42 protein-coding genes and 1 tRNA gene (2 of these 43 only partly in view) are annotated in these 57671 nt (G+C 62.6%); 12 read left to right on the top strand and 31 right to left on the bottom strand.

Annotated features, from left to right (window positions below; all coding sequences use genetic code 11):
- From tssM to JY451_12935, 15 genes are all read right to left on the bottom strand, one after another.
- Nucleotides 1-1465, bottom strand: the 5' end (the start) of a protein-coding gene (tssM, locus tag JY451_13005; protein QZH74567.1) for a type VI secretion system membrane subunit TssM. 2069 nt of this gene lie to the left of the window's left edge; the window shows 1465 of its 3534 coding nt (coding positions 1-1465); its start codon is at nt 1463-1465; its stop codon lies off the left edge, out of view.
- 14 nt (nt 1466-1479) lie between these two features.
- Nucleotides 1480-2913 carry a type IVB secretion system protein IcmH/DotU gene (gene icmH, locus JY451_13000; GenBank protein QZH74566.1) on the bottom strand — a complete coding sequence of 478 codons (1434 nt, stop codon included), beginning with the start codon at nt 2911-2913 and terminating at the stop codon, nt 1480-1482.
- A complete protein-coding gene (gene tssK / locus JY451_12995) occupies nt 2910-4250 on the bottom strand; it encodes a type VI secretion system baseplate subunit TssK (GenBank protein ID QZH74565.1) in 1341 nt (446 codons plus the stop codon). The genes icmH and tssK overlap by 4 nt, the downstream gene beginning before the upstream one ends.
- Before the next feature lie 24 nt (nt 4251-4274).
- Nucleotides 4275-5888 (bottom strand): type VI secretion system-associated FHA domain protein TagH, encoded by a 1614-nt coding sequence (gene tagH / locus JY451_12990; GenBank protein ID QZH74564.1) that lies wholly within the window; start codon nt 5886-5888, stop codon nt 4275-4277.
- Nucleotides 5889-5895: 7 nt separating this feature from the next.
- Nucleotides 5896-6498: a hypothetical protein gene (locus JY451_12985; protein QZH74563.1), complete on the bottom strand. Its 603-nt coding sequence runs from the start codon at nt 6496-6498 to the stop codon at nt 5896-5898.
- Between the two features lies 1 nt (nt 6499).
- Nucleotides 6500-8374 carry a type VI secretion system tip protein VgrG gene (gene tssI / locus JY451_12980; protein QZH74562.1) on the bottom strand — a complete coding sequence of 625 codons (1875 nt, stop codon included), beginning with the start codon at nt 8372-8374 and terminating at the stop codon, nt 6500-6502.
- Between the two features lie 85 nt (nt 8375-8459).
- Nucleotides 8460-8936 carry a type VI secretion system tube protein Hcp gene (locus JY451_12975; protein QZH74561.1) on the bottom strand — a complete coding sequence of 159 codons (477 nt, stop codon included), beginning with the start codon at nt 8934-8936 and terminating at the stop codon, nt 8460-8462.
- Nucleotides 8937-9033: 97 nt separating this feature from the next.
- The gene (gene tssH, locus JY451_12970; GenBank protein QZH74560.1) at nt 9034-11679 is read right to left on the bottom strand and encodes a type VI secretion system ATPase TssH; all 2646 of its coding nucleotides are present in this window, start codon (nt 11677-11679) and stop codon (nt 9034-9036) included.
- Nucleotides 11680-11794: 115 nt separating this feature from the next.
- Complete coding sequence (tssG, locus tag JY451_12965) at nt 11795-12886, bottom strand: type VI secretion system baseplate subunit TssG (GenBank protein ID QZH74559.1); 1092 nt, start codon at nt 12884-12886, stop codon at nt 11795-11797.
- A 5-nt stretch (nt 12887-12891) separates the two neighbouring features.
- A complete protein-coding gene (gene tssF, locus JY451_12960; protein QZH74558.1) occupies nt 12892-14706 on the bottom strand; it encodes a type VI secretion system baseplate subunit TssF in 1815 nt (604 codons plus the stop codon).
- 4 nt (nt 14707-14710) lie between these two features.
- On the bottom strand, nt 14711-15172 hold the full coding sequence (gene tssE, locus JY451_12955) for a type VI secretion system baseplate subunit TssE (GenBank protein QZH74557.1): 462 nt from the start codon (nt 15170-15172) through the stop codon (nt 14711-14713).
- Entirely contained in the window at nt 15172-16665 is a 1494-nt protein-coding gene (gene tssC, locus JY451_12950; GenBank protein QZH74556.1) for a type VI secretion system contractile sheath large subunit, read from the bottom strand. Before tssC (JY451_12950) ends, tssE begins: the two co-directional genes overlap by 1 nt.
- A gap of 15 nt (nt 16666-16680) precedes the next feature.
- On the bottom strand, nt 16681-18180 hold the full coding sequence (gene tssC, locus JY451_12945; protein ID QZH74555.1) for a type VI secretion system contractile sheath large subunit: 1500 nt from the start codon (nt 18178-18180) through the stop codon (nt 16681-16683).
- A 14-nt stretch (nt 18181-18194) separates the two neighbouring features.
- Complete coding sequence (gene tssB, locus JY451_12940) at nt 18195-18698, bottom strand: type VI secretion system contractile sheath small subunit (protein ID QZH74554.1); 504 nt, start codon at nt 18696-18698, stop codon at nt 18195-18197.
- A gap of 72 nt (nt 18699-18770) precedes the next feature.
- A complete protein-coding gene (locus JY451_12935) occupies nt 18771-19970 on the bottom strand; it encodes a type VI secretion system ImpA family N-terminal domain-containing protein (protein ID QZH74553.1) in 1200 nt (399 codons plus the stop codon).
- 88 nt (nt 19971-20058) lie between these two features.
- Between JY451_12935 and JY451_12930 the strand changes: the two genes are divergently transcribed.
- On the top strand, nt 20059-20376 hold the full coding sequence (locus tag JY451_12930) for a PAAR domain-containing protein (protein ID QZH74552.1): 318 nt from the start codon (nt 20059-20061) through the stop codon (nt 20374-20376).
- 49 nt (nt 20377-20425) lie between these two features.
- On the opposite strand, the gene JY451_12925 is transcribed toward JY451_12930, so the two are convergent.
- The 8 genes from JY451_12925 to JY451_12890 all read right to left on the bottom strand — a co-directional run bounded on the left by JY451_12925 (nt 20426) and on the right by JY451_12890 (nt 39250).
- Complete coding sequence (locus JY451_12925) at nt 20426-23608, bottom strand: CHAT domain-containing protein (protein ID QZH74551.1); 3183 nt, start codon at nt 23606-23608, stop codon at nt 20426-20428.
- Nucleotides 23605-33897 carry a filamentous hemagglutinin N-terminal domain-containing protein gene (locus JY451_12920; protein QZH74550.1) on the bottom strand — a complete coding sequence of 3431 codons (10293 nt, stop codon included), beginning with the start codon at nt 33895-33897 and terminating at the stop codon, nt 23605-23607. The genes JY451_12925 and JY451_12920 overlap by 4 nt, the downstream gene beginning before the upstream one ends.
- Nucleotides 33897-35612, bottom strand: a complete 1716-nt coding sequence (locus JY451_12915; protein ID QZH74549.1) for a ShlB/FhaC/HecB family hemolysin secretion/activation protein — start codon at nt 35610-35612, stop codon at nt 33897-33899. Before JY451_12915 ends, JY451_12920 begins: the two co-directional genes overlap by 1 nt.
- Nucleotides 35613-35943: 331 nt before the next feature.
- Nucleotides 35944-36020 (bottom strand) — tRNA-Met (locus JY451_12910).
- Between the two features lie 69 nt (nt 36021-36089).
- On the bottom strand, nt 36090-36593 hold the full coding sequence (locus JY451_12905; protein QZH76726.1) for a 2'-5' RNA ligase family protein: 504 nt from the start codon (nt 36591-36593) through the stop codon (nt 36090-36092).
- A gap of 32 nt (nt 36594-36625) precedes the next feature.
- On the bottom strand, nt 36626-37594 hold the full coding sequence (gene mltG / locus JY451_12900; GenBank protein ID QZH74548.1) for an endolytic transglycosylase MltG: 969 nt from the start codon (nt 37592-37594) through the stop codon (nt 36626-36628).
- 1 nt (nt 37595) lies between these two features.
- Entirely contained in the window at nt 37596-38855 is a 1260-nt protein-coding gene (gene fabF / locus JY451_12895) for a beta-ketoacyl-ACP synthase II (GenBank protein QZH74547.1), read from the bottom strand.
- Between the two features lie 158 nt (nt 38856-39013).
- Nucleotides 39014-39250 carry an acyl carrier protein gene (locus JY451_12890; GenBank protein ID QZH74546.1) on the bottom strand — a complete coding sequence of 79 codons (237 nt, stop codon included), beginning with the start codon at nt 39248-39250 and terminating at the stop codon, nt 39014-39016.
- Between the two features lie 225 nt (nt 39251-39475).
- Here JY451_12890 and JY451_12885 point away from each other — a divergent pair, with 225 nt between their 5' ends.
- Nucleotides 39476-39910 carry a PA2169 family four-helix-bundle protein gene (locus tag JY451_12885; protein ID QZH74545.1) on the top strand — a complete coding sequence of 145 codons (435 nt, stop codon included), beginning with the start codon at nt 39476-39478 and terminating at the stop codon, nt 39908-39910.
- A gap of 62 nt (nt 39911-39972) precedes the next feature.
- On the opposite strand, the gene aspS is transcribed toward JY451_12885, so the two are convergent.
- Nucleotides 39973-41751, bottom strand: coding sequence for an aspartate--tRNA ligase (aspS, locus tag JY451_12880; GenBank protein QZH76725.1), 1779 nt, complete (start codon nt 41749-41751; stop codon nt 39973-39975).
- Nucleotides 41752-41926: 175 nt separating this feature from the next.
- Here aspS and rnd point away from each other — a divergent pair, with 175 nt between their 5' ends.
- The 3 genes from rnd to JY451_12865 are packed head-to-tail and all read left to right on the top strand — an operon-like array spanning nt 41927 to nt 45125.
- Entirely contained in the window at nt 41927-43138 is a 1212-nt protein-coding gene (rnd, locus tag JY451_12875; protein ID QZH74544.1) for a ribonuclease D, read from the top strand.
- Between the two features lie 9 nt (nt 43139-43147).
- Nucleotides 43148-44044 (top strand): hydrogen peroxide-inducible genes activator, encoded by an 897-nt coding sequence (locus tag JY451_12870; GenBank protein ID QZH74543.1) that lies wholly within the window; start codon nt 43148-43150, stop codon nt 44042-44044.
- 1 nt (nt 44045) lies between these two features.
- Nucleotides 44046-45125, top strand: a complete 1080-nt coding sequence (locus JY451_12865; protein ID QZH74542.1) for a serine hydrolase — start codon at nt 44046-44048, stop codon at nt 45123-45125.
- Here the strand turns inward: JY451_12865 and JY451_12860 are convergent, their stop codons facing one another.
- Both JY451_12860 and pgsA read right to left on the bottom strand, forming a co-directional pair.
- Nucleotides 45126-45638 (bottom strand): hypothetical protein, encoded by a 513-nt coding sequence (locus tag JY451_12860; protein ID QZH74541.1) that lies wholly within the window; start codon nt 45636-45638, stop codon nt 45126-45128.
- A 694-nt stretch (nt 45639-46332) separates the two neighbouring features.
- Nucleotides 46333-46926, bottom strand: a complete 594-nt coding sequence (pgsA, locus tag JY451_12855; protein QZH74540.1) for a CDP-diacylglycerol--glycerol-3-phosphate 3-phosphatidyltransferase — start codon at nt 46924-46926, stop codon at nt 46333-46335.
- A 128-nt stretch (nt 46927-47054) separates the two neighbouring features.
- On the opposite strand from pgsA, the gene JY451_12850 reads away from it, so the two are divergent.
- Nucleotides 47055-48386 (top strand): MFS transporter, encoded by a 1332-nt coding sequence (locus JY451_12850; protein QZH74539.1) that lies wholly within the window; start codon nt 47055-47057, stop codon nt 48384-48386.
- Nucleotides 48387-48389: 3 nt separating this feature from the next.
- Here JY451_12850 and JY451_12845 read toward each other — a convergent pair whose 3' ends face one another.
- Nucleotides 48390-48593: a hypothetical protein gene (locus JY451_12845; protein QZH76768.1), complete on the bottom strand. Its 204-nt coding sequence runs from the start codon at nt 48591-48593 to the stop codon at nt 48390-48392.
- A gap of 127 nt (nt 48594-48720) precedes the next feature.
- On the opposite strand from JY451_12845, the gene JY451_12840 reads away from it, so the two are divergent.
- Nucleotides 48721-50376, top strand: a complete 1656-nt coding sequence (locus JY451_12840; GenBank protein QZH74538.1) for a thiamine pyrophosphate-binding protein — start codon at nt 48721-48723, stop codon at nt 50374-50376.
- 61 nt (nt 50377-50437) lie between these two features.
- On the opposite strand, the gene JY451_12835 is transcribed toward JY451_12840, so the two are convergent.
- The gene (locus JY451_12835) at nt 50438-50608 is read right to left on the bottom strand and encodes a CsbD family protein (GenBank protein QZH74537.1); all 171 of its coding nucleotides are present in this window, start codon (nt 50606-50608) and stop codon (nt 50438-50440) included.
- Nucleotides 50609-50690: 82 nt separating this feature from the next.
- The gene (locus JY451_12830; GenBank protein QZH76724.1) at nt 50691-51101 is read right to left on the bottom strand and encodes an EVE domain-containing protein; all 411 of its coding nucleotides are present in this window, start codon (nt 51099-51101) and stop codon (nt 50691-50693) included.
- Nucleotides 51102-51348: 247 nt separating this feature from the next.
- Here JY451_12830 and JY451_12825 point away from each other — a divergent pair, with 247 nt between their 5' ends.
- The 5 genes from JY451_12825 (at nt 51349) to JY451_12805 (ending at nt 56508) form a co-directional block, all read left to right on the top strand.
- Nucleotides 51349-52884 (top strand): EAL domain-containing protein, encoded by a 1536-nt coding sequence (locus tag JY451_12825; protein QZH76723.1) that lies wholly within the window; start codon nt 51349-51351, stop codon nt 52882-52884.
- A 63-nt stretch (nt 52885-52947) separates the two neighbouring features.
- Nucleotides 52948-53757 (top strand): diaminopimelate epimerase, encoded by an 810-nt coding sequence (locus JY451_12820; protein QZH74536.1) that lies wholly within the window; start codon nt 52948-52950, stop codon nt 53755-53757.
- Nucleotides 53754-54929, top strand: coding sequence for a MiaB/RimO family radical SAM methylthiotransferase (locus JY451_12815; protein QZH74535.1), 1176 nt, complete (start codon nt 53754-53756; stop codon nt 54927-54929). The genes JY451_12820 and JY451_12815 overlap by 4 nt, the downstream gene beginning before the upstream one ends.
- Nucleotides 54926-55849: a signal recognition particle-docking protein FtsY gene (gene ftsY, locus JY451_12810; protein ID QZH74534.1), complete on the top strand. Its 924-nt coding sequence runs from the start codon at nt 54926-54928 to the stop codon at nt 55847-55849. Before JY451_12815 ends, ftsY begins: the two co-directional genes overlap by 4 nt.
- Nucleotides 55849-56508, top strand: a complete 660-nt coding sequence (locus JY451_12805; protein QZH74533.1) for a septation protein IspZ — start codon at nt 55849-55851, stop codon at nt 56506-56508. The genes ftsY and JY451_12805 overlap by 1 nt, the downstream gene beginning before the upstream one ends.
- A gap of 6 nt (nt 56509-56514) precedes the next feature.
- Here JY451_12805 and JY451_12800 read toward each other — a convergent pair whose 3' ends face one another.
- Together JY451_12800 and JY451_12795 are read right to left on the bottom strand one after the other, a co-directional pair.
- Complete coding sequence (locus JY451_12800) at nt 56515-56829, bottom strand: hypothetical protein (GenBank protein QZH74532.1); 315 nt, start codon at nt 56827-56829, stop codon at nt 56515-56517.
- Between the two features lie 103 nt (nt 56830-56932).
- Nucleotides 56933-57671, bottom strand: partial view of an amino acid permease gene (locus JY451_12795; protein ID QZH74531.1) — the 3' portion only. The gene runs 551 nt beyond the window's last position; 739 of the gene's 1290 nt are visible here — the last part of the coding sequence; its start codon lies beyond the right edge, outside the window; the stop codon is at nt 56933-56935.

Below are 57671 nucleotides of genomic sequence, written 5' to 3'. Positions count from 1 at the left end.
CGAGCGCGGCAAGGTCCTGCTGCACCGTGGCGCTGCCGCCGCGCGATTCCCCCGCGACGTTCGAGTAATCGGCAGTGATCGCATAGACCCGCTCGATCAACGCGGCGTTGCGGAAATAGCCCCAGGTCCACACCCCCAACGCGACAACGAACAATGCCGCCATCGCCCCAATGCCGATGGCGTAATTGCGCCGCCCCCTCGCCTCGGCAGCAGGGTTGCGGGTGGCGATTCCGTGTTCGGGCACCAGCAGATCGGCGAAGAATCGACGCAGGAAATAGCTGCGCCCGCTGCCAACGGCGTTCTGCGAAGCGGCGGGCGGTGCGCCGACATTCATCAGGATGCGATCAACCGGGCTGCCGCTCTGCGTGCCGGACGAGAAATAGATCCCGCGCACCCGCGCAGGCTGATCGAAGCGTGTCTTCTTGGTCAGTTCCTCAAGCAGCTTGGCGACCGGCCCACGCAGGCTGGCGAGTTGACCGGGGAATCCGGCAATCGAGGCGCGGCGTTGCAGGTCGCTTTCGTTCTGCATCCGGTCAACTACGCGACTGGAAATGCTCGTCACTAGCCCGTCGAACCCAACCAGCACCGCTTCCGGATCGGCCTTGTCGCCCGGTGCGGTGGAGCCGAAGACCTGGTCCGATTCGTCATCGGTGGCACGGGCGAAGAACTCACGGAATCCCGGCAGCAGGTCGGTCTTTGTGACCATCAGGTAGATCGGCAGGTTCTGGCCGAGAAGGTTGGTCGTTTCGGCCAAACGCTCGCGCACGTTCTGCGTGTGCGCTTCCATCTTCCGCGCATCCATGAAATCGGGCGCGGGGATGGCAACGATCAGACCATTCAGCGGCTGCAGGGGGCGATACTTGCGCAGCAGGTCGAGGAAATTTTTCCACCCCGCCGCGTCCTGCTCCTTGTCCTCATCCTGGCTGACATAGCGACCGGCAGTGTCGATCAGCACCGCCTCACTCGTGAACCACCAATCGCAATTCGGCGTGTTGGGCTGGCCACGCAGCGCGCGATATTCGCCCGCCACTGCCGTGGGAAATTCCAGCCCGCAATTAAGTAGCGCAGTGGTTTTGCCTGCACCCGATGGGCCGATGATCGCATACCACGGCAACTGGTAGGCATAGGCCTGCCGCGAACCGAGCCGCGCTGTGCGCAACTGGTCCAATGCCTGCGAGAGCTTGGCGGCAATCTCGTCCCGCTCGATGGCGGCGGGATCGGGCTTAAGCTCCTCCATCATCGCGGCGTTTTTCTTCTTCTCGCGCCGAATGGCGAGCAGGCAGAAAATCAGCACCAGAAGGAAGGGCAGCAGCGCGACAAACAGCGTCACCGGCCACCAGCCGAACGGCCGGAAATCGGCGATCGCAATCATCGGGCCGACGAACCAGATTATCAACCCGAACAGGATTGCCCCGACAAAACTCCAGAACCAGCGGTTGGTGAAGAGCTTCTTGATCTTTTGCATCGCTCAGCTCCCCCTCAGCGCCAGGCTATATCGTTGGCGACACGCAGTTCGACCCGGCGGTTGGCGCTGCGCCCCTCCACCGTATCGTTGCTGGCAATCGGCTTGGTTGCAGCGAATCCGCGCGTGCTGATCCGATCCCCCTGCGTCAGCCCGGCTGAGCGGATTGCGCTCGCCACGGCGTCTGCGCGCGCTTCGGAGAGCGCCTGGTTGGAGGGGAAGGCAATCGAAGCACCCGGCTGCGAATTGTCGGTATGCCCTTCAATCGCTATCGGCCCGCTGGTGAGGTTCGCCGCTTCGGCAATCCGCCCGAAGGTGTCGGTCCAGCCGCCCGCCGGGTTCGCCTGTCCTGCGCCGAACAGCCCCTGGTTGTTGAGCCGGACAACGATTTCGCCGCCTTCGCGGGTCAGCGTCAGCCGCTGTGCTTCGATATCGGGCTGAAGGATGGCCTGCATTTCGTCAAATGTCGGGGTCTGGCTTTGCGGTGCAGGCGGCGGCGGCACGATCACCGAATTGCCGACGGCACGGTCCAGTCCTTCCAGCGCAGTATCGGCAGAGCTCGACAACCGCAGCAACAGCGCCGCGAAGATCAGCAGCGCCAGCGCGCCAAGGCCCGCAGCGATAGCCCAGAGCGGCACGCGCGGCGCGAACTTGCCCGCCGCGACTTTCTGCCCGCGCCATTGCGGCGAGAGATCACCCGGTTGCGCTTCCCGCTGCCGCTGGATTGCAGTCGACATCGAGGCGCGGTGCCGCGAAACCAGCGATTCGCCGCGCGCATCCACGCCCGCGCGGCCTTCGAACCCCAGCGACAGGCACAGATAGAGCAGTTCCATCAGCCGCGGTTCGCGCGCCGGATCCTGCACCATCTTTTCGGCGAAGTTGAACATCCGGTCCCCGCCGTAGGTATCGTTATGATAGGCGGCGAGCAGGCTCTGCTGCGCCCACGGGCTTTCCGAACCCCACGGCGTGGCGAGCACGGCATCGTCCATGAAGGCGCAAAGCATGTAATGCGCAAGCTGCACCGAACGCGCTTCCAGCCCGAGATCGCGGGCGCGCTTCTTGAAGGCTTCCAGCTCATCGACAACAAGGCGGCGCAGGCTCTTGATGTCGGGGCCGACCGGCATGGTGCGGATTTGTGTAGCGAGATGGATCAATCGCCCGGCGGCGGCCACTACCGGTTCCGGCCCGTAGAGTTCGGGCGTTGCGGTTGCAAAGCTGATAACGCCGGGTGCAGGGGCGCTGGAAGCGCCAGAGGCGGGCCGCTGCGCCTGCGGATTGAGTTGCTGTGGTTCCGGCGGGCGATAGCCCTGCCCTTGTGGTGGAGGAGGCGCTGGCGGCGGCGGAGGAGCTATGGGGGGCGGAGGCGGCACGGCTCCCGGCATCCCGCCAGGCCGACCTGCTCCGCCGGGTTGGAAGACGGTGCGTTCTTCTTCGGGCTCGTCTGCCATCATTCAGCCCCCCTGATTGCCCACAGGTCCAGTTCGATACCCGGCAGCTTGTCCTGAATATGGATCGCGACTTTGCCCGACACTTCCACCAGCTTCCATTGTTCGTGCGTGGTATTGATGCGGAAATAGGTGGTGTTGGCGGTGAACGGGATCTGCCGCGGCTCGGCCCCCATCGGGCTGAGGCTGGCACCGGGCAACTGCCGGTTGACCAGCTGCGAGATAACTTCGACCGACCCGACCTTGGCCAGCTTGGGCAGGTTCGCGCGTACCCTTTCGGTATCGACATCGGCGCGCACCGCGAGGATGAATTCCGCGCCGTTGAACAGCGTACGGTCGTTCACCTGCCCCCAACGCACCCCGTGTTTGGCCAGTTGCAGTGGGATGTTGACCGTGTTGTCCATCTTCGATTGCGACAGCAGGTTGTTCAGTTCGAGGATTACCGCGTTGAAGCAATGCCGCTGCTCACGGTGGTTGTAGGTCGGCATGAAGTTCGGCCGCCGCGCCTTGGCCATATAGGTCGCCAGTTCGCCCGCTAGCGTCACCAGATATTCGTAAAAGTCCGCCGGATGGATCGCAGGTAGTGAAGCGATATGCCGCGCCCTCGCCTCAGCCTTGTTGAGGATCATCAGCGTCAGGTAGTCGGATATGTCCGCCACTGACTTGGCCCCCGGAGTGCCGAGTCGGCCTGCCAGTGCCTCGCCTCGCTGGTGGAGCATCCCCTCCAGTTCGGCGAGGAACCGTGGCAGCTTCTCGCCCGCGCGGATTGAAAGGCCACAAGGAATGAAATGCTGGTCCAGCGTCAGCGAATCGTCGGCCTTACGCTCGGTCACGCGGGTGACGGGGATGGTCTGGTAACCGTCCAGCCCCTCATCCTCGAACCGCAGCGAAAGCTGCAAACGCCCGACATTCATCGCCACTCGGCTGGCACTGCCATAGACCGAATCCGATGCCTCGAACTCGCCCGCGAGATAGCGGGTATCGGCCTGCGCGCTTTCGTCCATCGCCACTTCGGCGGCTCCGGCACGGGCTTCGGGAATGCACAGGTGGACGATGGCATCGCGCTTGTCGCTTTTGACCTCGAGAGCCATCGGCGCGGCGACTTCATCGGGCACGCGGAATGGGGTTCCGTCGCTGAAAATGCCCGAGCATTTCTCGATCACCAGCTTGCCTGTTTTCAGCAAGCCTTCGGAGAAACGCAGCTCGGTCAGGCCATAGGGGTAGGACGAGAGCGGCGAAACCCGACCTTCCAACTGCGCGCTGACGTGCCGGTCAAACTGCTGGAAGTGCTGCGGGCGCAGAAACATGCCTTCCGACCAGACCGGCTTGTTTTCCCACGTCACCAGCAATTCCCCCCTTCGTCTCCGCTATTTGGCGGAGCTCAGATAATCCTCGTATCCCTCACGAAATGCAACGCTCATCACGCCGTTCGCGTTCGATGTCGCATCCTTTTTCAGCGCCTGAAAAACCGTTCGGTAGATGTCCCACGGATCGACCTTGAGCGAAAGCAACTTCTTGCTGGCATTGGCAGTTATCGTCAGTTTCTCGATCTCTTCGGGAGAAAGCCGGTCGAACACTGCCTGGAGCGCGCGCTGGACCCCTGCCAGCATGGCCAGTTGGTGGCGTTTCAGGTCCTCGAACGCCCCGCGGATCGCTTCCTCGGAATCCTGGAATCCCGGCAACGGGTCGCCAAGCAGTACCTTGGCGGCATCCTGCGGCGGCAGGTGCTTGAGGGGATTGTTCCGACCGATGGCAAGTTGGGTCCGCTCGACCCGGAACTCGTCCTTGAACTCCGCCCGGTCGCGCATCAGGTCCGACATGCCGAGCACGACCTGCCGATACATGACGCCAAGCCGCCGCATGGCGTCGGGGGAGAGCCGCAGTTCGCCCGGACCCATGCCTGCGCCTTCGTAGAATGCCGACCAGTCGGCCGCTCCGGCCGTTGCCACTGGTACAGGAGCAGGAGCAGGAGCCGTAGCTGGGGCAGTTGCCGTTGCGCGAACTGGGGCGGGTGCAGCAACGGGTGATGGTGTGGGCAATGCTGGTGGTGGGGGCGGCGCGGGAGGAGCGGCCATCGGCTCGCTCAACAGGTTGTCCACTGGATCGAACTCGTCATCCATGAACGATGCGGCACTGCCCCCTGCCGGGGCCATATCGCCGAACGGATCGTCTTCGAAGGAGTCTCCGACAGGCTCCCCCATGTCGGCGAAGAAATCAACCTCAGGCGCAGCACCACCTCCGGCAGCGGGCGGCGCGATATCGTCGAAGAAATCTTCTCCGCCAACGCCGGGAGAAGCCGAACTGCCCCCTCCGCCCGGATTGCCGCCAAACCAGTCCTCCGGGATCGCCATGTCGCCAGCCGAAATTGGTTCGCTCGAAAGGATCGGTCGGCTCATCGCCATCCCGATTGGATCGCCGAAATTGTCACGCCCGCGATCCCGCTGCGACGGGGCACTGGAGCCGATGTGCGCTCCGATCTCGTCGCTCAGCAGATCGTGCAGGTTGCCCTCGCCGCCGCTCGAATCACCTGCCCAGAACGGATCGTCTTCCCAGCTCGCCGCGCCGGCATCGGCAAACGGATCATCGTCCCAGCCGCCACTGGCCGCCTTGGGTAGCTCCTGCGGCGGAGGCGCGCCCATCCGCATCCCGGCCGCCATTGCATCGCTGGCGATGGTGACCACGAAGCTACAGATAAACAGCTTATCGCCGTCACGGATAGGCACCGGATTGTGAGGCATTATCCGCTGCTCGGGACTGTTCAGCGCCACGCCGTTGGTGCTGCCATTGTCCACCGCCAGCAGATCGAGACCGGAGGAAATAATCCGGCAATGCTGACCAGAAACTCCGTCCGCCTTGGTGCCGAGCACCACATCGCAGGCCCGCCTGCTCGCGCCGAGCATAAGTTCGCCAGCGTCGATCTGGCGCTGGTCGAAGAATTGACCCGGAGGGTCATCGACGCGGGAAATCAGCAGGTTCCACATGTATCTGTTACGCGAGGCCTTGCTTGACGAGCCCCTGCGCCTCTTTTCCGTTTTCGCCTGCCATCAAGGCTAGACCTATCGGGAGCCATTCGGCAAGCGGAACGGCGCGGCCGAAAGCGGGATCGTAGCCGAGCAGCAACAGCGCACTACGCGTCGCGACGCCAGGCAGGAACGGCGACGGCGGCACGTCGGGCTGACCTCGTGGGGCAAGTGAGGGGCCGCACCAGTGCGCCCCTTGCGCTACCCATGCCGGAGCCTTGGCGCGATCGGCCTTGTTTGCTGCCTTACCTGCTGCCTCGGCATCGGCGGGAGCCTGCGACTGCACCCACTTCTCCGCCGCCTCCACTGCGGCAAGATCGGTCGCGCGCTTGTCGAGCCCCGGCAGCAAGCGCGCGCACATGCAGGCCCACCACACGGATTGCCGGTGCGGCAGCAGCATGGCGAGCGCGTGGACGGCGTCGTCGGTCAACTGCTTTGCCACCAGTGCATTGACGAATTCGGCGGGCTGCGCACTGTCGTCCAGAACCGCAATTGCCGCTTCGGACAGGCGCGCGTGTTCGTGCAGTTCGGATCGGCGGAATCGCAGGGCTACGGGAGACGCGGACGCCATATCAGTTGATCATCACTATGCCGCCCTTGAGGGTGAGCATCCCGTCGCCCTTCACCGTGGTCATCGGCGAGCCGAGGTCGGCTTTTGCGCCGCCTTTCATTGTCAGCGTAGCCGACGCATCGATGGTGATCTGCGGCGATTTGATTTCGATCGAACCGGGCTTCATCACGATCGTGGACGCACCCACTTTCAGTTCCAGTTCCTGAATCGATTCGTGGGTGCTCTTGCCGGTTACGGTCGTCGTACGCTTGCCAGTAATGTCGTTCGTTTCGTCCTGATCGATCGTGGTCTTGCGGTTCTGGTGGACCGTCAGCGTTTGGTCCTTGTCGATCTCGATCGTCTGGTTCTCGAAGATGTGGCCCAATTCATCCTTCATCACCTCGCGCTCATAATTGCGGTCGGTGTAAAGCCAGATGCGCTCCTCGCCTTCCTTATCCTCGAAGAAAAACTCCTGGGTGATGCCGCCATCCTTGTCGGTGACTGAACGCCAACCTGTACGCAGACCCGCGTCGGCGTGAGCGTCTGGGTAGGGATTGCCCGGCGAATAGAGCATACCGTCAATATAGGGCAGGTCGGGATTGCCATTCAGGAAGTTGACAATCACCCGTGTGCCCGCGCGAGGCATGAACTGTGAACCGTGCTTGCCCCCCGCACCCCAGTGTTGCCGGACGGGCAACCACACTTCGTAGTTGAGGCCCTGCCCCGAATAGTCGCGCGCGCCATCGATCACCACCGGGACGCGGTACTTATCGTCCACCTTGGCTTCGCCGGTAACGGTATCCTTGTTACCCACCACACCCAGGAACGGGCCGGGAGCGACCCGCATGGGCGAATCGACTGGCGGGCGGAACGTCAGGTCGGCGGCAATCGCGCGGAAACTGTTGGCATAGCTGCCGGGCCGGTCGGCATCGAACATCCACGGGTCTTCGGCCATGTGTTCGACGACGGTGAGCACGACGCGCGCGGGTGAAAGCGTCCCCGCCTCGGTAATCTCGATCCGCCCTCCGGCAAACATGTGTGGCTCGTCAGAACGACCGGTAACGAAATCGCTATCCTGCGCATGGCGATCCTTGAACGCAGCATGCTCCGCGCCGCTATCCGATTCCTGTTCGACGAAGGCCTTGGTTTCGTGTGCGTAAACCTTGGCGAAATCGGGCATCGGCTGGGTTTCGGTATCGACGGTTTCCGAATTCATCGAACTGAATTTGGCGACATCCTGCGATGCGGCAGTTGCCGAATAGCTGCGTTCGAGATGGTTGACTGCCGCCTTGTCCGATGCTGGCCGGAATTCTACCGCGCCGCCGGGAACGTCGATATAGGACGAGGTCTTGTCGGTGACGATCATCTTGTGCCGGAAAGCCCCGGCACCCTTTTCGTACACGAAAAAATACATCAGCCCGTCATGGCTGAGCAGGCGATCGAGAAAGCGGTCCTCCGCCTCGTCAAGCCGCACCGAATAGACGCGCGGATTGGGCGGAGACGCATCAATTGCCTTGACGAAGCCCGTCAGGTCTTTCGTCATAGCCTCGAAAATGTCGATGGAATGCTTGTCCTGCACGAAATGCGTGTCCTTGGCGTAGGACAGCGCGTGATAGGCGGGGCGGACCTGCACGGAAACGTGCACCGTGCCCTGCACCTTGAATTTGCGCGCAGCATAGATGCGACCTGCAAAAATGCGCGCATCGGTGCTACTTTGCGTCACATCGAATTCGCACAGCTTCCCGATCAGCTTGCTGCAATCGGGATCGCCGTCGGTAATCAGTTCGAGTTCGTAGAGAAAACTCTCCGAAATCGCTTCACGCCCGCTGAAACGGTAGAGCGCATACTCCTCGATATTCTCGTCGCCGAGGGCACGGATGTTGAGAAGATGCTTCATGAAAAGACCGCCATCGGAAAGGGATCAGCAGCAAGCGGGCAGGACGCCGGAGAATTCCGACGCCCCACCCGATATGCCATTGGCCTTACTCGACCTTGTTCTCTTCCAGGCTGTAGATGAGGTGCGTCGGGCTTCCGCCGTGCTCCTTGTCGCGACCGGTAAAGCTCCAGTCGAACTTGGTGAAGTTCAGCGAGCCCGATTCACTGGGCATTTCGCTGCCGCCACCATGCGAGATGGAGTAGCCCGAGACGATCACGTCTTCCAGCTTGATCGTCAGGTAAGCAACCGATTCACCCTTCACCGCAGCCGTAAAGGAAATCTCCGCCTGACCGACCGGATCGCCCTTGAGCAGCGCCTTGAAGAAGCGCTCGCTCGACTTGTCGGTGTTCTTCGAAAAGGTGATTTCCGACACGCTCGGCTCGCTCGTTGTGCGATCGCCACCACGGGCGCTGCTGACGCCAAGTCCCGCGCCCCACTGGAAAGAATTCAGTTCAACCTGCTCCTTGAAATTGGAATCAGTTGCACTGCCCTTCAATTTGTCGTTTTTCAGATAGATAGCCACCTTACTCTCCTTCCTCAATTCATATTGATGCCGGTACGAACCCTTTGCGTCTTTTTGCGCCGTTAACTTGGCGCACCCACGCTTATTACACTCTAACTCAATTTATCTCGTAGGCGTAGTCTTTTTGCTTGTCCGCCTTGACTCTGATCGAATTGGTCTGCTCACCCTCGGCACTGCGTTCAAGCAGGATCTGCGACAGCTCGGCCAACAGGCCGCGCTTGAGGATGTTTTCGATGTTGCGGGCCCCGCTTTCGTGTTCGGTGCAGCGCGCCACGATGGTATCCAGCAGATCGTCTTCCCACTCGAACGTGGCCTTGTAATGCCCTTCCACGCGGCTGCGAATCCGCTTGAGGCTGATGGCCACGATGGCCCGCAGGATTTCCGGCGGGAGCGGGAAGAACGGCACGGTCACCACGCGGCCCAGGAAAGCGGGCTTGAAATATTCGAGCAGTGAGGGGCGCAGTTCGGCCGCCAGCTCCTCCGGCTCGGGCATGATGGTGGTGTTACGACACAGCTTTTCGATCGTGTCGGTGCCAGCGTTGCTGGTCATGATGATCAGCGTGTTCTTGAAATCGATGTCGCGGCCCTGCCCGTCCTTCAGCATGCCTTTGTCGAAAACCTGATAGAACACGTCCTGCACGCCCGGATGGGCCTTCTCCATCTCGTCCAGCAGAATCACCGAATAGGGCTTGCGCCGCACCGCCTCGGTCAGCACCCCGCCCTCGCCGTAACCGACATAGCCAGGGGCCGCGCCGACCAGGGTGGAGACCTTATGCTCCTCCTTGAACTCGCTCATGTTGATGGTGGTAACATTATGCTCGCCACCATAGAGCAATTCGGCCAGCGCCAGCGCGGTCTCGGTCTTGCCGACACCGCTGGTGCCGCAAAACAGGAACACACCCAATGGCTTGCGCGGATCGGCCAGTCCGGCGCGCGCTGTCTTCACCGTTTCGCCGATCACTTCGAGCGCGTAATCCTGACCCTTGATCCGTTCGCCGAGCGCATCCTTCACGCGGAGCACCGCGTTGATCTCGTCGGTTACCATGCGGCCGACGGGAATGCCGGTCCAACCGGCCAGCACTTCGGCCACCACATCGTGATCGACGACTTCGTAGATCATCGGATGCTCGCCCTGGAGCGTCTTGACCTCCTCCTGCGCCGCCCGCAGCGCGGTACGGGTCTCTTCCGCTTCGGGGGTTCCCGCTTCGGCGGCAATAAGCTTGGCCCGCAATTCCGCGACCTTCTCGACTGCGGCTTTTTCTGTCTGCCAGCGCTCTTCCAGCGTCGCCTTTTCAGCCTCGCATTCGGCCCGCTTCGATTCCGCATCGGCGATCCGCGACGCCATGTCTGCGCCCGATGCCGCCTCGCGCTGCATCATCCGCAGGTCGGCATCAAGCAGGCCAATCTGCCGATCGAGATCCTCGACCTGCGCTGGTGTCGCGACCTGACTGATTCCCACCCGCGCGCAGGCGGTATCGAGCAGCGAGATCGCCTTGTCCGGCAATTGCCGCCCGGCAATGTAGCGGTGTGAAAGCGAGCTTGCGGCTTCCAGCGCTTCGCCCAGGATCATCACCCCGTGATGCTTTTCCAGCACCGGCACCAGCCCGCGCAGCATGGCCACGGCCAAGACTTCGTCGGGCTCTTCCACCTTCACCACCTGGAAGCGGCGGGTGAGCGCGGGATCCTTCTCGAAATACTTCTTGTATTCGGCCCAGGTCGTCGCCGCGATGGTCCGCATTTCACCGCGCGCCAGTGCCGGCTTCAGCAGGTTGGCAGCATCGTTCTGACCTTCGGCGCCACCTGCACCGATGAGCGTATGCGCTTCATCGATGAACATGATGATGGGGATGGGCGAGTTCTTCACTTCGTCGATCACCGATTTCAGCCGGTTCTCGAATTCACCCTTGATGCCCGCGCCAGCCTGCAACAGCCCCAGATCGAGCGAAAGCAGCCGCGAATTGCGCATGCTTTCGGGAACGTCACCCTGCGCGATCCGCAGCGCGAAACCTTCGACAACCGCCGTCTTGCCGACACCCGCTTCGCCGGTGAGGATGGGATTGTTCTGCCGCCGCCGGGTGAGGATATCGACGATCTGGCGGATTTCCGGATCGCGGCCGTAGATCGGATCGATCTTGCCCTCTTTGGCCTGCTGCGTAAGGTCGATGCAATATTTGCCGAGCGCGGAATCGCCCGCCGGCCCTTGCGCCGCACCTTCGCCGCCCCCGCCACCACCCGGCGCGCCGGACATGGCCACCGCCGCTCCCGCCTCTTCCGAGGCCGAAGTGATGTTGGCGAAGCCCTTCCGCAGGTCCTCGGTGCCGATCTTCTTCAGTTCAGGCCCCATCTGCCGGGTAAGCGGCGAGAGGTCCTCATTGGTGAGCAACGCCAGCAACAGGTGGCCCGAACGGATTTCCGCCGCGCCCATGTGCAGCGAGGCGTACATCCACGCTTCCCGCGCCATCTTCACCACGTAGGGCGAGATCGCCGGATTGCGGCCATTGCCGCGCTTGAATTTCTCGATGGAGAGCGAAAGATCGCGGGAAAACTTGCCCTTGTCGACCTCGAAATGGTCGAGGATGCAGGTCAGGTCGGAATTCTGACGGTCGAGCAGTTTTTGCAGCCAGTGCTCGATCTCAACGTCGTAATGAGTCTGGCTCAGGGCCAAACCCAGCGCGGATTCAAGCGTCTGCTTGCAAGTCTTGTCCAGCTTGCCGATTAATGCCGTCAGTGTATCCTGCGCCATCTGTCCCCCATGACCAAAGCGACGCACAGGCCCATGCCCGCGCAACCGCGATCCAGATTAGCGACCCGTGATATATCCGCTCTGTCAGAGTTCCCCCGGCGGACTGCGTTGCAGGCTATACCCCTCTACGCCGAACCACAACCGCTTTTTCCTGATGGATCGCGGCGTTGTCGATCGGGATCACGCAATCATCGAGAATATCCGCGTCACTTTCAAACTCTCCCAGCCAGGTCGTCCATCCCAGCATGGCAGGCGTCGCTTCGTCACCCAACCGCAGCGGCGGGACATCTCTCGCAGCGATTCGCAGTCGTAGCGAAGCGCGCTGCTCGAGCCCTGCAGCCAGTGCCGCCAGCTGGCTGACCAGACGGCGCAGGTCCGGCTGGGCACAGAACGCACGTAGCCGGTCATAGGGCATTGGCCCCAGTACGATCAGGAAATGGTGCTGCACGTCGAGCACGGCCGAACCGATCATCGCCGCCTGCCCCGATTCCTCGGGCGGCAGATCATCGGGCACGCCGAGCTGGTTAAAACTTCCAAGCCTGCCGAAGCCGAGCCGCGATTGTTCCTGCGGCGGCACTGCCATCCAGGTCGGCTGCGCTTCCAGCACTTCCAGATCCATTCCGGTGGCCACGCGCAATACCGTTTCCACGCTGTACCTGCTGCGGCGGGTATCGGCGAGATGCACGGTAAGCGGAATGAGTTGCGCGTGCGGCAGGTCCAGTCGCTCTGCCTCCCCGCGCGCGTCCATTCCCGAAAGCGCCAGCATCATCGCACCGATCGGATCGCGATCGCCCGTTCCGGTCCGCTCCACCATCAGCGGCCAGCGGTATTTCTCCTCGACCCGGTAGAAGAAGCTGAGCGCGCGGTGATCGAACAGGTTGAGGAAATCGGCGAACGAGTTGTCCCGCGCCCGACGTCGTTCGAGCTGCAATTCACTATAGGGCGGCGGCAAAGCCGGCGTGCGCCCGGCGCTGCCGAGGATATTGGCGATCAAGCGGGCCTTGTTCCCATCCTGCGCAACATCCTGCACGTCCGAGTAGGGCAGGCCCATCCGCTGCGAAGCGACGAAGCGCACCGACTCATCCTCCGGGATTGCATCACCGCCGGGTGCCAGATCGCGGCCCTTACGCCGCGCAAGCAGGCTGAGCACCCGCGCCGCCTGCGCAAATGTGGCGCGCTTCAGATAGGCGAGATCGGGCAAGGCCACCGGGATCAGACCAGCGGCCGGTCACCCAGCCGCGCGGGCCAGGTCTTCCACACGCCGCTTTCGCGCTGCAGGCGCGCGGTCAGCCGCACGAAGCTGTTGAGCGAACACGCGCCCGCCAGGAACCGCTCGATCACGGCGCAGAGCATGTAACTGCCGCTGCCGGACATCCGTTCGTCATCGATATCGAGCGTCACATCCAGCCCGGCGCAAATCACGCTGTGCCCCTTCAGCCGCATCCGCGCGACCCCAGGTTCGGTGCGGACTGCTTTCAGTCGGTCGCGCAGATAGGAGGTCTCGGTGGTGTCGCCCAGATCATAGAGCGCCAGCACTTCGCGAAGTGCGCTGGTCCCCTCGTCCCCGCCGACCAGGCTGAGGTAATTGAGCGACAATTGCCCTACCAGCCGCCAGTGCGCGGCGCGGCGTCGGTGGGCGCGACGGGTGGGCGTCGGCTTGCTGAGCGCAGTAACTTTACCCAGCCCCTGAACCGATCCGGTTATGCTAAGGTGTGGCCTCCCCCCACCGAACGGGAGACGCGCGGGCAACTCGCGGTTGATCGCCAGCACCCTGGTGTTGACGATGGTAGTGTCATCACCCAGTAACTCGCCTTCGAGATCGGCGATGGTGATGAACACATCGTCCCCGCCGCCCTTCGAGAAGCTCGAACGGCGTGAAATCGTGTGGAAATGGCGCCCTTCGCGCGGCGAACCCCGGTCAATCGAATAGAGCGACGGGACGGGCACCTTGTCCCCGTTGGCGCGCTGCAATTCCACGCCCTGCACCGCATAAACCTCTATCGCATCCTCGCGCCGGGTATTGCTGATGATCCGGTATTCAATGGCCGAATGATCGAGCAGGATCGGCTCCGCCTGCATTTCCCAGAGGTTGATCGCGGGCGCAGCGAACAGGTCGAAATCGTCGGCGCGCACCACCCGTTCAAGCTCGGAGGACAGCCGGTCAAAGAAGAAATGTAAATCGAGCGTATCGCCCGCCAGCGTCAACGTGCGCGCTTCCAGTCCGGTTACTTCGAAGAACATCTCCTTGTGCGGATAAGCAAAGTGCTCCTGCAACAGGCCGTAGGACAAACGCGAATGGGATTGCTGGGGCAGCAGCAGTGCCTTCTCGTCCAGCCCGCCCATCTTCAGCGCTTCCGCGCCAATCGGCACTGCGTCGACATCGGCGATTCCCGATGCGGCAGTGATCCCGGTCAGGCTGGTGCCGAACTGTTCGAGCAGGATGTGCGCCCGCCGCGCGTTGCCCTTGATGTAGAAGCGCAGGGTAGAGATATCGAGCTGATCGATGGTAATCTCCGGCTTCGATGTCTTGAGCCGGATGTGCAGCATTCCTTTGGCATTGCCGGGGCTGCCCGCAGGTACGTCGAACGGCGGCCCAGTCATGGTTGCGCTTTCGATCTTCAACGGCATCATCCGCACATCACGGCAAAGCCGATAGCGGCACGGCTCGCCATCGATTTCCTCGGTTAGGATCTCGGTCCCCTTGGGCACCAGCACCGGCGCCGCCAGATCGTCCGCTGGCTGCAATTGCACCACCATCACCGATGGCAGCGGCTGGATCAGGTGCGGGTAGAGCGTGTGCAGGATGGCATCCGAAAGCTCCGGATATTCATCGTCGATCTTGTGCCGCAGCCGGGCGTTGAGGAACGCCACGGATTCGATCAGACGGCCCACATGCGGGTCCTCGATCGCTTCCTTGGTCAGTCGCAGGCGCGAAGCGATCTTGGGATGCGCATCGGCAAATGCGCCTGCATTGTTCGACAGATAGGCCAGTTCGCGCTGGTAGTATTCGATCAGGTCATCGATCATCGGGTCACCCGTTCAAATCCAGCTCTATGGTCTTGTCGCTCGGGCGGACGTTCGCGTCATAGACCACGATTTCGTCGTTCCGGCTGATGGAAAGTACCGCCATGATACGGAAGGTGATGCCCTTGGCGCTTGGTGAATCGTCAGCCTGCACCGAGACGTCATGCAACCGCGGCTCGTGGCGGCGGATGGTATCGGCCACGACGCGCCGCAGCCGGTCACGCACGGCATCGGAAGAAAAGTCCTCGGTCGCCATGTCCGCCAGCCCGTAGCCAATGATGTTGTCCGCCATCCCGTCATGCTTGCCGTGCGAGACGAAGATCGGTTGGGTGGTGTTGAGCAGGTGCTCCAGATCGCGCAGCAGGCGGACCTTGTACTCGGCCAGTTCCACTGCCTCGGTGGCGGCGCGCTCCACCAGCTGTTCGGGCTCGAGATCGATCAAACGGTCGATGAGGCTTTGCGTAATCATCAGTTGCCCTTCCCGCCGACAACCGTGGTGAGCCGGAATTCACTGGTCAACTGATCGAGCTGGTAATGTGGCCGCAGCGCAATCTCGCATTCGTAGCTGCCCGGCTTGGCCGGATTTTCGCGCACGCTCACCCGTGCCTCGCGCAGCGGATACTGCACGCGCTGCTGGGCGGAAGGATCGTCATCATCGGTGGTGTACTTGTGCAGCCAGCGCTGCAACAGCGTCTCGCACTGGGCCGCATCCTTGTAACTGCCGACCCAGTCCCGCGCCATCACCTTCACGTAATGCGCAAAGCGCGAGACGCAGAGGATGTAGTTGATCATCGAACTCATCTTGGCGTTCATCTGCGCGATGTCGCCGCCGATGTCGGGCGGTGAATGCATGCTCGGCAGGTTCATGAATCCGGCGATCCCGGTGTGCTGCATCTGCCGTAGGGCGATGATGCCGACATTGTTGAGGGCCATCTCCTGCGCTTCGGATACGGCATTCTCGGTTGCGAACCGGGCCACCACGCCATGGCGGTCGGCATGGAGGAAGTGCCGCACCGGGCCGTCCACCGTGCCACCTTCGCCCGGCGGCACGATCCCGCGTATTGCGGCGGGCCAACGAAAATTGGCCATCGCCCGCATGGTGACATAGCCGAGTGCGAAGGAACCATTGAGCCAGCACAAGTCGTCCGGACTGTTGACCTTCTCGTCCCAGCTAAAGCCCAGCCGGGGGAAATCGCGGCCGCGCCACGGTTCGCGCACCAGCAGATGCGGCATGACGGCGGCGAGGAAGCGGCTGTCCGGACGCTGGCGGGTCCGGTTCCAGGCGCGGAACGAAGGATGCGCCAGGCTGGCGGCGAGATCCTGTCGCAGGTCGAGATCGTCGAAACGATCGAGTTCCATGACGCTGGGATGCACACCGAGCACGATCGGGCAAAACGCCGCCGCGGCGACATCGGCAAGACCGTCAAGCACCACCACGTCATCGGTCGGACCCTGTCGCCCCGGCCGATGCGAGAGCGCGTGATCGATTACCAGCATGCCATACGGTCGCCCGCCGGGATGACCGTATTCCTCGTTGTAAACCAGATCGAACAGCTTGCTCTGATCGAAATCCATCGCCCGTTCCATGTCGCGGGCGATTTCGATCCAGCGGATATCGAGGATGCGGACGACGACCATCGGATCGTCGCAAGAATCGAGCAGCCACCGCGTCCCGCGCCAGAGCGATTCGAGCCTCTGGAAATCGGGATGGTGCAGGATCAGGTCAAGCGTGCGACCGAGCCGCCGGTCCAACTCCACAATGGCGGCATTGGCGAGTGCCATCAGCCGCTCGTGATGCGCAGCGCGGTCAGCGTTCAGTGCAAGGCGCGGGTCTTCCTTTGTTGGGAGAGGTTCGGCACCGGGGGGCGCATCCGGGCCGGCCTCCGCAGCATCACCCGGCGGATTTTCTTCGCCGGTGGTGCTGCGGATGGCAGCGGCCAGAATGTCACCCCCTTCAGGCACCTTATTGCGTTACGATCAGCCCGCGCCGCCGGGGATTTTCGCCACCAGCCGCATGGATGTCGTCAGCTCTTCGAACTGCAACCACGGCCGCAGGTAAGCGACCGCGCTGTACGAACCCGGCGCGCCGGGAACTTCCTTCACCAGCACCTTGGCTTCGCGCAACGGGTATTGTGCGCGGGCCTTCTGCCCTGCCCCTTCGGTGGCATCGACGTAGGTGTTGATCCAACGGTTGAGCCAGGTGGCGCAATCTTCCGCTTCCATGAACGAGCCGATCTTGTCGCGCGCCATCACCTTCAGGTAATGGGCGAAACGGCTGGTCGCCATGATGTAGGGAAGTCGTGCCGAAATGGCTGCATTGGCCGTGGCGTCGGGATCGTCGTACTTCTTCGGCTCCTGCGTGGTCTGCGCCCCGAAGAAGACAGAGTAATCCTGCCCCTTGTAATGGCACAGTGGCAGGAAGCCCATGTCCGACAGTTCCTTCTCGCGCCGGTCGGTGATGCCGATTTCGGTGGGGCACTGCGCGTCCACATCGCCATCGTCGGTCATGAAGGTGTGCGTCGGCAGGTTTTCCACCTTGCCGCCGCCATCCGCACCACGAATGGCCGTACACCAGCCGCTTTCCGCGAATGCCGCCGTCATCCGGCCGGCGAGCGCATAGGAGGCGTTCATCCAGCAGTAGTCGTCATGATCCATCTGCTTGGCGTTGCCCGCATCGTCGAAAGGCGCTTCTTCATAGGCGAAAGCCTCGACCTGCTTGGTGTCCCGCCCGTAAGGCAGGCGCGCCAGCACGCGTGGCATCGTCAGGGTGACGAAGCGCGAATCCTCGGTTTTGCGGAAGCTCTTCCAGCCGGTATATTCCGCCGTGTCGAACTTCTGCTTGAGGTCCATCGGGGTGGAAAGATCGGTGAAATTGTCCATCCCGAACATGTTCGAATCCGCTGCCGAGATGAAAGGCACGAAGCCCGCCGCCGCGACACTGGAAATGTTCCGCAGCAGCTCGACATCCTCCGGCCCCTTGCCGAAGTAATAGTCGCCCACCAGCGTTCCATAGGGCTGGCCACCGGCATGGCCGAACTCTTCTTCATAGACCTTCTTGAACAGCTGGCTCTGGTCGAAGTCCACCGCCGAGGAAAGATCCTTGGCCAGTTCCTTCTTGGTGACGTTGAACATGCGGATCTTCAGGCCTTCGCCGATCTCCGAGTTCTTGACGAGGTAATGCAAGCCCCGCCACGAACCTTCCATCTGCTTGAACTTTTCGTGATGCATGATCACGGCCAGCTGCTTGGAAATCTGTTCGTCGATCTTGGCGATTGCGTTGCGCAGCGTGACGGTCATGTTCTTGTCGAACTTGACCGTTTCCGCAGTCGCCTGGTTTGCCAGCGTGGCGAGCAGATCCTTCACCCGGTCCGGTTCGGTCTGCTTGGTGACGCTGATTGCCTGATCGAGCAGGCTGACGGAGCCCTCTTCGGTGGTGGTAGTCGCAGCGCCTGCGGTTTTGGTTGCTTCTTCGGCCATCGTCTATGCTCCGCTCACTCTTTCGTGCCGAGCTGCGCTTGCAACTCGCTCAGCTTGCCTTCGTCGTTGAGGATCTGCTCCAGCAACGATTCGAGCTCCTCGGAACCATCCGCCTTGGCCATCAGGTCACGCAACTGATTGCGCGTTTCCATCAGGTTGCGCAGCGGCGCCACCTGTTCGACGATCTTCTCGGGTTCGAAATCTTCCATCGAACGGAACTTCAGGTCGACCCCGAATTCCTTGCCTTCCTCGCCGGAAAGCACGTCCTCGACCTTCATCTTCACGCCCGGCTCCAGCCGCGCCATGACCTGGTCGAACTTGTCCTTTTTCAGATCAATGAAGCGGCGTTCCTTGAGGCTTTTCTTCGCCACATCGGAATCGCCCGAGAAATCCCCCAATACGCCGACGACGTAAGGAATTTCCTTGGTTTCCATCGCCCCGTTGGTTTCCACATCGTAGGTGATGTGGACGCGCGGCTTGCGCACCCTTTTCAGCTTCTCGTGTACAGAATCGCTCATGTCGATCTCCCTTCCAGACCATCAGTCGTAAACTTCGGCAACGGAGCGACCCGGTTACCCTTTACCGCACTATCAATCCCAGTCGTCGCCGCTCTTTGTCTCGGCAGGCGCTTCGTCGGCTGGTGGGCGGATGCCTGACCGCCAGTAGAATTCCGTCCGCGCATCGGCGGCGGGGATCAGTTCGGCGATCAGTTCCTGCAAGCCCATCCTCGCGCGCCTGTCGATTTCGCGCAAGGCCTTTCCGACAGGTGAATGCGGTTCGCGTCGGGCGAAATAGTCCGCCGCGGCATTAACTGCGCGCAAAGCATCCTCGCGACTGTCGATCTTACCCGCCACAAAGCCCTTCCCTCCCCCGCCTTCGGCGGACCCGGACGAAGTACTGGTATCGCCATCGCTGGCCGATCCGGCGCTGTCACCGCCCGCCTCCGCTTTATCTTCTTCTGCAGGCAGTCGCTTAGCCAGCCCGCTAAGCCATTCGCGGATGCCTTCGAGTTCGCCAGTGAGGCGCGATGCGGCGGGCATGTAAGGTGAGGCGCGCTTGATGATGAATTCGACTGCGCGTCGCCATTCGGTCTCGGCTTTGGCAATCGCCTCTAGCGTTGGTTCCACGCCTTTACGCCCGGCGACTGTGACCAGACGCTCGAACCGGTCATAGGCCGCCTGCCGCGCTTCGGCCCGCGCGGCCTTGGCATCGGCGTCGCCCGCCTGCACCTGGCTGGCGGCATCGACCATCACCTTGTCCGCATAGCGCAGGGTTTCATTCCCGACCTTGAGCAGCACCATGTTGCGCACCGGCAGGATCAGCGCGCCTTCGCGATCATTGCTGCCGCCACTGAGGCCGGAAAGCGGCATGAAGCGAGCCTCAACCCCGTCCGCCTCGTCCTCGTCAGCGGGAGGATAAAGGCCCTGTTCCCAATAGGTTTCGACCATATCGGCAAGCAGCGACATGGCTGCGGCCAAAGATTGCGGCGGTTTCTCATCCCGGGCGGCCGCTTCGATCAGGATCGCCATCGGCTCCAGATCCTTGCCGCATTCGGAGAGATAGCGGATCGCCGCTTCGCCAATGTCTTCCCAGGTATCCACGCCTTCGGCGGCCCCGGCATCGTCTTCATCGAGCGCGATCGCCTGTTCGGCGCGCACCCGTTCTTTTCGCTTCAACCGGATGTCGCGCAGCAATTCCGCCGCGGCGCCTTCATCCTCGCGACCATTCACACCGACCCCCCCGTCGATCGGCGCCATGATGGATTCGCTTACTTCCTCGTCAATCAGCACCTTACCCCCCTCGGCTGGACTGCACGCAACAGCTTACGCTTTTTGTAACGCATCACCACTGTTTTCTTGCCGATTTTTGCGCTATGTCATGCGGGAATTGCCCAGGAGTACCAGAATGGGAATGCCTGCATCACGCGTGACCGACATGCATGTCTGCCCGATGGTGACAGGAGTAGTCCCTCATGTGGGTGGCCCGGTCCTCCCTCCCGGTGCGCCAACCGTGCTGATCGGCAGTCTTCCGGCAGCGCGGGTGGGTGACATGTGCACATGCGTCGGCCCGCCCGATGTCATTGCGCTGGGCAGCTTCACTGTCATCACCGTGGGCATGCCGCAGGCGCGCATCGGAGACATGACGGCGCATGGCGGCAGCCTTGTGCTGGGCTGTTTTACGGTTCTGGTAGGCTGATCGCCCGCGGAAAGTGCGGCGAACTGCCACACAATCGATTCAATCGCCGTCAGTTCATCGCCACCTGCGTCGGCCCGGCGAACATCGAATTGGTGCCATTGCCGACCAGGAAGAAATTGCCCCAGTAGTATGGATGCGACCGGCGCGGGTTTTCCAGAACCGACAACTGCGCAGTGCGCAAAGCTCCCGCAATCGAATCTGTGCGCCCCGCGGCATAGAAGGTGGACATCAGATCCAGGGTGACGACATTATCCGGCACTCGCCAGAACGTTGCCATTACGGCGCGCGCCTCTGCCACCAGGAACGATCGCACCAGCCCGTCAAGCGCCGCATCGCTGGTTTCGAAACCTGCCGCACGACCCGCCAAGGTAGTCGCCGAACCAGAGGTATCGCAAGCCGACAGGACCACCAGATTCGCGTCCAGCTGCAGCGATGTCACTTCATCGAAAGCCAGCAGGCCATCCGACAGAACCGTCCCCGCCGCATCTGGTGCGGCCAGGGCAGTCACGAGCGAGGGCGGGACATAGACCATGCACGAGCCGTTATCCTGCGCCACTTCGACCCGTCGCCCGGAAAGGCCGTGGGTGGCGAAGTGGAGGATCTTGTACTGATCCAGACTGCCACTCGCCGCGCCCTGAGTCAGGCTGACATCGGTGAAGCTCTGCCCGGTGAACTGCGGCACGCTGGCCATGCCCAACGCAGAGGCGATCCGTTGCAATTCCAGCGCGCTTACAGGATCGGCGGAATAGAGAGCTTCGGCCCAGCGCCCCAACGTTAGCGAACAGTCGAACGGCATCATCGCCTGCGACTGCTGCTGCGTCAGCACCGGCGGCGGTGCATCGGCGAAACCGATGAATTCGTTCTGCGCCGCCGAGGGCGTGGGATTGGTGCGCCCGCCCAGAAAAGCGCGCGGTGACAGCGAAACTGCCGTCTCCGCCTGCTTGCCGAGGAAGCCGACCGAGCTGTAATCGCCCAGCCGCCCCGAAGCGAGGTAGGTATCAACACTCGCATCATCGGTAACGAGGATGGCAATCGGCATCCGCCGGAACGCGCCTGCCGGATCGAAGATCACCCGCGAAGCACCGGCCACCATCTGCGTTGCCGGACCGGCAATCCGCCGGAACAGCGCATTCGCCCCGGCGACATCGTAAGGCATCAGCCGCGCCTCGGCATTGGTCTGCGCGCTGGCGAGCACCGATTCGACCTCGGCCTCCACCTCTGCCAGGGTGCCCTCGATCCGGTAAAGCTCGCTGGTGCCAGGCGAAATCGCCATGCCGTACATGGAGTCGTTGAGCTGGACGAGTTTGAGATAAACCTCGCCCGGTTCCAGCGAAGCGGCGAGTTCCTGCAGCATGATAGGATTGTCGCTCAACTGGGCAATCCCGCCGGTCTGGTCGATCAGCACATTGACCGCATCGAGCTGGGCGACAACGGCATCGAGTTCGGCCTGCTTCTCGGTGCGCAGCGATGCCGTCTCCGCATCAGTCCCGGACAGTCCACCGATCTCGAAGCTCAATCCGTTGCGAGCCTGCTGCAAATCACGCCGCTCGCGTAGCAATTCTCGTACGCCTTCGTCTGCCGAAAGCCGCTGCTGCATCACCGCATATTCGCGCGCAATCGCCGGTTCGCCGATCGACTGCATCGCGCTGAAGAATTCCTCGTTGCGCGCCGCGTTCGGCGTGGCACTGGCGAGTAGATCGAAATAACGTTCAAGCGCTGCCTGCGAGACTGGCCCGACGCCATCGAGGTTGGCAATTCCGCCCACCACGGCGCGATAATCGGCCAGCGCGCTGTCCCGCCGCGCCGGATCGCGCGAGGCAATGCTGGCGCGTTCCAGCTGTGTTTCAAGCAGAAGCGCGCTCGTGGCCGAGGTGTCCGCCTGGCGCGATAACGGCGTGACAACACAGGCACCCGGATTTCCCGGCACCGTTCCGCGCAGTGCCGCAATCGCGCAATCGAAGCTGGCGATGGCCGCGCCGGTATCGTTCCGGCGCGCATGGATGCGGCCCTGCTGACGCTCGATGGCGGAATGCAGCCAACCGATCCGCGCCGGTTCGATCCGTCCGATCGGTCCGGTGGCAACCTTGCCGGCATTGGCAATCGCTGCTTCGGCATTCTCCAGACCGGCATCGCCGCTGGCGAGATAGGCGACGCTCAAGGTCCAGTAGCGCTGGGCTTCCAGCAGCACCGATTGCAGCGCTGCGGAATCGGCAAGCGAACTTTGCAATTCGCCCGCCCCGGCGCCGCTTGCCCCAGTACCGCCGAAAGCAAGCGTTTCCTGGTTCAACCGGCTGAGCAGGGTGGGATCGAGCAACTGCCCGCTTTCGGGCGTGCTACGCGACAAGGCAGCGATAGCGCGCGTCCACTGCCGCTGGTTGATCAGATGCAGGCCGCGATAAACGAGCAATTGCTGCACCTGCTGCGAATCCGCATCGGTGCCCTGCCCGTCCAACAAAGCCTCGGCTGCGGCAAAATGCTGCTCTGCCGCTTCAAACTGGCTGACGTTGGAATCGGCCAGCCCCGCCGCCAGCCGCAGATCGACCAGCGTAGAAAGGTCGGCAGAAGCAAATTCGCGCAGGGCATCGTTGAGAATGCGAGATGCATCGATCTGCCGTCCGGTCTGCAAGGCGCGCACGCCTTCGGTGAAAGCCGATTCGGAAGTGATGCCGCCGGTGGCCGAACCGGCGATGACATCGGGCCCGGCGGGGATCGCGTCGAGCGCAATCGATGGTTCCACCGTGGCGCCTGATCGGGGAATGGCGCCGCCCGCTGCGATTACCCGTAGTGCCGCTTCGAGATTAGGCAGTGCGGTGGGAATGGCTGCGCCGTGCCATGTCTGGCCGTTCCGCTCAAACCGGATGTCCACTGCCGAACGCCCGAGCTGCGCATCGGCGCAGCGCCGCACCTGCGCCATGCCGATGCCGGTCAGCGCTACTTCGATCGCTTCGCCGCAATTACCCACCTCGGGCACGGCGCTGCCGCTAACGTAGCCCTGCAAATCGGCAGCATCGATGCCGCGACAGGTAATGCCGAACGGCTGATCGCGCGCCAGCAGCACCGCCCCTTCGCCATTGGTCCACTGGAGCGCGGCGGAACAGGTATCGCCTTCGGAATTCTCTCCCACGGTGAAGACTTCAGGCGCATTCGCGGCGGCCACTCCCGGCATAAGCGCCGTGATCGCGAGGGAGCAGGCAGCTCCAAGCAGGACGGATTTCGCAGAAAGGCGGGTCATTCTTCGGTCTCCGTGGGCTCGCAGGTAGGATCATCGGCATCGCATTCGAGCATGTCGATGCCGACCGGGATCTGGGCAATGTCGAGGATCAGGCCTTCGTTGCCGCGCCCGACAAGCGGGTTGAGGAATTCGCTCGGATCGCCGGTCGAGATCAGCGACTGAGCCTGCCGTTCGTCGATCGTGGTGATTTCCGGCGGCGGCAGATCGACGATCAGACAGCCACGATCGGGCGATCCGATCACGCAGCCGTTAACCCGCGAACGCGATTGCGTCACCCGCAGTTCGCGCGGAGACAACGTGCCGATGTTTAGTACCGCATTGGGCAGCACCCCGGCGGTGCGGCCGATGAAGCCGTTGATCTCCCCGAACAGGGCGAAGCTGTCCAGATTGTCGTCACCCTGGCTGAAAAGTTCGAGCGCGAGGCTGTCGATCGCATTGGCGGCATCGGCATTCAGGATCACCCCGCCGCCCTGTGAAAATGCGGTGTTCTGGAACAGGGCGAAGTCCGAATAGGCGACCCGCAGCGTGTCGGCCTCCAGGAACACCCGCTGGCTGTTATCACCGATGTAGAGCAGGGATCCGGCGTTGGTGAGCAATTCCGCCGCTGCGTCGAGGCTGATGCCCTGCGTCGCTGCGAGGAACTCCGGCGTCCCGAATACGATACGAACTGCACGCAAATCGACGATACCGCCGGCAAAATCGATGCTCGCGGCGTCGGTTGCGGCAACGATGGTTTCTGTCAGCGTGGCAGGATCGACGAGGCCGTTCGCGCCGATAGTTCCCTGGCCAATCTGCAAGGTGCCTGTTCCGGTGCCGGTAATCGCACCAGAAAGCGTTATGGTGGAAGTGGACAACAGTTGCAGCGACTGGCCAGGTACGGTGAAATTCCCCAGCGCAAGTGCCTTGTCGCCCGAATCGATCACGACATTGTCAGCGGAGAGGAAATTGAGCTCGGCATCGCTGATTTCGAACCCGCCAGTGGTGCCAACACTTGTACTGGTGGAGCCGCCCGCAAGGTTGCGCACGGTAATCGTCCCGTCCGCTGCCGCAACATCGATGGCTCCGGTCAAGTTGAAGTCGTCTGGCGCGGCCAGCAGAACATCGCCGTTCTCCGCGTCGGCCGGGCCATCGGTGATCGCGGTGGAAGTGGGGCTGGTATCGCCGGCCTGTGCCAGATCGAGCACATAGGTGGCATTGTCCGCCCCGCTGCCGGTGGTCGCGCCGCCGCCCAGGTCGAACGCAGTCCCCGCTGTCAGGGTGACATTATCGCCTGCAGTGAAATCGCCGATAGCGATTCCGCCACCGGCCAGCGCCGCGATATCTTCCGCTGCCGTCAACGTGTCAGCATCGATATCGCCCGCGGCCAGCAATACAATGGTGCCGCCGGAAGTGATTTCGCCAAGATTGGCATCGCCGCCGGTGTTGATGGCGATCCCGCCGGCGCTGTCCAGCAGGTCCGCATCAATGGTGTCAGGCGAGACGAGGTTGAGGAAACCCCCGGCAGACGAATTGCCGATATCGACAAAGGTATCGCTGATGACATCGATATCGCCCACCGCAGTCAGCGTATTGGCAGTGATGCCCTGCGCAGGATCGACATCCCCGGTCTTGGTCAGGGTGATGTCGGCACCTGATGTGCCGGTGGCAACAAACAGGTCGCCGCCATTGGCAGTGGCAACAATGCCGCCCACACCGGCAGCGGCCAGAGTCGCCACCTCGATCGAAACGCCATCGAGAGTAATGCCGCTGCCATCCAGCGTATCCCCGCCAGCCGTGGCATTGGCCGATGTGATCAGGATCGTGCCGCTGGTATCCGCCAGCGTGACAATCGCATCGCCATTACCCGCCGCGCCGGTGGCATTGGCGATCAGCGATCCTCCGGTTGAGGTGACGTCAGACAGCAGAAGGCTGGTGCTCGAATTGGCAGTGATATTGCCGCCCGCGAGCAGCGTTCCCGCTGCCAGTGCCCCGTTCGCGCCAGTCTTGTCGAGATCGATGGTCGTTCCCGCCGTACCGCTGCCCAGCGTAAGCGCGCCATCGGTGGCGGCGATATCGATGAAGGTTCCGGCGTCAGCAGCGGAAACATCGACCAAGCCTGCGGTGACCGTCACTGCGCCATTTGCATCAAGCAGGCCCAGCTGGACAACATCGGTCGTCCCCAGCGCGCCAATTGTAATCGCCGAGCCGTTCACATCGCCGCGCAGGAATGCCGGCAACGGATCGGTCCCGGCGCCCGCGCCCGCCAGCCCGCTGATATCGTTGGCAGCGTCGAGCGTCACTGCTGCGCCGGACAGCGTGCCGAGGCGGATGTTGTCGCCCGCGTCGACATCGATCGCCCCGCCCATAGTGGCCAAGGTCAGCAATGCGTCGCCCGTCGTCGTATCGACGTTCAGGATGCCGCCGCCGCTCAGCGTGGTGCCGATGGCATCGCCGCTGGCGAACAGCGTGATGTCGCCGCCGACGGCAGCAGCGGTGCCGGTTACCAGCGTCGCATCGCCACCGTTGGCCCTGACCGAGATATCTCCGCCGGTGGAATTGGCGTCGGTGACGAGCGCACTGGTCGCCGCAATCACCGTGATATTGCCACTGGCATCGCCTTCGCCCAGGTCGACCCGGTCGAGCGTAGAAGTCAGATCGATAGTGCCAGCATTGATCGTGCTGATGTCGATCCGGTCAGCATCGACAATCACGGCGCCGCCGGCTGTAAGCGTGCCGAGTTGCACGATCCCCGTCGTCCCCAGCGCGCCAATTGTAATCGCCGAGCCGTTCACATTGCCGCGCAGGAATGCCGGCAACGGATCGCTCCCGGCGCCCGCGCCCGCCAGCCCCGAGATATCGTTGGCAGCGTCGAGCGTGACCAGTCCGCCGGTCAATGTGCCGAGGCGGATATTGTCGCCAGCATCGACATCGATGTTGCCGCCTGTCGAGTCAGCCGTGGTGATGATTGCGTCAGTCGAAGCGAGCACTGTGACATTGCCGCTGGCATTGCCGTCGAACAGCGTCACATCGGCCAGCGTCGACGCCAGATCGATGCTCGCCGCGTTGACGGTCGTCAGGTCGATCCGGTCGCCATCAACCACAACCGCGCCGGTCGCGTCGAGGAGGCCAAGCTGGACGATCCCGGTCGTTCCCAGCGCGCCGATTGTGATCGAGGTGCCATCCACCGTGCCGCGCAGGAATCCGGGCAGCGGATCGGTCGCAGCGCCAGCGCCAGCGAGGCCGGTGATATCGTCGCCCGCATCAAGCGTGATGGCCGTGCCGGTCACGCTTGCGAAACGCAGATCGGTGCCCGCATCGATGTCGACAAAGCCCGCCGCCTCGACGCTGAACACGTCGATATCCGCCCCGCTCGCCAGCGTCACCGTGCTGCCCACCGAATGGATAGAGCGAGTGAAACCCGGAATCGCTGGCGCAAAAGGATCGCCATCCAGCGTAATCGCGCCGTCGGCATCGATCAGCACCGCGCCCTGCGCGCGCACCCGGTCTGCGGTCAGATCGCCGCCCGATCCTGCCGTTGTTATGGCGGTAAAGCTGCCCGCATCGGCCAGAGCGGTATCGAAGTCCGTATCGCCGGAACTTTCTAGCCGGATATTGCCCAGCGTCGAACCCAGAGTGGTCGCAGAAATCGCGGTGGCACTATCGATATCGAGTAGGCCCCGCGACTGTAGTGCACCGGTGACCGTGATCTGGCCCGTCGCTCCCAGCTTGTCGAGCGTCAGCGTTCCCAGCGATGTCGCCGTGCCCAGTGTGAGCTGACCCGCCGTAGCCGTCAGCGCGATGTTGCCGCCGCCGAGGGTGGTGGTGGCGCTCGTCACGTCGATGGCCCCGGCCGAAACCGTGATCGCTGCACCTGCGCCGCTGCCGGTCAGGGCGTCGAGTTGCACGATGCCCGTCGTTCCCAGCGCGCCGATCGTGATGGCCGAGCCGTTCACATCGCCGCGCAGGAATGCGGGCAGTGGATCGGTGCCAGCGCCTGCTCCGGCAAGGCCGCTGATATCATCACCCGCGTCGAGCGTGACCAGCCCGCCAGACAATGTACCGAGGCGAATGTTCCCGCCCGCATCGATATCGATATTGCCGGCAGTAGAATCGGCCGTGGTGATGATCGCATCGGTCGCGGCATCGATGATGATATTGCCGCTGGCATTGCCGTCGAACAGCGTCACGTCAGCCAGCGTCGAGGCCAGGTCGATGCTGGCCGCGTTGACAGTGGTAAGGTCGATCTGATCGGCATCGGCCACGACTGCGCCGGTCGCATTGAGCAGGCCCAGCTGGACGATCCCGGTCGTGCCGAGCGCGCCAATCGTGATCGAGGTGCCATCCACCGTGCCGCGCAGGAATGCCGGCAACGGATCGGTCCCGGCGCCAGCGCCCGCCAGCCCCGAGATATCGTTGGCAGCGTCGAGCGTGACCAGTCCGCCGGTCAATGTGCCGAGGCGGATATTGTCGCCAGCATCGACATCGATCGCCCCGCCCATAACCGCCGAAGTCAGGATTGCATCGCCGGTGAAGGTGTCGACGTTCAGAACGCCGCCGCCCGTCAGGGTCGTCCCGATGACATTGCCGCTCGCCAAAAGCGTGATGTCGCCGCCTACAGCAGCTGCGGTGGCGGTAACCAGCGTCGCGTCGCCGCCATTCGCAAATACCGCGATATCGCCGCCTGTAGAATTGGCATCGAACACCGTGGCGCTCGTCGTCGCGATGACGGTGATGTTGCCACTGGCATCGCCCTCACCCAGCCGCACATCGGCCAGCGAGGAGGTCAGTTCGATGGTTGCGGCGTCGATGGTGCTGATATCGATCCGGTCGGCATCCACATCAACCAGACCGCTCGCGTCGAGCAGGTCAAGCTGGACGATCCCTGTCGTCCCCAGCGCGCCGACGGTGATCGTCGTTCCGGTCACGTCGCCGCGCAGGAAGCCTGGCAATGGATCGGAAACCGCGCCAACACCAGCGAGGCCGGTGATATCGTCAACCGCATCAAGCGTAATCGCCGCGCCCGTCACGCTGTCGAAGCGAAGGTTGGCACCGCTATCGATATCGACTGCCCCTGCTGCCTCGACACTGAAGACATCAATGTCCGCACCGCTCGCCAGTGTTACCGTGCTGCCGAGCGACTGGATCGAGCGGGTGAAACCGGGGGAAGCCAGGAAGTCCGGATCGGTGTCGATTGTGATCGCGCCATCGGCATCGATCTGCACCGCACCCTGCGCCTGCACCAGAAGGGCTGTGACATCGCCTCCCGAACCCGCCGTGGTAGTGGCGGTGAACGAACCGACGTTGGCCAGCGCGGTGGTAAAGTCAGTGTCGCCGTTGCTTGCCAGATCGATATCGCCGGTTAACGAGCGAACAAATTCCGCAGAAATGTCGGTCGCGCTGTCCACATCGACGTTGTCCAGCGCAACCAGCGCTCCGTTAACCGTGATCTGCCCGCTTGCCCCCAGCTTGTCGAGTGTCAGCGCCCCTGCCGAGCCTGCGGAGCCCAGGGTGAGCTGGCCCTGTGTTGCGGTGAGCAAGATATTGCCACCCGAAGTGATGGTGTTTGCCGTCGAGACGTCCACCGCCTCTGCCGAGACAGTGATTGCTGCGCCGACTTCCTCTGAAAACAGCGCCCCGAGCTGTGCCGCGCCGGACCCGGCCGCAACGGTCAGCAGGCCGGTGGCGGTCAGGTCCGCGCGCCCGAACCCGGCAATCGGCGGCGATCCCGTGAGCGAAGGATCAGTAGCCACGCCGCCTGCGGTAATGAACTGCGCGACGCCAGCCACCGTGCCACTATCGACCTGCAAGCGATTGACCGCCGTCAGCGTAGCGGCATCGGCAATCAGGGTGCCGACGGTGAGACGATCGAAACTCGTTCCAGTGACAACCGCACCGTCGATCAGGCCGATTTCGGCATTGCCGGTGATGTTGAGGGTGATGTTGCCCGGTGCGGTGATCGTAGAGCCGCCGCCGAGGTTGACCCAGCCATTGGCGAGCCCGCTGACCGAACCAGCCGTGGCATCGATATCGATATTACCTGCGTTGGCAGTGATCGCGCCGAGACGGATTTCGCCCAGTGCAGCAGAAAGATCTGCCGAACCCGCCGTGAGGTCGCGCACGACCAGAGCATCCTCGACCGAACCGGTGAGCGCCGGGCCAAGCAGGTTGACTGCGGAGAGGACGATCTGAGATCCGGTGAGTGTCTCGGCACCAAAGAAGCCGCTGGCATTTTCCGTGCCGCCGCCGGTGATGGTGAACAAGGCCTGGTTGCCTCCCCCGTCCGTCACGGCGGAATCGAGGAAGATCGTTCCGGCGGAGGTTAAACGGATGTCGTCTCCGGCGTCGAGATTGACCAGTGCCCCCGGCGCGCCGACATTGCCGCCCGCTTCGATCACGATGTCGTCACCCGAAACGATGCCGCTGCCGATCAGCGTATCGCCGCCCGAAGCAATGGCGATCACGCCCGCGCCGCCGTTGTCGACAAGCTCCACAGCGACATTGTTCGCCGCGCTGAGCAGGATTGAGCCACCGTTTGTGGTGAGGCTGGTGCCGGAAGTCACGTCATTCCCGCCGCCCGCCGCCAGTAACAGGACCGCCCCCAAATTGGTGACCGAGGCCACATCCACATCGATAGTGCCGCCTGAAGAGCGCAATATCAGCGCCTGCTCGGTCGTCACGTTGCCGATGGCGATATCGCCGGGAGCGGGGGCAGCCAGCAGGTTGGTCACCGCGAGGGAGGTCGCATTGACCGAGTCGAGGGCCAGATCGCCACCCAGCGCGATGTTCACCGCCGTGCGCGATCCCGGGACTCCGCCCAGCAGGCTGGCCGAACCACCGGGAACCACCCCAATGTTGCCCGCCACGGTCAGCGCGATCCCGTCGAGCGCGATGCCAATCGCCCCGTCGGCATTAGAAGTCAGCGTGACATCCCCGGCAAACAACAGATCACCCAGGCTGGTATCGATATCGATTGTTTCATCAGCGGTGAAAGCATTGGTGCCACCCGCCATGCCCAGCGTCATCGCCTGCGCGTCGAAATCGAGGAACAAGCCGGAGGCCGACGTAATCGCAGCAGACGTTCCCGCCTGCACGAAAACCGGTTGCAGATTGCCCGCAGTTCCCGCCTGTAATGAGATGGTATCGTTGGCATCGATCCCGGCAATTGCTCCCGCAGCACCCAGGAAAATCCCGTCGAACAGTGTCGCGGGGCCGTTGACGACTGGATTGGTGTTGGAAATCAGCGTGACATCACCGGCGTAGGAGAGGTTGCCGGTGGTCGCCCGGATATCGATGAAATCACCTGCGCTGAAGGTCCGCGCTTCATTGTTCTTACCGAGCACGATCGAAGGCGCGCTGATCTGGATGAAGCCCGTGGCGATGATATCGCCCTTGTAGACTGCCGGATCTTCCAGCGTGTTTTCGATGAAATTGTCGGTCGTCACGGAACCGATGAATGAGCGGAATGCGTTGATATCGGTGATCGATCCGAGGATCGTTTCGACAGCAGAGAATGTCACAGAGGTCGCTGCACCCGGCCCACCAACGAAGACAACTGCTCCGGTATCGATATTCTGCCCGGTGGTCTGGATGCTTTCGAAGCTGACCCTGCCCTGACTATTATCGAGCGCGGTCAGCGTGATATCATCGCCTGCAATCACTGAATCGAGGAAGATGTTGCCGTCATCTGACAGCACGGAGATATCCTCTCCCGCTTCGAGGTTGATGATGCCTTCGGGAACGGGGTTGTTGCCATTCCCGTTGCCACCGATGTTCACCCCGACATCGCCTTCAGCATAGATACCGATCGAACCGGTGGTCGGAGCTCCGGCCAGGCTGGTGAACGCGCCGTCGATCAGCACATCGCCGCGATCCCCGCCACCGCCGGTGTCGAAGGCGGTCAGCGCGATATTTGTGCCGTTGGTGCGGATCACTCCGGCCTCGAGATCGCCGTCGCTCGCCACCAGAATGAGCGCGCTGTCGACCGTGACATTGCCCAGCGTCAGATTCGGCGCCGCAAGTTCGCTGACGAGGTTGCTGTTTGAAAGACTGGTCGCGGTGACATCGCCGACCGTTATGTCGTTCGAATTGTTCCCCGCCCCGGCGGCGAGGAATACTGCGCCCCCAACGATATCGCCGCCGCCGACGATTTCGCCGTCATCGGAATCGATCGTGACGGTGCCTGCCCCGGCATCGATCGAGACAAAACCGATATCGCCACCCGCGCCATTGGCGATCAGGTCTACCTGCGTTCCCAGAATGGTCCCAAGATCGAGCGAAGCGCCGGTGAACGCCACCGTGCCGCTGTTTGCGGTGGCATCGCCAGCGCCGAGGATCGCGCCCGTCGCCGTGCCAGCAATATTGCCGGTCGTGGTTTCCAGGGAGGCAAATGTCAGCGTCCCCGCAGTCGCACCGACATCGATGTCCCCGATGGCATCCACATTGCCCAGTTCGACTTGCGTGCCCTCAACATCGACAAATGTCGCCGAATCAATATCGCCGCCAGCAATTGCACCCGAAGTGGAAATAATTCCCACTGCGAAAACAGATGATGTGGCGCTGGTGAATTCGATCTCGTCCTGCGCGGACATGCTGACAATGCCAGCAGTCACGTTCTCAACGTCGATCGATCCGGCATTCGCCGTCAGGCTCGCTCCGGTTCCTGCGGTGATATCACCGCCGATGATATCCCCAGCCGTGGAGGTCGCGAAAACGCTCGAGCCGGTGCCGGTGAGCGTCCCATAGTTCAGGTCGCTATTGGCAGTGACACCTACGACGAAAGTGGCCGTAACCGTGCCGAGCGTAACCGCATTGCCCTGGACGTCGACGTTGGTCGCCGAGATATCCCCGCCCGCGATATTGCCGGTGCCGGTGTCAACATCGACATTGCCTGTGGTGGAATTCAAGCTCGCAAAAGTGAGCGTATCGTTCGACGTGATAACGTCCAGCGCCAGCGTGGTAGTGACGTTGCCGAGCGTGAGCTCGTTCTCGGTCAGCGCGCCAAGGAGAGAACTTCCCAGCGAGTTGGCGAACACGTCGCCCAATTCGATCGCGCCGGGAGCAGCAATCACGACATCGCCGACAAACGAACCGGACGTACCGATGGACGTGGTGGAATCAAAGTCGATCGCCGTGGGCGAGGTTATGCTCACATTGGCGCCGGTGATGGTGAAATCGCCGCTGCCACTGATCTGCCCGGCAGCCGTAGTGAGTTCGACATCGCCGGTTGCATCGGCGCTGCCGCCAGCCATCGATACGCCGTCTGCGCTCGTGACGACGATGTTCGCTGATGTGCCTGTGGTGACGAGATCGCCCTGGCTGCGAATGTCTTCGCGGACAGCAGTATTGGCAATCGTGATCCCGGCTTCACTGGCGGTAGCAAGGATGATCACGCCATTGTTCGCGGTAGCGGTCAGAGTCGCGTCAGGGCCGATTCCAAGCACCAATTGGTTGACGTTCTGACCACCCCCAGACAGGAAACCGGCACCTGCCACGCCGATGTTCGCCCCGGTTATGGAGCCGGTAACCTGTACACCGTTGGCGGTCTGGTTAACTCGGACGCCTTCAGTGATGGTGAAACTGAGCGGACTTCCCGGAACGTTGGCAAAGGTCACGTCACGCGCGCCCACCAACACGACATCGCCCGTAGCCTCGATATTCCCGCCCATCGTAAGCCGTTCGCTGACGAGGATCACCGAGCCACCGGCAGGTGACGCAGTGCTCCCCAGCGATGCGCCGGGGGAGATGACGAGCGCGCTGGCTGCACCACCACCATTTCGTTCAAAGTTCGGCGCAGCCAGATTGGCCAGCCCGATATTGTCCCACGGCAGCGTGCTCACCAGCAAGCTGGCACCGCTGAAGGCACCGGACGAACCGAAGGCGATACCGTCCGGGTTGATCAGCCAGACGTTGATATCGGATTCGGCGCGGATAAGTCCAAAGATGTCGGACGGGTTGCCTGCGGAAATATTGTTCACAGCCGTAAGCTGCGCGCCGGGGGCCGCATTGTTGACGTAATCGACAATGACATTGCTGGCGACATCGTAGGAACTGAAGGTCAGGATGCGGCTTGCCCCATCCACGTCGATTTCATACCGCCGATCGAACCCGAGCGCATCGTCCGCCGGGGCTACTGCAGCGTTGGTGGTAATCGTCGCACCACCCGCACCGGTATTCACAGGAGCAGTATTGGGCGGCGGCGCAACTTGCGCGTATGCAGGAATGCTCCATACCGTCAGCGCTGTCCCGATCAGCAGCGATCGACGCAAACCATGGACGAGGCGGGGCGACGAAAGGGTCTTGCTCTGGGACATCAGTTGTTCCCCCACGGATAGAAGCGTGTCGAAAGGGTCAGCAGGAAGCGGTCTTCCGGCGGCGCATCGTCGGTGCTGAGCGCCGGATCCTGCGGCATGGCGTAATAGGCTTCCAGCGACAGCCGGCCCGGCAGCATGAACCGCAACCCCGCGCCGTACGAAGCGATTTCGCGCCCGGTTTCAACCGTTCCGGCGTCGAGATTGTCGAGCCGCACCCAGTCATAAAAGGCAAGCAATTCGAGCCGGAAGTCCCGGCTGATCGGCACTTCCACCGATGGCTGGAGCCGGAAGGCGACCACCCGGTCACCCGAATTGGCTCCCGGATCATAGCCGCGGCCATAGGTGAAGTTGCCCAGCGTCCATTCTTCGAGATTGAGCAGCGGCTCGTCCGTCCACTGTGCGAAGGCGCCGAATTCCAGGCTGATCGGCCCGGCAACGCTGATATCGCCGAAAACTTCTGCCTGCGCTACGAAAGCTTCCGGATCGCCATCGAAACGGCTCGGCGAGAAACGCCCGTTCTGCTGCCCGCGCTCGCTCGCGCCGAGGAAGCCGAATCCCTTCCGCAGTTCGAGCGATCCCGCCAACCGGTGCGCACGTCCACCGCCCAGCGGGCGGAAGTATTCGCCATCGAGCCGGGTGTAGAAAATGCGCAAGTCGTCCTTAGAGAACGGCACCGCCGTATCGCCAGACTGGATGACTGTGCGCTGCTGCAGGAATTCGAAACCGCCCGCCACCGAGACATCTGTGGTAACGGTGCGAACAAGTTGCTGCTGCAACTCGAACCCGGCAATGATGGAACGCGAACGCAGATCGAGATTTTCGATATCGGGCCGCGAATAGGCTACCGAGCCGCGAAGTTCGGCGCGCAAGCCGTTGTCATTGATGGCAAAGTCATGACTAGCCTGGAACACGCGGATTTCCTCGAAATCGATCGAGTTCGAATAGGTCAGCACTGTCCGGTCTGACATGCCGGTCAGCCCGTATGCCTCCGCGCGCACCGAAGCGACCCAGCGGCCCAGCTGCGGCGAACCGAAGTTCTGGATGTTCGCCAGCGCCTGGAAACGCCGCGTCTGCACGGTAAGCACCCCGATCACATCGCCGGGAACGCCAGTCCGCGCGGGCGTGATCGACATGGTCATATCGAGGCCGGGAATATCGCCGGTTTCGAGCAGGATGCGCTCCACTTCGCGGCGGTTGAGCGGGGCCAGCTGGCTGATCTCTTCGGCGCGTGCGGTAATTACGTCCTCGAATCCGCCGACTTCGCCAAGCACCCGCATTTCGACGAAGCGCGCGGAGACGATCCGCAGGGTCAACACGCCGCCTTCGATCTGCTGCGCCGGAATTTGCGCCAGCGCGACGTAACCTGCCGCCTCGAGCCGGTTGTTCACTGCATCGCGAATGTCGCATACCACCGAAATCGGCCGCTCGCCCGAAGGAGGCACCGCGAGCGGAGCCAGCAATTCAGCCAGTTCGGGCGCCAGCGGTTCGCCAGCCACGCTGCCTTCGAAACGGACTTCGGTCAGTGTAACGGGAATGGTCGAACCGTCCAGCGCGCAGGGCAGCGTATCGATCGCCCCGTCGCTGACAACTTCGGCGGTGTTGCGGTTGAGTTCTTCGATCCGCGGATCAACTTCGTCCCTGCCAGGAACCGCCTGCCCCGGATCGGGAGTAGCCTGCGCCATCGCCTGCCCCGCCGGAAAGACGCAGCAAGCCATCAGTGTCGCCAAGCGTAGACTACGCCGCATACACCCCCCCTTAGATTGTGACGGCTCCCGACTCCCCAGCCGGGTTGGCCAATTAGGGAAGGCTATTGGTGCGACTGGTAAGAGTCAAGAAACCATATTCATGAAAGTTTGGCCAAATTGTCATGAGAGAATGCGGATTTTCTTGGAATCCGGCGGATCGACCCCAAGCCTTTCAGAACCGATTGTGTGTTTAATCACAAAAGCCTGATGCAATATGCTGGAATTCATGCGAGAAATCAGCTGCAACCAACGGGCAGGAAAGGGATACCCTTCCATGCTCGTGCCCGGTCTGTCTTTAAAATGGTAGCGGAGGAGGGACTTGAACCCCCGACCCCAGGATTATGATTCCCGTGCTCTAACCAGCTGAGCTACTCCGCCATCCGACGTGCCTTTGGCCGCGTGCGGCGGGAGGCAAGGCGCGCCGTTTAGGTGCAGGCGTGCGCGCGGTCAACCGCGAAAACGCCAGCTTTTGATATGCTCCCAAGGGCCGCCACGATAGGCGTAGAGGCCAAGCCCGGCAAAGGTGAATGAACGCGGCAGAACTAGCGGGGCAAGCTCGGCTTGCAGGGCCTTGGCTTCTGCCACCGTCACCTTGTTCTGCACCGTGACATGGAGGCGTGGTCGGTGATCGTCCTGCGGAGTGAGAAGGCCATGGAACCGTTCGCGCATCTGTTCCCACAAAGCGATCATGCCTTGGCTTTCCAGCTTCAGCGCAGTGCCCTTGCCCAGCGGCATGACGCCGAGCAACCGCGCCGGCACCGGCGGATTATCCCGCGTCATGGCGGCGCAAAGCGCGTGGACCTCGGCTTCGGAGCTTGGTGGCAGGGCGTGGAACAGCGTAACATGAGCTTCGAGGAAATTGCGTTCCGGCGGGAAGTGCGCATCGCGCAGGGCAGTCGCCCAGCGGTGCAGGTCATCGGGCAGCAATCCGGTCAGGATCAGCGGCGCCAAAGCCTTGTCCGGTGGCCGCTCGCCCTGCCCAGTCACATTTCCCCACGTTCGCGGCGCAGCGCGAACCAGCGTTCGACTGCCGCGTTGTGGCCTTCCAGCGTGGAATTGAATTCGTGCCCGCCAGAACCATCCGCCACCATGTAGATCGCGTCGGTCTCTTCCGGGTTGAGCACCGCTTCGATCGACGCGCGCCCGGGATTGGTGATCGGCCCGCGCGGCATCCCCACCATCGAATAGGTGTTGTAATCGTTGACCGCCTGGATTTCCGACTGGCGGATGCGGCGACCCAACGGGCGCCCACGGGTGATCGGGTAGATGATCGTCGGATCGGCCTGGAGCATGATTCCCTGCCGCACGCGATTGGAATAGAGCCCCGCAACCATGCGCCGCTCTTCCGGCACGCCGGTTTCCTTCTCGACGATCGAGGCAAGGATCACCGCTTCCTGCGGGCTGTTCACCACGGTACGATCGCTGCGGTTGGGCCACAGTTCGGCCAGCGTATCGTCCATCGCCCGCTGCATCCGCGCGAGCACGGCAATGCGTTCCTCGCCGCGTTCGAAATCGTAGCTTTCGGGCAGGACAGAGCCTTCCTCCGGCACCGGGATCTCCCCAACCAGCAGGTCTTCCGCCATCAGGATGTCGTAGACGATCACCGAAGGCGTGCCCTCGGGAATGGTGACGAAGCGGCGAATGACTTCGCCATGCTGGAAGGTATCGAGGATTGCTGCCCCGCTTGCGCCCGCCGGTAGGAGGAATTCACCCGCCTTGATCGGATCGCCGCTACCGAGGATCTTCGCCCGCAGCAGGAAGGCATCGGCGGACCCGATGTGGCCTTCCTCCTCCAGCTTCTGCGCCACCGAGGTGAGCGAGGCGCCCGAAGGGACGATGAACGCCGCTTCGTCCTCCATCGCCGAAGTCCCCCACCAGCCCCAGGCGAACCAGCCCAACGCTGCGACCAGCAGCAGCCCTGCGACCGCTACCAGCCCGAACAGCTTCTTCATCTCAATCGACCCGCTTCATCACCAGTGAGGCGTTGGTGCCGCCAAAGCCGAAGCTGTTGTTGAGCACCGCATTCACCGTGCGCTTCTTCGCCACCAGCGGCACCAGGTCGACGCCATCGGTGCCGTCATCCGGATTGTGCAGGTTCAATGTCGGTGGCACGATCTGGTCGCGGATGGCGAGGATGCAGAAAATGCTCTCCACCGCGCCCGCGCCGCCGAGCAGATGGCCGATGGCGCTCTTGGTGCTGCTCATCGAAGCGCCGCCAAGGTCATCGCCCAGTACGCGGCGCACTGCTGCCAGTTCGATGGTGTCGGCCATGGTCGAGGTACCGTGGGCATTGACGTAGTCGATGTCCGACGGCCCCAGCCCGGCCTTCTTGAGCGCCATCCGCATCGCGTTTTCCGCGCCCTTGCCTTCGGGGTGCGGCGCGGTGACGTGGTAGGCATCGCCCGACAGGCCATAGCCGACCACTTCGGCGTAGATCTTCGCACCGCGCGCCTTGGCGTGCTCGTATTCCTCCAGCACCACCACGCCTGCGCCTTCGCCCATCACGAACCCGTCGCGGTCCTTGTCATAGGGGCGGCTGGCTTCGGTCGGCCGGTCATTCATGGAGCAATTGAGCGCGCGCGCCTGGGCGAAACCGGCAATGCCGATCGGGCAGATGGTCGCTTCGGCGCCGCCCGCCAGCATGATGTCGGCATCGTCGTCGCGGATCATCCGCGCGGCGTCACCGATCGAATGCGCACCGGTGGAGCACGCGGTGACCACCGCATGGTTCGGCCCCATCAGCCCGTATTTGATCGACACCTGCCCGCTGATAAGGTTGATCAACCTGCCATGGACGAAATGGGGGGAGACCCGGCTCGGTCCGCGGAGGTGCAGGTTCACTGCTTCCAGCTCGATCCCTGGCAGCCCGCCGATGCCCGAACCGATCGAGCAGCCCGCGCGAAGCTGCATGGCTTCATCCATGTCGGTCAGCCCGGCGTCTTCCAGCGCCTGCCCGGCGGCGTCGATACCGAAGACGATGAACGGATCGACCTGCCGCTGGACCTTGTGATCCACGCGCCGGTCGGCATCGAATCCCCACGGATGTTCCACAGGCTTAACTTCGCCCGCGATCGTGCATTTCTGCGCCGAGGCATCGAAGCGGGTGATCGTGCCGATCCCGCTTTCGCCCGCAATCAGGTTTGCCCAGGTGGTTTCGACATCGCCGCCAAGCGGGGTGACAAGGCCAAGTCCGGTAACGACAACACGCCGCATAATCTTCTCCACTCCACAAACACAACAGGCCCAACCCGCGGGGGCTGAGCCTGTCGAAGTCCTGCTGTTCCAACTCCCGGCGCTATGGCCGCGTACCGGAATACGACCCCTTTGGCAGGCTCAAAACAAGCTCAGGGTGAGCGGAAGCCGGGGCAGGATTAGCCGGCGTTGGCTTCGATGTAGCTGTTGGCATCGCCAACGGTATTGATCTTCTCGGCGGCGTCGTCCGGGATTTCGACCCCGAATTCTTCCTCGAACGCCATCACCAGTTCGACGATATCGAGGCTGTCAGCGCCCAGATCATCGATGAAGCTGGCGTCCGGAGTGACCTTGTCTTCCTCGACGCCGAGATGCTCGACGACGATTTTCTTCACGCGTGCGGCGATATCGCTCATGTAATCCCTCTCAAGATTCGGGTTTCAAATTTCCCTTTCGCCCTAATGAACACCATCGCACTGCGCAAGGGCCAGCGCAGAATGCTGCGCAGGGCTGGCGATCGGCGCTGCTCGCAAGCGCGTTGTTCCCTGTCCATGAGGTGATCGGGATGTGGGTGCCCCGATTTTGGAACCTTCTGCTCCTCTGGCGTTGTGGAATTACGCATTTGAAAAGAGGAGAATTTTATGTCCGCCAATTCGGTTTTGAAAACTCTCACCGACACAACCTTCGATTCGGTCGAAGGCTATCGCAAAGCCGCCGAAAAGGCCAAAAACCCGGCACTTCGCCAAGCGCTCGAAACGCGACGCGCCCAGCGCGAGCAGACTGTCGCCAAGCTCAACGCCGAAATCGAGCGCCAAGGTGGCGAACTGACCACCAAGGGTACGGTCACCGGCGGCCTGCATCGCGCCTGGATAAGCATCGCCGATGCATTCGAAAACGACGACGAAGCCGCAGCAGAACGCGTGGAAGAAGGCGAGGACTATCTGAAGGGCAAGTTCGAAAGTGCCCTGGAAGATGACAATCTGGACGCCCAGTCGCGCAGCGTCGTGCAGCAATGCTACGCGGAGATCAGCGAAGGTGAAAAGTTCGGCGACATGATTGCCCGTCAATACGACTGATCAGGTCGATCCCGCGAAGGTAAGGGCGCGATTTCGCCATAGATCGCGCCCTTGGCTCGTGCTCAATCCTTGGGAACATCCATCGTGCGGATATGCACGTCGCGCAGCGCGCGCGGCGTGACTTCGCTCGGGGCACCCATCATCAGGTCCTGCGCCCGCTGGTTGAGCGGAAAGGCGATGACTTCGCGGATGTTTGGTTCGTCCGCCAGCAGCATCACAATGCGATCAATACCGGGAGCGGAGCCGCCGTGCGGCGGTGCGCCCAGCTTGAACGCCTCGATCATTCCGGAGAAATTCGCATCGACATCGGCGCGGCTGTAACCGGCGATCTCGAACGCCTTGTACATGATCTCCGGCTTGTGGTTCCGGATCGCCCCGCTCGACAATTCGTAGCCGTTGCAGACGATATCGTACTGCCACGCCTTGATGGTGAGCGGGTCCTGCGTTTCCAGCGCCTCCATCTCGCCCTGCGGCATCGAGAAGGGATTGTGGCTGAAATCGACCTTCTTGGCGTCCTCGTCGTATTCGAACATCGGGAAATCGACGATCCAGCAGAACTTGAAACAATCGGGTTCGATCAGCTCCAGCGTCTCGCCCACGCGGGTGCGCGCGGCCCCGGCCAGCTTGGCAGCGTCCTTTTCCTTGCCCGCCGCGAAGAAAAGCCCGTCGTTCTCGCCCAGCCCGAGTTCGGCGTAGAGCTTGGCCATTTCCTCCGGACCGTGGTTCTTGGCGATCGGACCGCCGAATTCGCCCGCCTTGCGGGTGACATAGCCGAGGCCGGAAAAGCCTTCCTTGCGCGCCCAGTCGTTCATTTCGTCGAAGAACTTGCGGCTCTTCTCGGCGGTGTTCGGCGCCGGGATCGCCCGGACCATACCGCCGCTGCCGACGATGGACTGGAAAATCCCGAAGCCGCTCTGGGTAAAGTGGTGCGAGACATCGGTGATCAGCAGCGGGTTGCGCAGGTCGGGCTTGTCGCTGCCGTATTTCAGCATCGCTTCGGCATAGGGAATGCGCGGGAACTCGCCCGCCGCCGTCACGCGCTTGCCGCCGGAGAACTCCGCGAACACGCCCGCCAGCACCGGCTCGATGGCCTGGAACACGTCTTCTTGCGTCACAAAGCTCATCTCGAAATCGAGCTGGTAGAATTCGGGACTGCGGTCGGCACGCAGGTCTTCGTCGCGGAAGCAGGGGGCGATCTGGAAATAGCGGTCGAACCCGGCCACCATCAGCAGCTGCTTGAACATCTGCGGAGCCTGCGGCAGCGCGTAGAAGCGGCCCGGATGCAGGCGGCTGGGGACGAGGTAATCGCGCGCGCCTTCGGGGCTGGACGCGCCGAGGATCGGGGTCTGGAATTCGCTGAACCCCTGCGCGATCATCCGCTGGCGTAAGGAGGTGATGACCCGATTGCGCAGCATGATGTTGTTGTGCACCCGCTCGCGCCGCAGATCGATGAAGCGGTACTTGAGGCGGGTTTCCTCCGGGTAATCCTCGCCCGAATTGACGATCAGCGGCAGTTCGGCGGCGTGGCTCTGCACCGTAACTTCGCGGGCGAAGACTTCGATTTCGCCGGTCGGCAGGTTCGGGTTCACCGCCGCCGCATCGCGTGCCTTCACCGTGCCATCCACGGTAATGACGCTTTCCAGCTTCAGCCCGTCAAGCAGCGCCAGCGCGGGCGAATCCTCGTCCGCCACGATCTGGGTGATGCCGTAGTGATCGCGCAGGTCGACAAACAGCACCCCGCCATGATCGCGCTTGCGATGCACCCATCCGGAAAGGCGCACCGCCTCCCCCTCGTTCGCTTTCGATAGCTGGGCACAAGTGTGGGTACGATAGGCGTGCATCGGGACTCTTTCCATTTCGGAGGCTATGGCGCTAAGGGCGCGCACCGGCGTGGTGCGAAGGCCTTCGCTTCATGCGCGCGCTAACAGGGTATGCACGGCACTTTGTCAAGATTTGCAGCTTGGCGGGGCGGGTGCGCAGGTCGGTGAACCGGCCAGGACAGAAACGAAGCGAGACATGCAAATCCATCCCCTTATCACCGATACCAAGACGCTGGCAGCACTGTGCGAGCGGCTGGCGCAGCACCACTTCGTCTGCGTCGATACAGAATTCATGCGCGAGAACACCTATTACCCGCTGCTCTGCCTGATCCAGGTGGGCAACGAGGAGGAGGCGGCGGCGATCGATCCGCTGGCTTCGGGTCTCGATCTTTCCCCGCTGCTCGACCTGATGTGCGAGAACGAGGACGTGCTCAAGGTCTTCCACGCGGGCGGGCAGGATGTGGAAATCATCTACAACCTCACCGGCAAGACTCCCTTTCCCATTTTCGACACCCAGATCGCGACGATGGCGATCAGCCAGTCCGAGCAGATCGGCTATGCCAACCTGGTCGAATCATGGCTCGGCAAGACCATCGACAAGGGCGCCCGCTTCACCGACTGGAGCCGCCGCCCGCTGAGCGAACGGCAGATCGAATATGCCATCGGCGATGTCACCTATCTGGCAACGATCTTCCCGAAGATCCTGAAAAAGCTGATCAAGACCGGGCGCGGCCACTGGCTGAACGCGGAAATGGAGAAGCTGGCCGACCCGGCGAACTACGCCAACGATCTCAGCCTCGCTTGGCATCGCATCCGCGCACCGGGCCGCAATCCGCTGGTGCTGGGGCGCTTGAAGGCGCTGGCAGCATGGCGCGAGACCGAGGCGCAGGACAAGGACATCCCGCGCGGGCGGATCATCCGCGATGAAACACTGGCCGATCTCGCCAGCCACCCGCCCAAGAAGCAGGAAGACCTCGCCAAGGTGCGCGGGCTGTCCAACGCGTGGCAGGACAACGAGATCGGCAAGCGGCTGATGCGCGTGCTCAAGAACGCCGAACCGCTGCCTGACGACGAAATGCCCGACAAGCCCAAGCGCGGTGCCCCGCTGGGCAAGGAAGGCGCGCTGGTGGCGGACCTGCTCAAGCTGCTGCTCAAGATCCGCTCGCGCGAGATCGACGTGGCCTCGCGCCTGCTGACCAAGTCGGACGAACTGGAATCGCTGGCGGCGGGCGTGCGCAGGCTGCCGATGCTGGAGGGCTGGCGCTACGAAGTGTTCGGCAAGGATGCGCTTGACCTGGTGGAAGGGAAGCTGGCGTTTGCCGTGGTGAACGGGCGGCTGAAGATGACGCATATTGACGATGTGGTGAACGACGAGGCCGCCGTAGAAACTGAGGCTGCGGAGGACTAGCGCGCGCGAATGACCACTTACCTCCCCACCATCAAGCAGTTGCAGTACCTCGTGGCGTTGCACGAGCACGGGCATTTCGGGCGGGCGGCGGATGCGTCTTTCGTTTCGCAGTCCACGCTTTCGGCGGGCATTCGCGAGCTCGAATCGCTGCTCGGCGTGACGCTGGTCGAGCGCAGCCGGCGCGTGGTGCGGTTCACGCCGCTGGGGAACAATGTCGTCGCCAAGGCCCACCGGGTTTTGCGCGAGACCGAGGAGCTGGCCGAACTGGTGCAGGCGGCGGGCAAGCCGCTTTCGGGCGAACTCAGGATGAGCGTCATCCCCACTATCGCCCCGTTCCTGCTCCCCCGCATCCTGCCGCGGCTGCGTCGCGAGCGCCCGGCGCTCAAGCTGTTCCTGCGCGAGGAAACCAGCGACCACGCCATCGAATCGCTCCACCACGGCCGCGCGGATTGCGTGCTGCTCGCCCTGCCCTTCGCCACCGGCGAAGTGGAGAAGGAAAAGATCGCCGACGATGACCTGTTCGTCGCCTTCCCCAAGGACGATCCGCGCGATCCCCCCGCCGAAATCCCGCCCGGCATGATCGATCAGGGGCGGCTGCTGCTGCTGGAGGACGGGCACTGCCTGAAAGAGCACGCCCTCGCCGCCTGTGACCGGCCCGAATTGCGCGCCAGCGCCACGATGATCGGCACCTCGTTGCACACGCTGGTGCAGATGGTCGACAACGGGCTTGGCCTGACGATGCTGCCGCAAATGGCCATCGACGCGGGCATCCTCAACGGCACCCAGGTGGTCGCGCGCCCGCTCAAGGGCCGCAAGACCAGCCGCGAAATCGCGCTGGTTTGGCGGGTCAATTCGCCGCGCTCGGACGAATTCCGGCTGCTGGCCGAGGAATTGCGAGCAGGTTGACATGGCGGCACGGTTCCTGATTGCCTGCGCCGCGCTGCTGTTGGCCGCGTGTAGCGGCGCCGACGAGCCGACTGGCGCAATGGCGGAGGAAGCGCGCGAAGCCGAGGCCGAAGCGATCCCCCTTGCCACCGTCGCCGCCCGCGAGGTGCTGGCCACCGAGATAGACCGGCTCGCGCTCGATTTCGGCGGCTCGCTGGGCATTGCCGTGGTCGATGTCGAGAGCGGCTGGTCCACCGGCTTCGATGCCGAACGGCTGCTGCCGCAGCAGAGCGTAAGCAAGACCTGGGTCGCGCTCACGGCACTTGCGCAGGCCGACCGGGGCGAACTCGACCTGTCGCAGAGCCTGCGCCTCACTCGCCACGATCTGACCGTGTTCCACCAGCCGATCCGCAACCGCATCCTGCGCGAAGGCGTGGTCTCGGCAGAGATCGATGAGCTGATCGAAGCCGCGATCACCGAAAGCGACAATACCGCCAACGATGCGGTGCTGAACGCGGTCGGCGGGCCGGAAGCGGTGCGCGCCATGCTCGACGACCAGCGGCTGGCGGGCATCCGCTTCGGCCCCGGCGAACGGCTGATGCAAAGCGCCATCGCCGGATTGGAGTGGCGGCAACACTACGCCTTCACCCGCGAAGGCTTTTTCGAAGCGCGCGACGCGGTGCCCGATGCCGTCCGCAGCGCCGCCTACGAAAGCTACCTCGCCGATCCGGTGGACGGCGCCACCCCGCAAGCGATCGCCGAAGCGCTCGCGCGGCTGGCGCGCGGGGAACTGCTCTCTACCGGACGCACCGCTTGGTTCCTGTCGGTAATGATGCAGACCAAGAGCGGCCCCAACCGCATGAAAGCCGCCGTGCCGGAAGGCTGGCGGCTGGCGCACAAAACCGGCACCGGACAGGTCTGGGGCGGGCGGCAATCGGGCTACAACGACGTCGGCCTGCTCTTCGCGCCGGGAGGCCGGACCTATGCGGTGGCGATCATGGTGGGGGATACCGCGCGACCCGTGCCGGAGCGGATGGAAATGATGCAGGCGGTGGTGCGGGCGGTGGTGGCGTTTGATGGGGCACATCCCACCACAAATTGATCAATAATCTAGTCCGAGGTTTTCCAAGGAACGGAAGTTTCCCAGCCCCACACTATCAAATTCATCGTGCTCGCTTGAGGCGACTACGCCCAGCCGCGCCAAACCTTCGCTAATGGGAGACTTCATCAAACGAGGGCCGAATGGTCTGTAAGCGACAATCGAATTCGGGTTCTCAGATTTGTAGGTCGATTCCGCCTTTGTCCAGATCAACTCGCCATCTTCTAAAAGCGCCGCGCCTTGGCCTCCGGTGCCCCCGTGATAGAATGTTTCTACGTAAAGGGCCGAACCATCTCCAAGTCCGCGAGCGATCGCCCGTGCAATCTTTGGACTTAGGTACTCAAAGCCCTCAAATGTCCGATCACCGGACATAGCAAGTAGGTCCAGCCGCTGCTCATTTAGGGGCAACACCCACAACCCGAATGGAATTGCAGTGGGAAAGGGCGATCCGAACATCTCTGAAAATTGCCCAAGAGTCGTCTCAGATCCAATAATTGCGGTGAGGAAATGTCCCATGCTGCGATAATACTGGCTCCAGAGCGAGCATCAACCTGGTTCGACAGTCAGGTCCGTCCAATCAGTTCAAACCTCGCTCAGCCTGAGCCTGTCGAAGGCCAGCCGCTATCCCCGACCCGCTACAATCGCAATCTAAGCGCGTGGCCTTCGACAGGCTCAGGCTGAGCGAAGGGAGATCAGAAAATCGACCAACTAAGGCTGATTGGATGCCGCAGCCAATGGGTCTGGAAGCTTGATCGCGCTGGGGGGTATCGATGCTAAGGCGCTTCTGGCACTTCGCTCCAATCAGCATCCCCTGCGAACATTCGCATAATTAGGATGTCATTCACGTCGATGTCGTCAGGCACCGTAACCCGGCCCTTCAGCAAGTCCCAATGAAGCGCTTTCTTCGGTTCGGTGTGCATGAGGCAGGATTAGTCGATTTCAGCCAAGCTGCCAATGCGGGCAAGACGAGCCGCGCTTGGCCGTCCAAAAAAAGAAACCGAGTTTTCCTACACGCCCGCCGCCAGCTACCGTGCGACAAATGTTCGCCGAACCCACCTTCCACTCCAAGATTCCGCCTCCGAAATCACCCATCACCCCGCAAAATCGGAAGGTCACACTGCCAACAGCAAAGTCCGCCGCAACCCCCTGCCCAACAACACTTTTCCGCCAAACTGAAGTTTCGCAAACACCCCCGGTCGGTGTTCCACAATCAATCCATGTGCTTCAGGCCAACCCGCAAGTAGTCCCATCCCGTCACCAGCGTCAGGATCGCCGCCGCCCACAGCGTCACCAGCCCCACCGTATGCGGCACGTTGTGCATCACGTCGCCCGCTTCGATTACCCAGCCGGGCAGCCCCTGCCCCAGGATCAGCGAGCCCAGCGCAACCAGCTGGAAGGTCGTCTTCCACTTGGCCAGCTTGCTCACCGGCATAGACACCTGCAAGCCGCCGAGGAATTCGCGCAGGCCCGATACGGCGATCTCGCGGATCAGGATGATGAGGCCCGCGATCACGTGCATGTCGCCCACATATGGCCCGCGCAGCACGCCCATTGCGGTCAACACAAGGATCACCGTCGCGACCATGATCTTGTCGGCAATCGGATCGAGGAAAATCCCCAGCTTGCTCACTGCCCCGCTGGAGCGCGCAAGCATCCCGTCGAAGTAATCGGTAATCCCCATCGCCGTATAGAGCGCGAAGGCAAGCAGGTATCCCGCTTCCCATCCCGGCCACCAGATCAGGAAGGCGAGCAGCGGCAGCGCGACGATGCGCGACATGGTGAGGATGTTCGGAAGCGACCACATGGCCTCCCCCCTAGCGCGTTAATGCTTCGGGAAAAAGCATGGCCTATGCGGTCGATTGGTTATAAGCCTGCCCGCGCAGACAGCCGGGGCGACACGGCGGGCAAGAGGAAGGCACGCAGAACTCCCCTATGTTTACCTCGACCCACCTGCTCAAGCAGCGCCGGTTCCTGCCGCTGTTCGTCACGCAATTGCTCAATGCGTTCAACGACAATCTCTACAAGACGACGATGGTGCTGTTCGTCGTCTACTCGGTTTACAATTCCGCCGACACGGAAACGATGTTCTCCGGCGTGGCATCGGCGGTGTTCATCCTGCCGTTCTTCCTGCTCTCTGCCATCGCCGGGCAACTGGCCGACATGCGCGACAAGGCGAAGATAATCCGCATGGTCAAGGCTGCCGAAATCGCCATCATGGCGGTGGGCGCAGTCGGGCTCTACCTCGCGTGGCAGGGAATCGCGGTCGATTTCCTCGCCATCCCGCTGCTGATGCTGGCGCTGTTCGCGATGGGTACCCATTCGACTTTCTTCGGTCCGATCAAATACGCGATCCTGCCGCAGCACCTGAAGAAGGAAGAAGTGCTGGCCGGCACGGGGCTGGTGGAAGCGGGGACATACCTGGCGATCATGGCGGGTACGATCCTCGCCGGGTTCCTCTCGGTGGAAGTCGCGGCGATGGCCATCCTCGGCTTTGCGGTGATCGGCTATCTCACCAGCCGCCATGTTCCCCCCGCCCCCCCGATGGGAACGGAGCCGGAGAAAGTGGATTTCAACCCCTTCACCTCCTCATACCGGTTGGTGCGTGATATCACCCACAATCGCGAGGTGTTCTTCGCCATCCTCGCGATCAGCTTCTTCTGGACCATCGGCTCGGTGCTATTCATCCAGTTCCCGCCTCTGGCCAAGAACGTGCTGATGGCGAACAAGGAAGTGGCTAGCCTGTTCCTGGTGTTTTTCTCCATCGGCGTCGCGATCGGATCGGTGGCGGTGAGCCTGCTGCTGAAAGGCAAGGTCTCGGCCCGCTATTCGCCGATCTCGGTGCTGGCGATGGGGGCGATGGTGACGGTGTTCTACTTCGTCTGCCGCGCATGGAACGCCGGGCTGGAAAGCACCGAACTGATGGATGTTGCCACCTTCCTCTCCTATCCGCTCGCCTGGGCAGTGCTGGGGAGCCTGCTGCTGATCGCAGTATTCGGCGGCATGTTCGTGGTGCCGCTTTACGCCTTCCTCACCACCAAGGTGCCAACATCGCAGGCGAGCCGCGCAGTGGCGGCGAACAATATCGTCAATTCGGGCGCGATGGTGGCGGGGTCGCTGCTGGCGCTGGGGCTGAGCGCCGCGGGCGTGCCGCTGGCGGAGCAATTGTTGCTTAGCGCCGGGATGTGCGTGTTTTCGGCGTGGCTTGGCGGCGTGCTGTGCAAGGCAGAACTGGCTGCTAGCGCGAGTGCCTTGGCTGCCGAGTGAGGATCAGCCGAAGAAAGTGAGGGTGGCGACAAACCCGGCGGCATAGGTCGCCAGCACGGTTTCGGCATCCTTGCGGGTCAGGGCCAGCCGCTCGCGCCAGGGCACGGTCCGCTCGATCTCGTTCGCGCGCAGCACGACATGCGGAGGCAGCGAAGCCCGGAAGGGGTGGCGGGCCGATTCATCGGTAAGGACAAGTGCGCGTCTCATGGTGGGTTCTTAACCTTTTGGTAACCAATCCGCACACGCCCTTCTGGTTCCTGTCCACAGACGGGACATTCGCGTTTCATCCACAGATAGTTGCCGCCGCAACCGGGTGCAGCTATCGCATCCCCCCATGACCAGAACCGCTGCGCGCCTGCTCGTCGATTGTCTTGTGGAACAGGGCTGCGACCGGATCTTCACCGTGCCGGGGGAGAGCTTCCTGCCTGTGCTCGACGCGCTGGCCGATTGCCCGGAGATCGACACCGTGACTTGCCGCCAGGAAGGCGGAGTCGCATTCATGGCCTGCGCTGACGGAGCAATGACCGGGCGCCCCGGGATCGCCTTCGTCACCCGCGGCCCCGGTGCGACGAACGCCAGCATCGGTGTGCACGTAGCGATGCAGGACAGCGAGCCGATGATCCTGTTCATCGGCGATGTGGACCGTGGGATGCGTGATCGGGAGGGATTCCAGGAAGTCGATTTCCCGGCCTTCTTCGCGCCTATCGCCAAGTGGTCTGCGCGGATCGACGATGCCCGCCGCATTCCCGAATACGTGTCGCGTGCGTGGTCCACGGCGATTTCGGGGCGGCCCGGCCCGGTGGTGCTCGCCCTGCCAGAAGACATGCTGCATGAGCGGGGCATCGTTTCGCCCGTGCGTCCGGCAGTAGTGAAGCCCGCGCAGGCCCCCTGCCCCGATGCGATGGCGACGATGATGCAGCTGATCGGCGATGCCGCCGCACCACTGGCCATAGTGGGAGGCGCAGGCTGGAACGGACGGGCACGGCACTACTTTACCGAATTTGCCGAAAGCCTCGGCCTGCCCGTCGCGACGGCCTTCCGGCGTCAGGATGCCTTGCCGCCATCATCCTCCGTTTACGCGGGCAATCTAGGCTACGGTCCCAATCCGAAGCTGGCCGAGCGGGTGCGGCAGGCTGACGTCCTGCTGGTGGTCGGCGCTCGGATGGGCGAAGCCACGACCGACGGCTATGCGCTGGTTACTCCCGATCATCCGGGCCAGGTGCTGATCCACGTGCACCCCGATCCGGAAGAGCTGGGCCGCGTCTATCGCACCGATCTGGCTCTCTGCGCCGACATGGCCGAATTCGCCGAAAGCGCGGCGCTGTGGGACGATGCGGACGTCATCCCGTTCGACGCGGGAGCAGAGGCGCACGCGGAATGGCAGGCGTGGAACACGCCGCGTGAAGAGGCGCAATTCCCGCTCGATCTGGCGCTGGCGATGGGGATCATGCGCAGGCTGCTCCCAGAAGACGCGATCGTGTGCAATGGCGCAGGCAATTTCGCCGGCTGGTGGCACCGTTACTGGCCCTATGCCGGCTATCCTTCGCAGCTCGCCCCCACGGCGGGCGCGATGGGGTATGGAATTCCTGCTGCGGTGGCGGCAGCAAGGCGCTTCCCAGATCGCTGCGTGATCGCGGCGGCGGGAGACGGCGACTTCCTGATGAACGCACAGGAACTGGCCACGGCCGCGCAGTACGGGCTCGACCTGCTGGTGATTGTCTTCGACAATTCCACTTTCGGCACGATCCGGATGCACCAGGAGCGCGAATATCCCGGGCGTGAGTCGGCCACGCAGCTCGCCAATCCCGATTTCGCCCTGATGGCGCAGAGCTATGGCGGCTGGGGCGCGCGGGTGGAAACCAATGCGCAGTTCGACGCGGCGGTTGAGGAAGCTGCCGCGCGAAAGGGCATTCGCCTGATTCACTGCATTACCGATATCGAGCAATTGAGCGCTGCCGGCGCGACCGTCAGCGGCCTGCGCAACCGCTGACCCAAAGCAAAAGGGCCACTCCAGCGGAGCGGCCCTTTCATTCGTTATCAGGACAACAGCGTCAGATGTCGTCGCCGAGCTTGCCTTTGACTTCGCCCTTGAGCTGCTGGCCTTCGCCCTTGACTTCCTGCTTGCGGCCCTCGTTACGCGTTTCGGCGTCGCCCGAATGTTGCTTGGCCTTGCCAGCGGCTTCGTTGGCGTTGCCTTTGATCTTGTCGGTGAGTTCACCCATGGAAATTCTCCGTTGTTGGTAGGGCGGCGCGATTGCCTGCCCATTGCCCAACCAACGGGTTAATCCATGTAAAAGTTCCAGATTACCTACCGGACATGCGCATGATCTCATCCCATTCGGACGAGCGTATCTGGGCCACCGACAAGCGCGAAAGACGGATCAGATCGATTCCTGCCAGATCGGGATTGGCTTTGATCGCTTTCAAGGTTACCGGATGGTCCAGCGCTTTCACCGGCTTGACCTTTACCGTCGGCCATTTCCCCTCGACATCGGTCGGATCGATCAGACCGCTCTCGCTGATCTCGGCAATCCCGACGATCTGCAAGCCCTCGTTCGAGTGATAGAAGAAACACGGATCACCCTCGCTCATCGCCCGCAGGTTCTGGGCGGCAAGATGATTGCGCACCCCGTCCCACACGGTCTCCCCATCCCGGACGAGATCGTCCCATGAGTACTTGAACGGTTCCGACTTGATCAGCCAGCGATTGGGCATTGTGCTATCGTGATTCATGGCCGAACGCCTAGCGCGTCTTCACAGGTCCGGCAATTAACCGAAAATTGATCATACCCCATCATACCACCGCAAACGACTTTTCGGGGGCTAGCAGGCGTTGGACGTGGGACAAACCAGACGCGATCACGGCGAGCAATTGCCCGCAGTTTCGGCACCGCGCGATTTCGTCACGCTTGGCATCGCCATCGCCGCGATCATCCTTTTTGTCGGCACCGGCGGTACGGTGATGCCGCAGATCGTCCGTGCATGGATGGGTGTCGGGGAACCTCCCGACGTGGCGCTGGTCAATGCCGTGCTGCTGAACATCGCGCTGCTCATTTTCGGCTGGCGGCGCTATGTCGAACTTCACCGCGAGGTGACCCTGCACCGCACGGCGGAAGAGCGGGCGCGCGAACTGGCCGAACGCGATCCGCTGACCGGGTGCCTGAACCGCCGGAGCGGGCCAGCAGCCATCGACGCCCTGCTCGGGCGATTCAAGGCAAGGCAGCAGGACGTTGCGGTGCTGATGATCGATCTCGACAATTTCAAGCAGATCAACGATCTCAACGGCCACCGCACGGGCGACCGGGTGCTGACCACAATTGCCGAGAGGATCGCAGCAGCCCTTCCCCCAGAAGGCCTGCTGGTCCGGATCGGGGGCGATGAATTCGCCTGCGCCGTGCCGATTGCCATACAATCACGCGATCGCGTGGATGCGTTGGTCGATGCTTTGATCCGCAGCGTTTCGGCGCCTGTGACAGATGGCGATGTAACCGTGGAAGCGACAATCTCCGTCGGTCTGGCCCACACAGGGGGTGAGACTGACCGCGAAACCATGCTCACGGCTGACCGACTGATCCACCGCGCCGACATTGCCATGTATCATGCGAAAAAGCGCGGGCGGAACCGGTATTACTGGTTCGAACCACAAATGGAAGACGAACTCCGGTTCCGTAGCGATCTGGAGTCCGGCATCCGCGATGGGCTGAAGGCAGGCGAATTCGTCCCTTTTTACGAACAGCAGATAGACCTGGAATCGGGCAAGCTGGTTGGCTTCGAAATGCTCGCGCGCTGGCAATCGCCAAAATACGGGCTGGTCAGCCCGGACGTCTTCATCCCAATCGCCGAAGAGATCGACGTGATCGGACCGCTCTCAGAAGCGCTGATCCGGCAGGCACTTGCGCAGGCGACCGAGTGGGACGATTCGATCACGCTCTCGGTCAATATCTCGCCCGTGCAATTGCGCGATCCCTGGTTTGCGCAGAAGCTGCTGCATCTGCTGGTGGAAAGCGGCTTCCCGCCGCAGCGTCTTGAAATCGAGATCACCGAAAGCTGCCTCCACGAAAACATTGGCGCGGTCCGGTCGATCATCACCAGTCTCAAGAACCAGGGCATTCGCATCAGCCTCGACGATTTCGGCACCGGCTACTCCAGCCTGTCGCAATTGCGCTCGCTGCCGTTCGATAGGCTCAAGATCGATCGCAGCTTCGTGACCGAGATCGGATCCGAAGATGTCAGCAGCGATCTGGTCCGAGCGATTGTTTCGCTCGGCAAGGGACTTTCGCTGCCGGTAACGGCAGAGGGGATCGAGAACGGCGAAGTGCTGGAAAAACTCAAAGGCCTCGGCCAAATCAAGGGCCAAGGATACTTGTACGGGCGGCCCGAGGATGGTGCGGCCACGCGCACGCGCTTGGCCGCACTGGCGCTGCTAAAGCCTTACACGACAGCTTCGGCCCCCGATAAGGAAGAGCTGGTAGAATTCGAGCTGCGGCAGGCAAGCTGAGCTCAACCCAGCGATAGCCCCTCCACCATTGCGGTTCGCGCGCCGTATGCCTAGGTGGCGGACATGCGCATTCCCTTCGTCAAAATGCACGGCCTGGGCAACGATTTCATCGTGCTCGACGCGCGGGAGACCGCCCTGCCCGCGCTCACCGCGCCGAGCATCCGCGCGCTGGCAGACCGGCGCGAAGGGATCGGCTGCGACCAGTTCATCATCCTCGAACCGCATGACAGCGCCACCTGCCTGATGCGCATCTACAATGCCGATGGCGGCGAAGTCGAAGCCTGCGGCAATGCCACCCGCGCGGTTGGGCTGCTGCTGGGCGAACCGGCGCGGATCATGACCGCCGGTGGCCTGCTCGAAACCCGGCCCGATGCGGCGGGCATCGCGGTGGACATGGGCGAGCCGCGTTTCGATTGGGACGCCATCCCGCTGGCCTATCCGATGGACACGCTTGCCCTTCCTTTGGGCTGGGAAGAATTGCAGCAGCCTGCCGCAGTCAATGTCGGCAATCCGCATGTGGTGTTCTTCGTCGAGGACAGCGACACTGTACGACTCGACCTGCTTGGTCCGCTGATCGAGCATGACGAGGTGTTCCCGGAGCGAATAAACGTGAATGTCGCTACCATAGGGGACCGTTCGACGATCCGCCTGCGTGTATGGGAACGCGGCGTCGGCCTCACCCGCGCATGCGGCACCGGGGCCTGCGCCACCGCGATTGCAGCCATGCGGCGGGGGCTGGTGGATCGGCAGGTGACCGTTCATCTGCCGGGCGGGCCGCTTGTCATCGGCTGGGGCGCAGACAACCGCATCACGATGACCGGCGCTGCGGCGGAGAGCTTTCGCGGCAGCTTCGAGCTGGATCACTACGCTTGAGCCAAGCACAGGTCATTTCTCTCGGCTGCCGCCTGAACCTCGCCGAGAGCGAGCGGATTCGCGCGCTGGTGGCGGGGGAGCCGGATCTGGTCGTCATCAACAGCTGCGCGGTGACGAGCGAAGCCGTGCGCCAGACCCGGCAAGCGATCCGCCGCGCCCGCCGCGACCGTCCTGATGCGCGGCTGCTGGTGACCGGCTGCGCCGCAGACATCGAGCGCGACCAGATTGCCGCGATGCCTGAGGTGGACGGGCTGGTGCCCAATGCGGACAAGTTGGATGCGCGGGCGTGGAACGTGCCAGCGCAGGTGCTTACCGCGCAGTCAAAGCACACCCGCGCCTTTATCGCGGTGCAGAACGGCTGCGATCACGCCTGCACTTTCTGTGTTATTCCGCAGGGGCGCGGGCCGAGCCGTTCGCTCAGCATCGCGCAGGTGCTGCATGAGGTGGAGCGCCACCTCGAACAAGGCGCGCCAGAAGTGGTGCTGACCGGGGTGGATGTCACCAGCTGGGGGCACGACCTCCCCGGCGCTCCGCCGCTGGGCAGACTGGTTTCCGCCGTCCTGTCCGCTTTCCCTGAATTGCACCGGCTGCGACTGTCCTCGCTCGACGGGGTGGAAGTCGATCGGCTGCTGCTGGAACTGTTCGCCAGCGAAACGCGGGTGATGCCACACCTGCACCTCAGCCTCCAGCACGGGGCGGACCTGATCCTCAAGCGGATGAAGCGCCGCCACAGCCGCGCCCAGGCCATCGAACTGGTGCAGCGGCTGCACGAGCGTCGCCCGGATATTGCCGTGGGTGCGGACATAATCGCCGGATTTCCCACCGAAAGCGAAGCTCATCACGCGGATAATCTCTCGATCATTGCCGAGCTCCCGGTTGTTCACGGCCACGTGTTTCCCTACTCGCTCCGCCCCAACACACCCGCCGCCCGGATGCCGCAACTCGATCCTGCGCTCATCAAATCCCGCGCCGCGCAATTGCGGGCCGCCGCCAGCAGCACCCGCACCACATGGCTGCAAAGCCTTGTGGGAACTCCCTTGCGCGTCCTCGCCGAAAGCGACGGCACCGGCTATGCCGAAAACTTCGCCCGTGTCGCCCTGCCCGCCGGAACGCCGCGCGGCACGATTATCACCATCACCCCGACTGCGGTTACGGAAGGCCTGCTAACGTGAGCGAGAAAAGCTGGACCCAGAAGCTGTTCGGCGGCTTTCGCAAGACGTCGGAGCGCCTTTCCGAGAATCTCACCGGCGTGGTCGGCACGGCCAAGCTGGACGATGCCACGCTCGACATGGTCGAGGATGCGCTGATCACGTCCGATCTTGGCCCCGCTGCCGCCGGTCGCATCCGCGCCAAGCTGACCGAAAAGCGCTTCGGCCTGTCGATGACCGAGCGCGAACTGAAGGAGGCAGTTGCAGAGGAAATCGCCGCCATCCTGCGCCCCGTCGCCGTGCCGCTGGAGATAACTGCCTTCCCCCGACCGCAAGTGATCCTCGTGATCGGCGTCAACGGCAGCGGCAAGACGACCACCATCGCCAAGCTCGGCCACTGGTTACAAGAAGACGACTACGGCGTGATGCTGGCGGCGGGGGACACTTTCCGCGCCGCCGCGATCGGCCAGCTGAAAGTCTGGGCCGACCGGATCAACGTGCCCGTCATCACCGGCCCCGAAGGCGGCGATCCGGCCAGCATCGTGTTCGATGCGGTGAAGAGGGCGACCGAAACCGGGATCGACGCGCTGATTGTCGACACTGCCGGACGGCTGCAAAACAAGCGCGAGTTGATGGACGAGCTGGCAAAGATCAGGAAGGTGCTCGGCCGCCTCAATCCCGAAGCGCCGCACAATGCGCTGCTGGTGCTCGATGCCACCAACGGTCAGAACGCGCTGCAACAGATCGAGATTTTCAAGGAGGTGGCGGGCGTGACCGGACTGATCATGACCAAGCTGGACGGCACCGCGCGCGGCGGCGTGCTGGTGGCGGCGGCGGAGCAATACGGCCTGCCGATCCACGCCATCGGCGTCGGCGAGAAGCTGGACGACCTGCGCCCGTTCGACCCCGATCTGGTGGCGCGCGTGATTGCGGGAGTGGCGTGATGAGCGATCCGCAGACCAATCCCAAAGCCAAACCCAAATCCGGCTGGCTCAATGTCGCGGTCGATTACGGCCCGCTGCTGGTATTCTTTCTCGCCTACAAATACTTCTCGCCGGACGAAGAAGGCGACATGAGCGGCGAGATTTTCGCCGTCATTCGCGGAACAGCAGCCTTTATCGTGGCGGCGGTCGTGGCATTGGCCGTCAGCAAGTGGCGGCTAGGCAAGATCAGCCCGATGTTGTGGCTCTCCACAGCGATGATCGTCGGCTTCGGCGCGCTGACGATCTATTTCCAGGATGAAAGCTTCATCCAATGGAAGCCGAGCATCGTCTATGCCCTGTTCGCCGTGGTTCTGCTGATCGGCTATGCCAAGGGCAAGTCGCTGCTCAAGGTATTGCTCGAGGCCGCCTTCGAGGGCCTGAACGACGACGGCTGGCTGAAACTGTCGCGCAACTGGGGGGTGTTTTTCATATTCCTGTGCGCGCTCAATTCGGCGCTGGTGTGGCTGGTCAGCTTCGAAACCTGGCTGGCGGCCAAGCTCTGGCTGTTCCTGCCGCTGACTTTCCTCTTCACCTTCACCCAGGTGCCGATGCTGATGCGGCATGGTCTGGCGCTGGGCGAAGAGGAAGAAGTCGCCGAGGAAACTCCGCCTCCCGGCTGAGCCGTCTCAGGCCTGCATATCCCGAATATTGCGCCGCGCATCGAGCAGCCGGTCCAGCCCGCGCTGCTGCACGGCAAACCAATCCGCCTCTGCCTCCGCCCGGTTCTCTCCGCGCGCGATCCGGACCTCAATGAAGGCGGCATTGAACGCCTCGCGCTGACTGACACAACTCGAACGCCAGTGTTCGACGAATACCGCATCGTCCATTTCCACCGCCACGCTGCGCGCTTCTGCGAAAATGCAGTTTACATATTCAACGTTGCGAGCATCGGCTTCCGCAACCAATGCCGACGATGCGCCCAGAATAAATAGCGAGAACATTGCGCCTCTCCTGCTTTCCCGGAAGGATGCAGGATCGTGGCTACGAAAGTGTTGCCTTGCTTGGTTAACCGATCAACAAACCTTCATTCCTTTGGAAACCCGCTCAAATATCTCCAACCGTCGCGGATTCAGCGAGGTGTTCCTGACCCGTCAATTCGCCCACGTCGAAATTTCGGCGGCAAAACCAGCGGACGATTGCGCCGAATCCAAGCAAAACGCCAACCCACAGGCTGGTCTCCAGACCGGAGCCATAGGTTGCCAGCCCTATGAACAACACTCCTAGAGCCAGCACCGGCCATCTTGCATGGCTTCGATTCTCCTTCACCGCAGCGAGCGCAGCCATCAAGTAGAAAACCAGTACCCCGCCGCTGGTCAGCAGAACCATGAAGGTGAACATGCCGGTCAAGCCGCGCGACATGTTGGCAAGGATCAGCGCCGTTGCAATCACGCCGGTTAACAGGACACCATGGTAGGCAACGCCAGTGGAATTGGTCCACGAAAACGCCCGCGGCATTTCCCCGCGCAAAGCCATTGAATAGCTGCACTCTGCACCAACAAGGATCAGGCCATTAGTGCAGCCAGTCACGCTCACGAGGATACAAAGCGCAACGGCAGTGCCAGCTAGCGCGCCAAATTCGTTGGTGAGCACATCGGAGAAAGGCGAGCTCGAAGTCGCGATAGCTTCCCACGGGATGATCCGGACAATGCCGGTGCTCGCGAGAAGGTACAGTAAAACCACCAGCAACGTGCCACCGATCAAGGCGAGCGGAATGTTCTGCGACGGATTGCTGATCTTGTTGACAGGAACGGTTGCCGCCTCGAACCCCAGCAAGGCGAAAAGC

Origin of the sequence: Erythrobacter sp. (genome assembly GCA_019739335.1) — a bacterium.
Taxonomy (GTDB): domain Bacteria; phylum Pseudomonadota; class Alphaproteobacteria; order Sphingomonadales; family Sphingomonadaceae; genus Alteraurantiacibacter.
The sequence above is the reverse complement of the archived record's forward strand: the minus strand, read 5'-3'. Positions and strand labels throughout refer to the sequence as shown.

Excerpts from the sequence above, each read along its gene's own strand:
- icmH (QZH74566.1), bottom strand. The coding sequence starts at position 2,913 with ATGATGGCAGACGAGCCCGAAGAAGAACGCACCGTCTTCCAACCCGGC.
- tagH (QZH74564.1), bottom strand. The coding sequence starts at position 5,888 with ATGTGGAACCTGCTGATTTCCCGCGTCGATGACCCTCCGGGTCAATTC.
- JY451_12985 (QZH74563.1), bottom strand. The coding sequence starts at position 6,498 with ATGGCGTCCGCGTCTCCCGTAGCCCTGCGATTCCGCCGATCCGAACTG.
- tssI (QZH74562.1), bottom strand. The coding sequence starts at position 8,374 with ATGAAGCATCTTCTCAACATCCGTGCCCTCGGCGACGAGAATATCGAG.
- tssH (QZH74560.1), bottom strand. The coding sequence starts at position 11,679 with ATGGCGCAGGATACACTGACGGCATTAATCGGCAAGCTGGACAAGACT.
- tssF (QZH74558.1), bottom strand. The coding sequence starts at position 14,706 with ATGATCGATGACCTGATCGAATACTACCAGCGCGAACTGGCCTATCTG.
- tssE (QZH74557.1), bottom strand. The coding sequence starts at position 15,172 with ATGATTACGCAAAGCCTCATCGACCGTTTGATCGATCTCGAGCCCGAA.
- tssC (QZH74555.1), bottom strand. The coding sequence starts at position 18,180 with ATGGCCGAAGAAGCAACCAAAACCGCAGGCGCTGCGACTACCACCACC.
- tssB (QZH74554.1), bottom strand. The coding sequence starts at position 18,698 with ATGAGCGATTCTGTACACGAGAAGCTGAAAAGGGTGCGCAAGCCGCGC.
- JY451_12930 (QZH74552.1), top strand. The coding sequence starts at position 20,059 with ATGCGGGAATTGCCCAGGAGTACCAGAATGGGAATGCCTGCATCACGC.
- JY451_12925 (QZH74551.1), bottom strand. The coding sequence starts at position 23,608 with ATGACCCGCCTTTCTGCGAAATCCGTCCTGCTTGGAGCTGCCTGCTCC.
- JY451_12920 (QZH74550.1), bottom strand. The coding sequence starts at position 33,897 with ATGTCCCAGAGCAAGACCCTTTCGTCGCCCCGCCTCGTCCATGGTTTG.
- JY451_12915 (QZH74549.1), bottom strand. The coding sequence starts at position 35,612 with ATGGCTTGCTGCGTCTTTCCGGCGGGGCAGGCGATGGCGCAGGCTACT.
- mltG (QZH74548.1), bottom strand. The coding sequence starts at position 37,594 with ATGAAGAAGCTGTTCGGGCTGGTAGCGGTCGCAGGGCTGCTGCTGGTC.
- fabF (QZH74547.1), bottom strand. The coding sequence starts at position 38,855 with ATGCGGCGTGTTGTCGTTACCGGACTTGGCCTTGTCACCCCGCTTGGC.
- JY451_12890 (QZH74546.1), bottom strand. The coding sequence starts at position 39,250 with ATGAGCGATATCGCCGCACGCGTGAAGAAAATCGTCGTCGAGCATCTC.
- JY451_12885 (QZH74545.1), top strand. The coding sequence starts at position 39,476 with ATGTCCGCCAATTCGGTTTTGAAAACTCTCACCGACACAACCTTCGAT.
- aspS (QZH76725.1), bottom strand. The coding sequence starts at position 41,751 with ATGCACGCCTATCGTACCCACACTTGTGCCCAGCTATCGAAAGCGAAC.
- rnd (QZH74544.1), top strand. The coding sequence starts at position 41,927 with ATGCAAATCCATCCCCTTATCACCGATACCAAGACGCTGGCAGCACTG.
- JY451_12870 (QZH74543.1), top strand. The coding sequence starts at position 43,148 with ATGACCACTTACCTCCCCACCATCAAGCAGTTGCAGTACCTCGTGGCG.
- JY451_12865 (QZH74542.1), top strand. The coding sequence starts at position 44,046 with ATGGCGGCACGGTTCCTGATTGCCTGCGCCGCGCTGCTGTTGGCCGCG.
- JY451_12860 (QZH74541.1), bottom strand. The coding sequence starts at position 45,638 with ATGGGACATTTCCTCACCGCAATTATTGGATCTGAGACGACTCTTGGG.
- pgsA (QZH74540.1), bottom strand. The coding sequence starts at position 46,926 with ATGTGGTCGCTTCCGAACATCCTCACCATGTCGCGCATCGTCGCGCTG.
- JY451_12850 (QZH74539.1), top strand. The coding sequence starts at position 47,055 with ATGTTTACCTCGACCCACCTGCTCAAGCAGCGCCGGTTCCTGCCGCTG.
- JY451_12845 (QZH76768.1), bottom strand. The coding sequence starts at position 48,593 with ATGAGACGCGCACTTGTCCTTACCGATGAATCGGCCCGCCACCCCTTC.
- JY451_12840 (QZH74538.1), top strand. The coding sequence starts at position 48,721 with ATGACCAGAACCGCTGCGCGCCTGCTCGTCGATTGTCTTGTGGAACAG.
- JY451_12835 (QZH74537.1), bottom strand. The coding sequence starts at position 50,608 with ATGGGTGAACTCACCGACAAGATCAAAGGCAACGCCAACGAAGCCGCT.
- JY451_12830 (QZH76724.1), bottom strand. The coding sequence starts at position 51,101 with ATGCCCAATCGCTGGCTGATCAAGTCGGAACCGTTCAAGTACTCATGG.
- JY451_12825 (QZH76723.1), top strand. The coding sequence starts at position 51,349 with ATGCCGCAGATCGTCCGTGCATGGATGGGTGTCGGGGAACCTCCCGAC.
- JY451_12820 (QZH74536.1), top strand. The coding sequence starts at position 52,948 with ATGCGCATTCCCTTCGTCAAAATGCACGGCCTGGGCAACGATTTCATC.
- JY451_12805 (QZH74533.1), top strand. The coding sequence starts at position 55,849 with ATGAGCGATCCGCAGACCAATCCCAAAGCCAAACCCAAATCCGGCTGG.
- JY451_12800 (QZH74532.1), bottom strand. The coding sequence starts at position 56,829 with ATGTTCTCGCTATTTATTCTGGGCGCATCGTCGGCATTGGTTGCGGAA.